The sequence below is a fragment of the Enterobacter sp. BNK-14 genome (assembly GCF_047456095.1).
In the GTDB taxonomy this organism is placed as follows: Bacteria; Pseudomonadota; Gammaproteobacteria; order Enterobacterales; family Enterobacteriaceae; genus Enterobacter; species Enterobacter kobei.
In genome coordinates this window covers 1,257,769-1,315,037 of record NZ_CP179897.1, presented here as the reverse complement: position 1 = coordinate 1,315,037, position 57,269 = coordinate 1,257,769, and the positions used below count along the sequence as shown (strand labels likewise).

The 57,269-nt window shown below is 54.8% G+C and carries 53 protein-coding genes and 1 tRNA gene (1 of these 54 running past the window's edge); 25 read left to right on the top strand and 29 right to left on the bottom strand.

Features of this window, described 5'->3' with window-relative positions:
• Positions 1-201: 201 nt before the first annotated feature.
• Positions 202-462, top strand: coding sequence for a DUF2534 family protein (locus ACMGGM_RS06355; protein ID WP_008500962.1), 261 nt, complete (start codon positions 202-204; stop codon positions 460-462).
• Between the two features lie 92 nt (positions 463-554).
• Here ACMGGM_RS06355 and ACMGGM_RS06350 read toward each other — a convergent pair.
• From ACMGGM_RS06350 to ACMGGM_RS06340, 3 genes are all read right to left on the bottom strand, one after another.
• Positions 555-631: transfer RNA gene (locus ACMGGM_RS06350), tRNA-Pro, on the bottom strand.
• A 71-nt stretch (positions 632-702) separates the two neighbouring features.
• Complete coding sequence (gene yejM / locus ACMGGM_RS06345; protein WP_063943723.1) at positions 703-2,463, bottom strand: LPS biosynthesis-modulating metalloenzyme YejM; 1,761 nt, start codon at positions 2,461-2,463, stop codon at positions 703-705.
• A 19-nt stretch (positions 2,464-2,482) separates the two neighbouring features.
• Positions 2,483-2,710, bottom strand: coding sequence for a YejL family protein (locus ACMGGM_RS06340; protein WP_014884596.1), 228 nt, complete (start codon positions 2,708-2,710; stop codon positions 2,483-2,485).
• Positions 2,711-2,844: 134 nt separating this feature from the next.
• Between ACMGGM_RS06340 and yejK the strand changes: the two genes are divergently transcribed.
• A complete protein-coding gene (gene yejK, locus ACMGGM_RS06335) occupies positions 2,845-3,852 on the top strand; it encodes a nucleoid-associated protein YejK (RefSeq protein WP_014884595.1) in 1,008 nt (335 codons plus the stop codon).
• Between the two features lie 51 nt (positions 3,853-3,903).
• Here yejK and rplY read toward each other — a convergent pair whose 3' ends face one another.
• Together rplY and ACMGGM_RS06325 are read right to left on the bottom strand one after the other, a co-directional pair.
• On the bottom strand, positions 3,904-4,188 hold the full coding sequence (rplY, locus tag ACMGGM_RS06330; protein WP_063434011.1) for a 50S ribosomal protein L25: 285 nt from the start codon (positions 4,186-4,188) through the stop codon (positions 3,904-3,906).
• Between the two features lie 125 nt (positions 4,189-4,313).
• Positions 4,314-6,074, bottom strand: coding sequence for a DEAD/DEAH box helicase (locus ACMGGM_RS06325; RefSeq protein WP_045281821.1), 1,761 nt, complete (start codon positions 6,072-6,074; stop codon positions 4,314-4,316).
• A gap of 151 nt (positions 6,075-6,225) precedes the next feature.
• Between ACMGGM_RS06325 and rsuA the strand changes: the two genes are divergently transcribed.
• From rsuA to ACMGGM_RS06310, 3 genes are all read left to right on the top strand, one after another.
• Positions 6,226-6,933 carry a 16S rRNA pseudouridine(516) synthase RsuA gene (gene rsuA, locus ACMGGM_RS06320; RefSeq protein ID WP_014884592.1) on the top strand — a complete coding sequence of 236 codons (708 nt, stop codon included), beginning with the start codon at positions 6,226-6,228 and terminating at the stop codon, positions 6,931-6,933.
• Positions 6,934-6,948: 15 nt separating this feature from the next.
• Positions 6,949-8,145: a Bcr/CflA family multidrug efflux MFS transporter gene (locus ACMGGM_RS06315; protein WP_014884591.1), complete on the top strand. Its 1,197-nt coding sequence runs from the start codon at positions 6,949-6,951 to the stop codon at positions 8,143-8,145.
• Positions 8,146-8,424: 279 nt separating this feature from the next.
• Positions 8,425-8,769, top strand: a complete 345-nt coding sequence (locus ACMGGM_RS06310) for a YejG family protein (protein ID WP_014884590.1) — start codon at positions 8,425-8,427, stop codon at positions 8,767-8,769.
• 3 nt (positions 8,770-8,772) lie between these two features.
• On the opposite strand, the gene yejF is transcribed toward ACMGGM_RS06310, so the two are convergent.
• From yejF to ACMGGM_RS06265, 9 genes are all read right to left on the bottom strand, one after another.
• Positions 8,773-10,362, bottom strand: a complete 1,590-nt coding sequence (gene yejF / locus ACMGGM_RS06305; RefSeq protein ID WP_047344819.1) for a microcin C ABC transporter ATP-binding protein YejF — start codon at positions 10,360-10,362, stop codon at positions 8,773-8,775.
• Position 10,363: 1 nt separating this feature from the next.
• On the bottom strand, positions 10,364-11,389 hold the full coding sequence (locus ACMGGM_RS06300; RefSeq protein WP_014884588.1) for an ABC transporter permease: 1,026 nt from the start codon (positions 11,387-11,389) through the stop codon (positions 10,364-10,366).
• The gene (locus tag ACMGGM_RS06295; protein WP_032636009.1) at positions 11,389-12,483 is read right to left on the bottom strand and encodes a microcin C ABC transporter permease YejB; all 1,095 of its coding nucleotides are present in this window, start codon (positions 12,481-12,483) and stop codon (positions 11,389-11,391) included. The genes ACMGGM_RS06300 and ACMGGM_RS06295 overlap by 1 nt, the downstream gene beginning before the upstream one ends.
• A gap of 9 nt (positions 12,484-12,492) precedes the next feature.
• On the bottom strand, positions 12,493-14,298 hold the full coding sequence (locus ACMGGM_RS06290; protein ID WP_045281824.1) for an extracellular solute-binding protein: 1,806 nt from the start codon (positions 14,296-14,298) through the stop codon (positions 12,493-12,495).
• Between the two features lie 74 nt (positions 14,299-14,372).
• A complete protein-coding gene (locus ACMGGM_RS06285) occupies positions 14,373-15,929 on the bottom strand; it encodes a cyclic di-GMP phosphodiesterase (protein WP_014884585.1) in 1,557 nt (518 codons plus the stop codon).
• Between the two features lie 127 nt (positions 15,930-16,056).
• A complete protein-coding gene (gene mepS / locus ACMGGM_RS06280) occupies positions 16,057-16,626 on the bottom strand; it encodes a bifunctional murein DD-endopeptidase/murein LD-carboxypeptidase (protein ID WP_014884584.1) in 570 nt (189 codons plus the stop codon).
• 415 nt (positions 16,627-17,041) lie between these two features.
• Entirely contained in the window at positions 17,042-17,755 is a 714-nt protein-coding gene (locus ACMGGM_RS06275) for a phosphatase PAP2 family protein (protein ID WP_014884583.1), read from the bottom strand.
• Between the two features lie 33 nt (positions 17,756-17,788).
• The gene (locus ACMGGM_RS06270; RefSeq protein ID WP_014884582.1) at positions 17,789-18,775 is read right to left on the bottom strand and encodes a CobW family GTP-binding protein; all 987 of its coding nucleotides are present in this window, start codon (positions 18,773-18,775) and stop codon (positions 17,789-17,791) included.
• A 123-nt stretch (positions 18,776-18,898) separates the two neighbouring features.
• Positions 18,899-20,365 carry a mannitol dehydrogenase family protein gene (locus ACMGGM_RS06265; RefSeq protein ID WP_048997185.1) on the bottom strand — a complete coding sequence of 489 codons (1,467 nt, stop codon included), beginning with the start codon at positions 20,363-20,365 and terminating at the stop codon, positions 18,899-18,901.
• 205 nt (positions 20,366-20,570) lie between these two features.
• Between ACMGGM_RS06265 and uxuA the strand changes: the two genes are divergently transcribed.
• Positions 20,571-21,761, top strand: coding sequence for a mannonate dehydratase (uxuA, locus tag ACMGGM_RS06260; RefSeq protein WP_014884580.1), 1,191 nt, complete (start codon positions 20,571-20,573; stop codon positions 21,759-21,761).
• Positions 21,762-21,878: 117 nt separating this feature from the next.
• On the opposite strand, the gene yeiP is transcribed toward uxuA, so the two are convergent.
• Positions 21,879-22,451, bottom strand: a complete 573-nt coding sequence (gene yeiP / locus ACMGGM_RS06255; RefSeq protein WP_014884579.1) for an elongation factor P-like protein YeiP — start codon at positions 22,449-22,451, stop codon at positions 21,879-21,881.
• Between the two features lie 161 nt (positions 22,452-22,612).
• Between yeiP and ACMGGM_RS06250 the strand changes: the two genes are divergently transcribed.
• Positions 22,613-22,867, top strand: coding sequence for a YkgJ family cysteine cluster protein (locus tag ACMGGM_RS06250; protein WP_023330932.1), 255 nt, complete (start codon positions 22,613-22,615; stop codon positions 22,865-22,867).
• Here ACMGGM_RS06250 and setB read toward each other — a convergent pair.
• Entirely contained in the window at positions 22,864-24,045 is a 1,182-nt protein-coding gene (gene setB, locus ACMGGM_RS06245; protein WP_023337548.1) for a sugar efflux transporter SetB, read from the bottom strand. The two genes, ACMGGM_RS06250 and setB, sit on opposite strands and share 4 nt — an antisense overlap.
• Before the next feature lie 361 nt (positions 24,046-24,406).
• Between setB and fruB the strand changes: the two genes are divergently transcribed.
• From fruB to fruA, 3 genes are read left to right on the top strand one after another with little or no spacing between them, the layout of a single operon-like run.
• Complete coding sequence (gene fruB / locus ACMGGM_RS06240) at positions 24,407-25,537, top strand: fused PTS fructose transporter subunit IIA/HPr protein (protein ID WP_023330930.1); 1,131 nt, start codon at positions 24,407-24,409, stop codon at positions 25,535-25,537.
• Positions 25,537-26,475, top strand: a complete 939-nt coding sequence (fruK, locus tag ACMGGM_RS06235; RefSeq protein WP_008500936.1) for a 1-phosphofructokinase — start codon at positions 25,537-25,539, stop codon at positions 26,473-26,475. The genes fruB and fruK overlap by 1 nt, the downstream gene beginning before the upstream one ends.
• Before the next feature lie 16 nt (positions 26,476-26,491).
• On the top strand, positions 26,492-28,183 hold the full coding sequence (fruA, locus tag ACMGGM_RS06230; RefSeq protein WP_063943721.1) for a PTS fructose transporter subunit IIBC: 1,692 nt from the start codon (positions 26,492-26,494) through the stop codon (positions 28,181-28,183).
• A gap of 45 nt (positions 28,184-28,228) precedes the next feature.
• Here fruA and nfo read toward each other — a convergent pair whose 3' ends face one another.
• Both nfo and ACMGGM_RS06220 read right to left on the bottom strand, forming a co-directional pair.
• Positions 28,229-29,086, bottom strand: a complete 858-nt coding sequence (gene nfo / locus ACMGGM_RS06225; RefSeq protein WP_014884574.1) for a deoxyribonuclease IV — start codon at positions 29,084-29,086, stop codon at positions 28,229-28,231.
• A 64-nt stretch (positions 29,087-29,150) separates the two neighbouring features.
• Positions 29,151-30,197 (bottom strand): YeiH family protein, encoded by a 1,047-nt coding sequence (locus ACMGGM_RS06220; RefSeq protein WP_014884573.1) that lies wholly within the window; start codon positions 30,195-30,197, stop codon positions 29,151-29,153.
• A gap of 97 nt (positions 30,198-30,294) precedes the next feature.
• Between ACMGGM_RS06220 and yieE the strand changes: the two genes are divergently transcribed.
• Positions 30,295-31,161 carry a DNA-binding transcriptional regulator YeiE gene (gene yieE / locus ACMGGM_RS06215; protein ID WP_014884572.1) on the top strand — a complete coding sequence of 289 codons (867 nt, stop codon included), beginning with the start codon at positions 30,295-30,297 and terminating at the stop codon, positions 31,159-31,161.
• Between the two features lie 170 nt (positions 31,162-31,331).
• On the top strand, positions 31,332-32,801 hold the full coding sequence (gene lysP / locus ACMGGM_RS06210) for a lysine-specific permease (protein WP_014884571.1): 1,470 nt from the start codon (positions 31,332-31,334) through the stop codon (positions 32,799-32,801).
• Between the two features lie 54 nt (positions 32,802-32,855).
• On the opposite strand, the gene ACMGGM_RS06205 is transcribed toward lysP, so the two are convergent.
• Together ACMGGM_RS06205 and fghA are read right to left on the bottom strand one after the other, a co-directional pair.
• On the bottom strand, positions 32,856-34,841 hold the full coding sequence (locus tag ACMGGM_RS06205) for a ligand-gated channel protein (protein ID WP_045268787.1): 1,986 nt from the start codon (positions 34,839-34,841) through the stop codon (positions 32,856-32,858).
• Between the two features lie 260 nt (positions 34,842-35,101).
• On the bottom strand, positions 35,102-35,929 hold the full coding sequence (gene fghA / locus ACMGGM_RS06200; RefSeq protein ID WP_063943719.1) for an S-formylglutathione hydrolase: 828 nt from the start codon (positions 35,927-35,929) through the stop codon (positions 35,102-35,104).
• A 138-nt stretch (positions 35,930-36,067) separates the two neighbouring features.
• On the opposite strand from fghA, the gene ACMGGM_RS06195 reads away from it, so the two are divergent.
• The 7 genes from ACMGGM_RS06195 (at position 36,068) to mglC (ending at position 44,261) form a co-directional block, all read left to right on the top strand.
• Positions 36,068-37,216 carry a YbfB/YjiJ family MFS transporter gene (locus ACMGGM_RS06195; RefSeq protein WP_032636021.1) on the top strand — a complete coding sequence of 383 codons (1,149 nt, stop codon included), beginning with the start codon at positions 36,068-36,070 and terminating at the stop codon, positions 37,214-37,216.
• A gap of 102 nt (positions 37,217-37,318) precedes the next feature.
• On the top strand, positions 37,319-37,987 hold the full coding sequence (gene folE, locus ACMGGM_RS06190; RefSeq protein ID WP_014884567.1) for a GTP cyclohydrolase I FolE: 669 nt from the start codon (positions 37,319-37,321) through the stop codon (positions 37,985-37,987).
• An 18-nt stretch (positions 37,988-38,005) separates the two neighbouring features.
• Entirely contained in the window at positions 38,006-39,163 is a 1,158-nt protein-coding gene (gene yeiB / locus ACMGGM_RS06185; RefSeq protein WP_023338540.1) for a DUF418 domain-containing protein YeiB, read from the top strand.
• 155 nt (positions 39,164-39,318) lie between these two features.
• A complete protein-coding gene (gene galS, locus ACMGGM_RS06180) occupies positions 39,319-40,341 on the top strand; it encodes an HTH-type transcriptional regulator GalS (RefSeq protein ID WP_014884565.1) in 1,023 nt (340 codons plus the stop codon).
• Positions 40,342-40,636: 295 nt separating this feature from the next.
• A complete protein-coding gene (gene mglB / locus ACMGGM_RS06175) occupies positions 40,637-41,635 on the top strand; it encodes a galactose/glucose ABC transporter substrate-binding protein MglB (protein WP_014884564.1) in 999 nt (332 codons plus the stop codon).
• 79 nt (positions 41,636-41,714) lie between these two features.
• Positions 41,715-43,235 (top strand): galactose/methyl galactoside ABC transporter ATP-binding protein MglA, encoded by a 1,521-nt coding sequence (gene mglA, locus ACMGGM_RS06170; RefSeq protein WP_014884563.1) that lies wholly within the window; start codon positions 41,715-41,717, stop codon positions 43,233-43,235.
• Positions 43,236-43,250: 15 nt separating this feature from the next.
• Complete coding sequence (mglC, locus tag ACMGGM_RS06165) at positions 43,251-44,261, top strand: galactose/methyl galactoside ABC transporter permease MglC (protein WP_013097952.1); 1,011 nt, start codon at positions 43,251-43,253, stop codon at positions 44,259-44,261.
• A 37-nt stretch (positions 44,262-44,298) separates the two neighbouring features.
• On the opposite strand, the gene ACMGGM_RS06160 is transcribed toward mglC, so the two are convergent.
• The 6 genes from ACMGGM_RS06160 to ACMGGM_RS06135 all read right to left on the bottom strand — a co-directional run bounded on the left by ACMGGM_RS06160 (position 44,299) and on the right by ACMGGM_RS06135 (position 48,479).
• A complete protein-coding gene (locus ACMGGM_RS06160; RefSeq protein ID WP_063943717.1) occupies positions 44,299-44,736 on the bottom strand; it encodes a helix-turn-helix transcriptional regulator in 438 nt (145 codons plus the stop codon).
• 138 nt (positions 44,737-44,874) lie between these two features.
• Positions 44,875-45,405, bottom strand: coding sequence for a hypothetical protein (locus tag ACMGGM_RS06155; protein WP_063943715.1), 531 nt, complete (start codon positions 45,403-45,405; stop codon positions 44,875-44,877).
• Between the two features lie 131 nt (positions 45,406-45,536).
• Positions 45,537-46,250 (bottom strand): outer membrane permeability protein SanA, encoded by a 714-nt coding sequence (gene sanA / locus ACMGGM_RS06150; RefSeq protein ID WP_032636024.1) that lies wholly within the window; start codon positions 46,248-46,250, stop codon positions 45,537-45,539.
• Between the two features lie 127 nt (positions 46,251-46,377).
• The gene (gene cdd, locus ACMGGM_RS06145; RefSeq protein WP_063943713.1) at positions 46,378-47,262 is read right to left on the bottom strand and encodes a cytidine deaminase; all 885 of its coding nucleotides are present in this window, start codon (positions 47,260-47,262) and stop codon (positions 46,378-46,380) included.
• 129 nt (positions 47,263-47,391) lie between these two features.
• Positions 47,392-48,087 (bottom strand): CidB/LrgB family autolysis modulator, encoded by a 696-nt coding sequence (locus ACMGGM_RS06140; RefSeq protein ID WP_014884559.1) that lies wholly within the window; start codon positions 48,085-48,087, stop codon positions 47,392-47,394.
• Positions 48,084-48,479 (bottom strand): CidA/LrgA family protein, encoded by a 396-nt coding sequence (locus ACMGGM_RS06135; protein WP_014884558.1) that lies wholly within the window; start codon positions 48,477-48,479, stop codon positions 48,084-48,086. The genes ACMGGM_RS06140 and ACMGGM_RS06135 overlap by 4 nt, the downstream gene beginning before the upstream one ends.
• A 168-nt stretch (positions 48,480-48,647) precedes the next feature.
• On the opposite strand from ACMGGM_RS06135, the gene dusC reads away from it, so the two are divergent.
• The 3 genes from dusC (at position 48,648) to ACMGGM_RS06120 (ending at position 51,959) form a co-directional block, all read left to right on the top strand.
• Entirely contained in the window at positions 48,648-49,580 is a 933-nt protein-coding gene (gene dusC, locus ACMGGM_RS06130; RefSeq protein WP_063614555.1) for a tRNA dihydrouridine(16) synthase DusC, read from the top strand.
• Between the two features lie 151 nt (positions 49,581-49,731).
• Positions 49,732-51,144, top strand: a complete 1,413-nt coding sequence (mdtQ, locus tag ACMGGM_RS06125; RefSeq protein WP_414149158.1) for a multidrug resistance outer membrane protein MdtQ — start codon at positions 49,732-49,734, stop codon at positions 51,142-51,144.
• Positions 51,145-51,194: 50 nt separating this feature from the next.
• Positions 51,195-51,959, top strand: a complete 765-nt coding sequence (locus ACMGGM_RS06120; protein ID WP_023338536.1) for an SDR family oxidoreductase — start codon at positions 51,195-51,197, stop codon at positions 51,957-51,959.
• Between the two features lie 54 nt (positions 51,960-52,013).
• Here ACMGGM_RS06120 and ACMGGM_RS06115 read toward each other — a convergent pair whose 3' ends face one another.
• Positions 52,014-52,586 carry a DedA family protein gene (locus ACMGGM_RS06115; RefSeq protein WP_014884554.1) on the bottom strand — a complete coding sequence of 191 codons (573 nt, stop codon included), beginning with the start codon at positions 52,584-52,586 and terminating at the stop codon, positions 52,014-52,016.
• Between the two features lie 157 nt (positions 52,587-52,743).
• Here ACMGGM_RS06115 and ACMGGM_RS06110 point away from each other — a divergent pair, with 157 nt between their 5' ends.
• Both ACMGGM_RS06110 and pbpG read left to right on the top strand, forming a co-directional pair.
• The gene (locus ACMGGM_RS06110; protein WP_014884553.1) at positions 52,744-53,331 is read left to right on the top strand and encodes a Yip1 family protein; all 588 of its coding nucleotides are present in this window, start codon (positions 52,744-52,746) and stop codon (positions 53,329-53,331) included.
• Positions 53,332-53,498: 167 nt separating this feature from the next.
• A complete protein-coding gene (gene pbpG / locus ACMGGM_RS06105) occupies positions 53,499-54,422 on the top strand; it encodes a D-alanyl-D-alanine endopeptidase (RefSeq protein WP_014884552.1) in 924 nt (307 codons plus the stop codon).
• A 92-nt stretch (positions 54,423-54,514) separates the two neighbouring features.
• On the opposite strand, the gene ACMGGM_RS06100 is transcribed toward pbpG, so the two are convergent.
• Positions 54,515-55,069, bottom strand: coding sequence for a GNAT family N-acetyltransferase (locus ACMGGM_RS06100; protein ID WP_063943709.1), 555 nt, complete (start codon positions 55,067-55,069; stop codon positions 54,515-54,517).
• Between the two features lie 112 nt (positions 55,070-55,181).
• Positions 55,182-56,930 (bottom strand): D-lactate dehydrogenase, encoded by a 1,749-nt coding sequence (dld, locus tag ACMGGM_RS06095; RefSeq protein WP_045268777.1) that lies wholly within the window; start codon positions 56,928-56,930, stop codon positions 55,182-55,184.
• Positions 56,931-57,117: 187 nt separating this feature from the next.
• On the opposite strand from dld, the gene bglX reads away from it, so the two are divergent.
• Positions 57,118-57,269, top strand: the 5' portion of a protein-coding gene (gene bglX / locus ACMGGM_RS06090) for a beta-glucosidase BglX (RefSeq protein WP_063614552.1). The gene runs 2,146 nt beyond the window's last position; 152 of the gene's 2,298 nt are visible here — the first part of the coding sequence; its start codon is at positions 57,118-57,120; the stop codon falls past the right edge of the window.

The window sequence follows — 57,269 nt, the reverse complement described above, 5'->3', positions numbered from 1 at the left end:
CCTTTATGTCAAAACGAGCCGAATCAGATTAGCATAACACTTATGAATGATTAGCGTCATTTACTTACATTTTCAATATAAGTGGTGTAATGAACCTGACTTGCACTATAAATCCAGTTTTTTGTGCTGAAATGGTATCTGGCGGCAGATCGTGTTATTTTGAACACCACATAATGTTATTCATCTGTAAAGGGAAGAGAGATGGTTCGTGCAAAACTGAAAACACCTGAAGGCCGCAAGTTCCTCCTGGCGCTACTGGTTGTGTTTATGATTGCGGCCGCGTGCGTGGGGCGGGCAACCATTGTTGGCGTTATCGAACAGTACAACATTCCTCTCTCCGCCTGGACCACCAGCATGTATGTTCTGCAATCGGCGATGATCTTCGTTTACAGCCTTGTCTTCACCGTTCTGCTTGCCATCCCGCTGGGTATTTTCTTCCTGGGTGGACGTGAGAAGCACTAAGCGCCGACGTGCGATAAGGAAGCCATCCTGCGGGGTGGCTTTTTTATGCATAAAAAAAACCAGCCATAAGAGGCTGGTTTTCAATGTATTTTTGGTCGGCACGAGAGGATTTGAACCTCCGACCCCCGACACCCCATGACGGTGCGCTACCAGGCTGCGCTACGTGCCGACGCATAAAAAGATACTACTCGATTCCGTTTCGAATGCAAGAGAATCTGTCGCTAACTGGTTTATAATTAATCAGTTAGCGATAAAGCGCTTCTCATCCGTCAGGACCTGCAGCAACAGGCTCAGCTGCGGTTTCTGGTCCTTCAACCGTACACCCTGCAGATTATACGTCTGGTAATTTCCGTTACTGTTCAGCACCAGCGTCAGCGTCGGTGTGGTCACCGCCAGCGTGTTACCGTCTGCTGATGTCACCCAATTATGGCGGCGCGCGGCGCTGAAGAGATCCTGCCCCTGAGAATACTCGTTTGCTGGCGTACTGACGTGCAGCAGGCGTTGCATCAGGGTCGTCATAACATCTTTATGTTCAGTGAGCATATTGATGCGCTGCGCAGGCGTTCCCGGCCAGTGGATCACCAGCGGTACATGCAGGTTCGGGCGTGACCAGCTCATGCTCTTCGTTTCGTCGCCGAGCGGTACACCATGGCCTGCGGTCACAATCACGACAGTGTTATCGAGCTTGCCTGATTCGCGTAGCGCGTCAAGAACGCGGCCGATCTGCGCGTCAACATTGCTGGCCGCACGGCTGTATCGGCGGGCAAAGCCAGTCTGGTTGCTGTCGTCAAGCGTGGTGCCGTTAAAGGCCACCCACGAGAACCAGCGGTTATCTTCCTGGGCGTAGCGCTGCAGCCAGTTTATCCACTGGTTTGCGGTCTGGGTATCAGACTGGCTCTGCGCAGCAGGCAGCGAGAAATCAGACAACAGCGCCTGGCGGTAGAGTGGGCTGTTAAAGCCATCGGATGAGAACAACCCTAACTGATAGCCTTGCTGATTCAGTCCGGTAATTAGCGCCGCAGGAATGCGCGCAGCCAGAACGCCATCCATGTATCCGGCAGAAATGCCATAGAACAGGCCAAAGATGCCCGCATCGGTAGTGTTCCCGGAACTCATATGCTGGGTGAACGAGACGTTTTGACTCGCGAAATCGGCCAGCGCAGGCATCTGCTTCTCGTAACGGGAATAGTTCAGACCATCGACGGTAATCAGCAGGACGTTTTGTCCGCGGCCCATATCGCGATAGCGCAGTTCACTCAGCGGATACTGAACGCTGACCGCTTCCGGATTACCCTGTTCGATCAGACGACGCTGATACTCCTGGGCATCTAACAGGCCGTGTTTCTCAAGGAAGCGACGGGCCGTCATTGGGTACGAGAGCGGCAGGTTGGCACGCTGCATCGTAATGGGGCGATAGAAGTTCGCATCCGCCCAGATGTACATGATGTGCGAACTGATAAATGAGATGAAAAAGAGTGCGGCGACGGGCTTCGCGTAGTGGCGGCGTCGGGTCAGGCTGCGGAGCTTTTGCCAGCTCCAGGTGGCGAACAACATCTCAATCAGCAGGATCACCGGGACGCTGATAAACATCAGCTGCCAGTCACGAGCCGTTTCGTTCTGGTCAGGGTTGATCACCAGTTCCCAGACGATAGGGTTAAGATGCAGGTGGAAACGGGTGAACACTTCACTGTCGATAAGCAGCAGCGTCATCCCTGCTGTGGCAAGGATTGCGGATAAGAACCGCATCAGACGCTGCGACATGACGATAAACGTCAGAGGAAACAGGATCAGCAGATAGGTGGCGAATACCAAAAAGCTAAAGTGACCGACAACGCTTATCCAGGAGTAGATACGCCCGGTTAGCGTGGTTGGCCAGTCTGCGACAAACAGATAACGACAGCCAATCACCGCCGCTAACAGAATGTTAAACAGGGCAAACCAGTGTCCCCAGCTGACCATCTGGGAGACTTTTTCACGGTAGCGCTGACGATTCGTCACCATAAACTGTTGTTCGTTTCCCTTAATGGGCCTGGTCGTTGCTGACGGATGACTGTAACGCCTGGGCGAAAGATTTTGCGATCGCCTGACGCTGAGCCGGAGCAACGCTGGTGTTGATAAGGTTGGTGACCATATTTCCCAAAACCATCAGGGAGAGATCGGTCGGCGTTTTATGTTTTTCCAGTACGTTGACCAGCTCACTGAGCAGTTGTTCAACGTGTTCATCACTGTAGCGGGAATGTTGTGGCATAAATCAAAATCAGTTTGTTGATGAAAGGGCAACATATTACCGTAGCAACAGCTTTTTTTCCCCTTTTTTATCTGTTGTTGCACACATGTCCTGGTGGTGGTTGAATACCGCCCGGTCTAAAAGGAGAGTTTATCATGAGTCTGGAAATCAACCAGATTGCCTTGCACCAGCTTATCAAGCGTGATGAGCAAACCCTTGAAGTGGTGCTACGCGATTCGTTACTGGAACCCACGGCGACCGTTGTGGAAATGATGGCTGAGTTGCATCGCGTCTACAGCGCCAAAAATAAAGCCTATGGTCTGTTCAGCGAAGAGAGTGAACTGGCTGATAGCCTGCGCCTGCAGCGTCAGGGGGAAGAGGATTTCCTGGCGTTTAGCCGCGCGGCCACCGGGCGTCTGCGCGACGAGCTGGCAAAATATCCGTTCGCCGACGGCGGCATCGTCCTGTTCTGCCACTATCGCTACCTGGCGGTAGAGTATCTGCTGGTTACCGTGCTGAATAACTTGAGCAGCATGCGCGTGAATGAGCAACTGGATATCAGCTCGACGCATTATCTGGATATCAACCATGCGGATATTGTGGCGCGGATTGATTTGACCGAGTGGGAAACCAACCCGGAATCGACCCGCTACCTGACCTTCCTGAAAGGGCGTGTGGGCCGTAAAGTGGCCGATTTCTTTATGGATTTCCTCGGCGCCAGCGAAGGACTTAACGCCAAAGCGCAGAACAAAGGGCTGTTGCAGGCGGTAGATGACTTTACGGCTGAGGCGCAGCTCGATAAATCTGAACGCCAGAACGTGCGTCAGCAGGTTTACAGCTACTGCAACGAACAGCTGCAGGCGGGGGAAGAGATTGAGCTGGAGTCGCTGTCAAAAGAGCTGGCGGGCGTTAGTGAAGTCAGCTTCCAGGCGTTCACCGCAGAGAAAGGCTATGAGCTTGAAGAAAGCTTCCCGGCGGATCGCAGTACGCTGCGTCAGTTAACCAAATTTGCCGGGAGCGGCGGTGGGTTAACCATCAACTTCGATGCCATGCTGCTGGGGGAACGTATCTTCTGGGATCCTGCCACCGATACGCTGACCATCAAAGGCACGCCTCCAAACCTGCGCGATCAGCTTCAGCGTCGCACCTCAGGCGGTAAATAATCGCCATAAAAAAACCCCGCCGAAGCGGGGTTTTTCTCGACAGGTTTGCGATTACGCGCGAACGAAGTCGATGTGAGTCAGTTTTGGCTTGAACGCGTGACGCTGAACAGCCTGAACTTTCACTTTTTCTTCTTTACCGCCAACAACGATGGTCAGAACTTCGCTGTAGAATTCAGCTTTGGTCTGCAGGTTCCATACTTTGTCGTGATCCAGTTCGATTGCAACTGGAGCAGCTTCGCCACCGTAAACGATAGCCGGGAACTTGTTAGCGTTACGCAGGCGGCGGCTCGCACCCTTACCCTGCACGTTACGTACTTCTGCTTCGATAGTGAACATTGATTTCTCTCTGTATTTAAAACCCTACTACAGGCGACCCAGCAGCAGGTGAGTGTTCTGCCCCACGGATGTGAAGCGGGCGGCATTTTATACTCAAACGCCGCTCACATCAATGAAAAGTCCTGCTAACCACGCAATTCGTTTGCCCGACGGTAGCGACCTTCATAGTCAAAGACCTTCTCACGTACCTGCCAGAACTGGCCTTTTTTGCGGGCGACAACAAAATCCGGATGGCGCAGCAGCGCCTGCTGATGCACGATATCCGCCACGGTGATCCAGCGCAGCGGCACGCCAGGCGTGCGGGTATGCGGGCGAATAAACAGTTGCTCAAATGCCGTGCGCTGGGCTGGCGTCTGTACCCGGAACCGCTCGCTGACGTCAGCGCCGTCCTCGTCGTAATAGGTAATTTTTAGCCACTCGCCTTTTTCATCCGCGCCCGGCTGTAAGGCCATGCCGGAACAGCGCAGCACCAGCGCATCTTTCAGCTTCAGCGCCGCTTTCAGCATGTCGTCCGGGTCGACCAGCACCGTGTCGCACTCACGGCAGCGGCGGGCGGCAATGTCATTTTCGGCGTTGCACTGTGGACAGTTTTTGAAACGAAAACGGAAATCGCACTGCTCGCGATGCCCGTCATCATCTTCAAACCAGCCCTGACAGCGGCGGCCAAAGTGTTCGATCAGCGTGCCGTCGGCGGTGGTTTTCCCCCAGAAGGTGTTGGCAAACCCGCAGGCTGGACAAAACACCTGTACCGGCACGTTGTCACTTTTGCCTTTTGGCGTGCCCACTTCGGGAGAGTAAAGATCGTGCGGGTTACCGGCGTAATCGAGGATCAGACAGTCAGTTTTGCCCGGTGCCAGGCGCAGACCACGACCGACAATCTGCTGATACAGGCTGACGGATTCCGTCGGGCGCAAAATCGCAATCAGGTCGACGTGCGGGGCGTCAAAACCGGTGGTTAGCACGGAAACATTCACCAGATAGCGGAACTGCTGGGCTTTAAACGCCTCAATCAGTCTGTCACGCTCAGGGCCGGGCGTTTCGCCGGTAATTAACGCGGCGTCGTCAGCGGGGAGCAGTCCGGTAATTTCTCGCGCGTGCTCGACTGTCGCGGCAAAGATCATCACCCCTTTGCGCGTCGCGGCAAACTCCTCAATCTGGCTGATGATATGCGGCGTTATGCGCTTTTGCTTATTCAACTCCTGGTTGAGATCCGCTTCGCTGAATAAGCCGTTGCTCTGCGCCTGTAACCGGCTGAAGTCGTACTGTACCACCGGCATATCCAGCCGCTCGGGCGGCGTCAGGTAGCCGTGTTTAATCATGTAGCGCAGCGGAAGTTCGTAGATACAGTCGCTGAACAGCGCTTTTTCATCGCCACGCACCATGCCGTGATAATGAAAGCGGTAAATCCAGCCTTTGCCCAGGCGAAACGGGGTTGCCGTCAGGCCCAGCAGGCGTAAGTGAGGGTTCACCTCTTTCAGGTGCGTGAGGATTTGCTGATACTGGCTGTCGTCGTCATCGCTGATGCGGTGACACTCGTCGACAATCAGCAGCGAAAATTCGCTGCGAAACAGATCCAGGTTGCGAGCGACCGACTGCACGCTGCCAAAGACAACCTTACCGTGGCTCTCTTTACGCTTGAGCCCGGCGGCGAAAATATCGGCCTCCAGCCCCAGCGCGCAATACTTGGCGTGGTTCTGCGCGACCAGCTCTTTGACGTGCGCCAGCACCAGCACGCGGCCACGCGCCAGGCGGGCCAGCTCGGCAATGACCAGGCTTTTGCCTGCGCCGGTCGGGAGGACAATCGCTGCCGGTTCCCGGTGTTTGCGAAACCAGGCGAGGGTGGCGTCAACGGCTTCCTGCTGATAGGGACGAAGTGTAAAAGTCATGGTGTCTCAGTTTCGTTAATCCGCATATAGTATGCCACGAAACTTTTTCCCTTGAGTGGCGCAACCAGACCATTATACTGAACCGTTCCTGACTGCTTCTTTTTCGGACGCACGGTCCGACTTCCAGCACCATTAAGGCTAAAAAGATTTCATGCGACTTGATAAGTTTATCGCTCAGCAACTCGGCGTAAGCCGCGCTATTGCCGGGCGCGAAATTCGCGCCAGCCGCGTTACCGTGGATGGCGACATTGTGAGAGACAGCGCTTTCAAACTTCAACCTGAGCATCAGGTTGAATACGACGGCAATCCGCTGACCCAGCAGAACGGCCCGCGCTACTTCATGCTCCACAAGCCGGAAGGCTACGTCTGCTCAACGGACGATCCCGATCACCCGACGGTACTCTATTTCCTCGACGAACCGGTGGCGCATAAGCTGCATGCCGCGGGCCGCCTCGACATCGACACCACCGGGCTGGTGCTGATGACCGACGACGGGCAGTGGTCACACCGTATTACTTCCCCACGTCACCACTGCGAGAAAACCTATCTGGTCACGCTGGAGTCGCCGGTTGCGGATGACACGGCAGAGCAATTCGCGAAAGGCGTTCAGCTGCATAATGAAAAAGACCTGACTAAACCGGCGGTGCTGGACGTGATCACGCCGACGGAAGTCCGTCTTACCATCAGCGAAGGGCGTTACCATCAGGTTAAACGCATGTTTGCCGCAGTGGGTAACCGCGTTGTCGGTCTGCATCGCGAACGTATTGGCGCAATCGCGCTCGATCCCGACCTGGCGCCTGGCGAATATCGCCCGCTGACGGAAGAAGAGATCGCCAGCGTCGGTCTGCCTTCGCACTAATTTCAGGAGATTTCTGTGACCACCAGGCCACACTCGTCGTTCAAAATTGTCTTCATTCTTGGCCTGCTGGCCATGTTGATGCCGCTGTCTATTGATATGTATCTGCCCGCGCTGCCGGTCATTTCCGCGCAGTTTGGGGTACCGGCAGGCAGCGCACAGATGACGCTCAGCACCTATATTCTCGGCTTTGCTCTCGGCCAGTTATTGTACGGCCCGATGGCCGACAGCCTGGGGCGCAAACCGGTTATTCTGGGCGGAACGCTGGTCTTTGCCGGGGCGGCGGTGGCCTGCGCGCTGGCGCAAACCATCGATCATCTGATTTTCATGCGATTTTTGCACGGTCTGGCCGCTGCTGCAGCGAGTGTGGTGATCAACGCCCTGATGCGTGATATCTACCCGAAAGAAGAGTTCTCCCGCATGATGTCGTTTGTCATGCTGGTGACGACGATTGCGCCGCTGGTGGCTCCGATGGCCGGTGGGGCGGTTCTGGTGTGGTTTAGCTGGCATGCGATTTTCTGGATCCTGGCGCTGGCCGCACTGCTGGCCTCTGCAATGATTTTCTTCTTTATTGATGAAACGCTTCCTGCCGAGCACCGCCAGAAATTCCACATTCGCACCACAATAGGTAACTTTGCCTCGCTGTTTCGCCACAAGCGCGTGCTGAGCTATATGTTGGCAAGCGGGTTCAGCTTCGCCGGGATGTTCTCCTTCCTGAGCGCCGGGCCGTTTGTTTATATCGAGCTGAACCATGTTTCTCCGCAGCACTTCGGCTATTATTTTGCGCTCAATATCGTCTTCCTGTTTGTACTGACTATTATTAACAGCCGCTTTGTCCGGCGGGTCGGCGCGCTGAACATGTTCCGCGCCGGGCTGTGGATCCAGTTTGTGATGGCTGTCTGGCTGGTGGTCAGTGCATTCCTGGGCGTGGGCTTCTGGGCGCTGGTGATTGGCGTGGCGGCCTTTGTGGGCTGCGTGTCGATGATATCCTCAAATGCGATGGCGGTGATCCTCGATGAATTCCCGCATATGGCGGGAACTGCATCGTCACTGGCGGGGACGTTCCGCTTCGGCATTGGCGCCATCGTCGGGGCATTACTGTCTATGGCGACCTTCACCACGGCCTGGCCTATGCTATGGGCGATGGCGTTTTGCGCAACCAGCTCCGTCCTCTTCTGTCTTTATGCCAGCCGGCCACGGAAAGCGGCTCATTGATGAGCAGATAAGGCCCGACAGGGCCTTTTTTGTTGATACATATCAACCAAACCCGCGTTCGTTTATCCCGTGTTTGTTTATTTTATGTAAAATCTATTTATGTAAAAAGTCACATCATTGTATTCAAAAAGGTTGAGTTAGATCGCAGAAACGGGTACATATAGCGCCGACGCGAACCTCTATACCGATAAAAAAGCGCTGAATAGTGCAGGTTAGCGATGATGTGTTACTATAAATGTAAATAAATTGTGAAGTAAATTTTGCTTCCGGGGAACGAACGTGAATACATTACAACTCTCCATTGTCCATCGCTTGCCCCAGAGCTATCGCTGGTCGGCGGGTTTTGCAGGTTCGAAAGTTGAACCGATTCCGCAAAACGGCGCGGGCAGTGACAATTGCCTCGTGGCGCTCAAACTGTTGAGCCCAAGCGACGAAAATGCGTGGCGGGTGATGGAGCGTCTCAGTCAGGCCCTGACGGATATCGAAGTGGACAGCTCCGTACTGGAGTGCGAAGGCGAGCCGTGCCTGTTTGTTAAAAGCCAGGATGAATTTGCCGCCACCTGCCGTCTGAAAAACTTTGGTGTTGCGATTGCTGAGCCTTTTTCCGGCCAGTACCCGTTCTGAGCGCTAGTCTGCTGCCAGCAGCTGGCGCGTGTAGCTCTGCGTTGGCGCAGTAAATACGCGCTGGCATTCCCCCTGTTCGACCACCTCACCCTGTCGCAAAACAATCACCTGATGGCATAGCGCCCGCACCACCTGCAGATCGTGGCTGATGAAGATATAGGCCAGCCGATGCTTTTCCTGTAGTCCTTTCAGCAATGCCAGAATCTGCGCCTGGACGGTTCTGTCCAAAGAGGAGGTGGGTTCATCCAGAATAATCAGCTCCGGTTTCAGGATCAGCGCACGGGCGATGGCGATACGCTGGCGCTGCCCGCCGGAAAATTCCGCAGGATAACGGTGACGGGTATCGGGATCTAAGCCCACTTCGGCCATCGCCTGTATGACCTCCTGCTCACGCTGCTGCGCGTTCAGGCCGGGCTGGTGAACGCGCAAACCCTCTTCGACAATCTGCAATACGCTGAGCCGCGGGTTAAGCGAGGAGTTGGGATCCTGAAACACCACCTGCATACGCGGGCGCACCGGCAGCATCTGGCGGCGGTTCCAGCGGTGCAGCGGCATGTCGTCAAAAAGGATCTCGCCCTGAGAGGCAATTAAGCGCAGCAGTGCCAGACCGGTGGTGCTTTTACCCGAACCGGATTCGCCCACCAGCCCCAGGGATTCACCGGGACGCAGCGAGAAGCGGATATTTTTCAGGACCGGGTTTGGGTCGACGATACGCCGCAGAATGCCTTTGCGTATCGGGAAGGAGACGGACAAATCCTCAACGCGCAGCAGCGGAGTGCTGTCCGCCGTGAGCGGAACCGGGTCGCCGGAAGGTTCGCTGTTGAGCAGACGTTGCGTATAAGGGTGCTGTGGCGCGCTCAGCAGCGTGGATGCGCTATTCTGTTCAACGCATCGGCCGTTTTGCATGACCGCGACGCTGTCCGCCAGCTTTTTCACAATACTCAGGTTGTGCGTGATAAAAAGCAGGCTCATGTTCAGCTCGTCGCGCAGCTCCCGCAGCAGCGTCAATATTTGCGCCTGCACCGTCACGTCCAGCGCCGTCGTCGGCTCGTCGGCAATTAACAGTTCGGGCCGGGTGAGCAGAGCCATGGCAATCATCACTCGCTGGCGTTCACCGCCGGAGAGCTGATGCGGAAAATCATTCAGCCGTTTGGCCGCATTGCGTATGCCCGTCCGTTCAAGACAATCCAGTATTTCCCCTCGCGCAGCCTCTTTGCGCATGCCCCGGTGCAGAGACAAGACTTCATAGAGCTGTTTCTCCAGGGTATGCAGGGGGTTGAGAGAGACCATGGGCTCCTGGAAGATCATGGCAATTTTATTGCCGCGAATACCGCGCAGGGTATGTTCGTCGGCATGAAGCAGTGAACTGCCGTGAAAAAGAATATCCCCCTGCGGATAGCTCGCCGGTGGTGAAGGCAGCAGCCGCAGGATAGAGAGCGCTGAAACACTCTTACCTGAACCGGATTCCCCCACCAGGGCCAGCGTTTCACCGCGCTGGATCTGCAGCGACAAATCGGTGACCACGGTGCGCGTCTCACCCTGTTTCGAGAAAGCAATCGACAGGTTATCAATACTGAGAAGAGGCTGGGTCATCTTATACCGCCTTATTGGGGTCAAAGGCATCGCGCACGGCTTCGCCAATAAAAATCAGCAGCGAAAGCAGCACGGCCACGGAAAGAAAGGCGGTGATGCCTAACCACGGTGCCTGAAGGTTATTCTTGCCCTGCAGCAGCAGTTCGCCGAGCGACGGTGAGCCCAACGGCAGGCCAAAGCCCAGAAAATCCAGCGAGGTGAGGGTGGTAATGGAGCTGCACAGAATAAACGGCAGGAAGGTGAGCGTGGCCACGACGGCATTAGGCAGCATATGGCGGAAGATGATCCCCCGGTCGCTCACCCCAAGCGCCTGCGCGGCGCGAATATAGTCGAAATTACGGGTGCGCAGGAACTCCGCCCGCACGACACCTACCAGCGCCATCCAGCCGAACAGAACGGTGATGCCGAGCAGCCACCAGAAGTTCGGCTGTACCACGCTGGACAGCAGGATGATCAAAAATAGCGTTGGCATACCGGACCAGACTTCGATGATACGCTGGCCCCACAGGTCAATTTTCCCGCCGTAGTAGCCCTGAACGGCACCCGCCACCACGCCCATCACGCTGGAGAAGAGTGTCAGCATCAGCCCAAAGAGAATTGAAATCCGTGTGCCATAGAGAATGCGTGCCAGCACATCGCCACCGTTAGCGTCCGTCCCCAGCCAGTTTTGCGTCGAGGGCGGGGAAGGGAAGGGGGTCGTGGTGGCAAAGTTTATGCTGTTCGCACCAAAACGCACCGGCGCCCAGAGGGCCCAGCCGTGCTGCTCAATCTGCTGGCGCAGCCACGGATCCTGATACTCCGCCGGTGTTGCAAACGGGCCACCAAAGTCGCTTTCGCTGTAGTTAGCCAGCACCGGCACATACCAGCGGTCGTTAAAATGCACCAGCAGCGGTTTGTCGTTGGCGATAAGCTCCGAACACATGCTCAGGACAAACAGGACGGCAAAAATCCACAGCGACCAGTAGCCGCGACGGTTGTGGCGAAAACGGGCCCAGCGGGCCTGGTTGACGGGGCTTAAACGCGGCATCAGCGGCCCTCAAAATCAATTCGGGGATCGACCAGCGTATAGCTGATATCGCTGACGATATTCAGCAGCAGGCCAATCAGGGTGAAAATATAGAGTGTGCCAAACATCACCGGATAATCACGCGACACGGTGGCCTCATAGCCCAGCAGCCCCAGACCGTTGAGCGAGAACATCACCTCTATCAACAGTGAGCCGGTAAAAAACATACTGATGAACGTGGCGGGAAATCCGGCAATCACCAGCAGCATGGCGTTGCGGAAGACGTGTTTCCACATAATCTGCTTCTCGCTGACCCCTTTGGCGCGGGCCGTGACAACATACTGCTTGCGGATTTCATCGAGAAACGCGTTTTTGGTCAGCATGGTCAGAGCGGCAAACCCACCGATCACCGTGGCCAGAACCGGCAGCGTGATATGCCAGAGATAGTCGGTGATTTTCTGATACCACGGCAGCGTGCTGAAATCGGCGGAGACTAAACCTCGTAGCGGGAAGATGTCGAAATAGCTGCCCCCGGCAAAGAAGACGATCAGCAGGACGGCAAACAGGAACGCCGGGATGGCATAGCCGATGATGATGAAGGTGCTGCTCCAGATATCGAAGCGGCTGCCGTTGTAAACCGCTTTACGGATCCCGAGCGGGATAGAGACCAGGTAGATAATCAGCGTTCCCCACAGCCCCAGCGTGACCGAAACCGGCAGGCTTTGCTTTATCAACGTTAACACTGACGCACTGCGAAACAGGCTATCGCCAAAATCAAAGCGGATATAATCCCAGAGCATCTTGAAATAGCGCTCGTGAATCGGCTTATCGAAGCCGTAGCGGTGGGTGATCTCGGCGATCACCTCAGGATCAAGCCCGCGCCCGCCGCGATAGTGGCTTTCACTGATATTCCCCACGCCGGTACGCGCATGGCTCGCGCCCATGCCTTCTCCGCCGCCGCCGGGCATGCCGCCGTTGTTACCAAACTCAATAGCAGCAATCGCCTGATCCACCGGGCCGCCGGGGGCGATTTGCACGATAAAAAAGTTAATGGTGATGATGGCCCACAGCGTGGGAATGACCAGCAGCAGACGGCGAATCAGATAGGCACCCATGATGATTCCTTATCGCCGCTCAGCGGGCAGTCTGGCGGCTTTATTAACGTCATACCACCAGGTGTCAAAGCCCAGCGAGTAGACAGGGCGCACGGCAGGTACGGAGAATTTATCCCAGCGAGCCAGGCGGTCTTCGCCCATATACCACATGGGCAGCATGTAGTAGTTCCAGGTTAAGACCCTGTCGAGGGCACGGCCGAGCGGCAGGAGTTTTTCTTTATCGCCCTGCGCCGCCACAATTTTCGCAATCAGCGCATCAATCGCCGGGCTTTTTACGCCTGGCGCATTGTATGAGGAGTCGATGTAGCTGGAAGCCCAGGAAATTTGCAGGTCCGAGCTCGGCCACGGCTGAGCCGGCCACAGACGCTGCATCATGTCGTAATCACGGTTGCGCATGCGGTTGGTGATCTGCGCGTTATCGACCTGGCGAATGTTCATGGTAATCCCCAGTCGCTCCAGGTTGTGCTTAAACGGCAGTACCCACTGATCGTTGCCCCCGGATGAGAGCAGCAGCTCAAAGCTGAGAGGCTTACCCGTTTTGGCATCCACGCGCTTTTGATTTTTAAGGTGCCAGCCCGCCTCATCCAGCAGCTTGCTGGCCTTAAGCAGGTTGTCGCGGTCGTAGCCGTCACCGTTTGAGGCCGGGGGCTGAAAGACCGTGGTAAACACCTCCGGCGGCACTTCCGCCTTCAGCGGGGCCAGCAGAACCAGTTCGTCGGCTTTCGGATAATCACGCGCGGCATATTCCGTATTCTGGAAATAGCTGTTCGCACGGCTGTAAGCCCCGTAAAACAGCGCTTTGTTCATCCATTCAAAATCAAAGGCCAGGGAAATCGCTTCCCGAACGCGGCGGTCAGCGAATACCGGACGCTGAATATTAAACGCCAGCCAGCGCGTGTCCTGGGCGGATTCGTTTTTATGCTCGTCTTTGACGATATAGCCTTTCGCGAAATTCTTGCCGATATAACGGGTCGCCCAGTTTTTCGCGCTGCTCTCCACGCGTAAATCGAAGGCGCCCGCTTTGAACGCTTCAAATGCGACATTATCGTCAAGGTAGTAATCATAGCGAAGGATGTCGAAATTCCAGCGCCCACGGTTTACCGGCAGGTTTGCCGCCCAGTAATCTTTCACCCGGGAATAGACCACGTACTGCCCCATGCGCCAGTCGGTGATGCGGTAGGGGCCGCCGGCCAGCGGCGGCGTGGAGAGCGGGTCGCTGAGCTTATGCTTTTTCCAGAACGATTCAGGCATAACCGGCAGCGAAAACAGGCTGAGCATATTCTCTTTATTCGGCTCGCTCAGCTCGATGCGCACGGTCAGGGGGGCAATGGCGCGCACCGTTGCGCCTTTATACACAATGCGGAACTGGGGTACGCCTTCGGTCATAAATTTATGAAACGTAAAGGCCACGTCGCTGGCCTTAACCGGCGAGCCATCGTGAAAACGGGCCCGGGGGTTGAGCGAAATTTCGGCCCAGGCGAAGTTATCCGCATAGCGGACATTATCAGCAATCAGCGGATAGTAGCTGCCGGGTTCATCATCGGAGGTCACAAAAAGCGTATCGTAAAGGGATTCCGTTCGCGCCGCGGCGACGCCACGCAGGGCGAAGCGGTTAAAGTTGTCAAATGTTCCCGTGGCGGAGAGCGTGACCTTTCCGCCTTTGGGGGCGGCAGGATTGACGTAATCGAAGTGCGTAAAATTGACCGCGTACTTTGGCTCGCCAATCACGGCGAACGCGATGTTTTCTTTGATGGTTTGCGCCTGGCTCGACAGGCTTGCTAATACCAACAAAAGCAACATGAAGCGCATAAACATCTCGCGGCGGCTCCCTTTTTTACAGACCGGCTCAGTTAAGCTGAATAATAAGTGACGTCACAGGCAATGTGAAATTATTCGGCCTGAGACGACACCTTATTTTGCCAGGTGCGGAACTGTTCCAGCGGCATAGGACGGCTAATCCAGTACCCCTGCAGGAAGTGGACGCCATGCTCACGCAGCCAGGCAGCCTGTTCCGGCGTTTCCACCCCTTCCGCAACGGTTAACATATTCAGCTTTCTTGCCAGCGTCAGCACAGCATCCAGCACCGGAGAGGTGACGGTTTCGGTGCCAATTGCGTTGACAAACCCACGGTCGATTTTCAGGTAGTCCATGGTGAAATGTTCAAGGTAGATCAGCGCACTGTGGCCGGTACCGAAATCATCAATGGCGATTTCGAATCCTTCGTTATGTAGCCATTCGAAGAGGCTGCTGGCTTCCCGATGGTTAAGCATGTCGCGCTCGGTGATCTCCAGCACGATCTGGAAGTAATCTGGCGGCAGTAAGCTTTTGAAGGTGCGCATATCATCTTTGAAGCTTTCCGCATGCAGATGCCCCGGCGCGATATTGATCCCCAGTTTTGCGCCCGGCGGCAGCACGGTTTGTAACACCGGCGCATCGCGAATGATGAGGTCAAACAGATGCAGCGTCAGCGGGACAATCAGTTTTTGCGCTTCGGCAAAATTGATAAAGGCGTCCGGTGGGATCTCACCCATGGTCGGGTGTTTCCAGCGCATCAGCACTTCAACGCCCCGCATCTGAAGTGCATCCGTATCCACCACTGGCTGATAAACCACATAAAACTGACCGCGCTTGATGGCGCTCAGAATTTCTTTGCCCGGGTTGAGACGCAGGGTGAGGATGTAGAAGTTAAGCGACCCTGCCGCAATCCCGCATAACAGTCCGAAGAACAGGGCGAAGAGGATCTCGTCGCTCGTCCACTCCCTGGCGTACAGTTTGATGGTCAGAGGGACCTCTGTGAGCGTCGCGGTGCGCGCAGGCGTTTGATGTAAATCACGCGCCCTGACGAGGGTGCTTGAGGCGGTGGATAATGCATTGTCGCCGATGATAATCGCGATGCCGGCAAACTCTTCCTGGCGCGCGGTATAAAGCAGGTACGGCGTCAGGTTGAGATTCACCGAGGTGAATACGCCGCCGTCCTTCACTAACGGATTACGATACCAGATGGCAATGGCGGGTCTGTTGGGCAGCATGGGCGTGCCGGGCAGCAGTGCGATATCAATCTGCTTGTTGATGTGCAGTTCGGGTATCAGCTCCTCCATCGGCGTATTCATCGGCCCTGTGGCTGACGAGCAGAACGCCATTTTGTTTCTGACCAGCAGAAAGGCGCGCACGTTGATGCTGAAGGCCGCGCGCGAGGTAAGCTCCGCGTTAACGTCCTGGCAATTATTCAGCGTGAGCGGCTGGAGTACGTCGATCGAGGTTTTCAGCTCCTCGAAATAGTTCTCCATGTAGATGCTCACATCCTTAATTAGCGTATCGAATCGGATTTCCCGCTTATGGTAGCTCCAGAAAAATTGCAATGAGCCCAGTAGGATAGCCGCGATCAGGCCGGTAATAATGCTGAAGAACAGTATCTTGCGATGACTGGCGAAGTAGCGGGTGAGCATAAACGTCGTGATTCCTGAATTGCCGCTGATTATATTCAGTGTAACGGGCAAAAAAAAGCACCGCCTAAGCAGTGCTTTTTTTTATTATATCGCCAGCCAAGGGATAACCAGCGATACAATCATGATATTAACTGCGTGTCAGTACGCGGCGCGCTTCGTTGTAGCGCTTCTTCCAGTACGGTTCGTTCATGCTGGAGATGGTGACGCCGCTGCTGGTGGAGGCATGTACAAACTGGTCATTACCAATGTAGATGCCAACGTGTCGACCTGTTGAACCAGCACGGAACAGAACTAAGTCACCGGTGCGCAGCTTGGTGCGGGAAATTGACTTGCCCATCTCCTGCTGTTCGTAGGTCGAACGCGGAAGATCTAATCCAAATTGCTCACGGAACGTACGTTGTACAAAACTGGAACAGTCAATACCTTTTTTAGTATTGCCGCCAAGACGATAACGCACGCCTTTCCAGTCAGCATACTGGTCCATAATACGGGACTTCACGTCCAGATTACGTACCATATTTTCAAATTCATCCTGAGAAGCTTGCAGTGAAGAGGAATCTTCCGTTCCCACAACACGCGTCTCAGGATGCATATTCTTTGCGGTGTTCGATGTACTACATGCAGATAACAGTACCGCGACTGCTATCGCCGGGATCCCCCGTAAGATATATCTCAGAAACGGTTGAGATTTGACCATTTTGTTTATTTTCCCTTGAAGTCCTTAACGACAAATATCGTTATAAAAATGCCAAACGTGACGAGACTAATTATCTGTACACAATGAGACAATTGTTTCTGATGACATTTGTGGCACAGCGCACAAAATTATTAACCATCGAAATAATTATCCCTATGGGGCAAAACGAGTTCGAGATTAACCGATTGCCTGGGGTATTGCGAGTAAAAAAACCGTTTTTTTTATAAGAAATTGTGATACAGAAAGTAAAAATGGGCAATTGCTCAAAATAGCGTCAGATCCGCAGCGTTATCGCGCAATTGCTTCATTTTTATCATGAATACGATGACGAGAATATGACAGCGTGAAAGGATCGGGGGACGTGATCTATCAGGGATCGCAATGATCCCTGACGGTTAACGTTAAAAAACGGTAGTTATTTGTTTAATACTTGTTGCTTTCTGCGCGGGAGATAGCGATCAAAAACGGCAATCAGGCGATCGCTCAAGGGGGTCATCAGCACCCACGGCAGACCAATCAGCACTGCTGAAAGAGAACCCACGACAATATCCGTCAGCCAGTGAGCGCCAATCATCACGCGCGGGAAGGCAAATATCACCACAATAAGCAGGGCAATAGTGAATGCCTTCTTGCCGAAATAGCGCAGCATGAAACCCGAAAAAATAAGCAGCATCATGCCGTGATCGCCCGGAAAACTGTCTTTCGACGCATCTTTCGTTGGAATATGCAGCAATTCGCTGACGCGGTAAATATTCGGGAAAGAGAGCGACGGGCTGGCGCGTTTTACCGGCATCAGATGTTGCGCCAGCTGATTAATAACCACCGCAGCCAGAAGCATCACCAGACCGATGATCAGGATACGGCGACGCCCTGTGCCATCCTCTTTGAGCCAGAAAGAGAGCATCAGACCACCCATCGCCAGCAAGGAAATGCCGTCGAAGGCGCGGTTGTTGGTGATTGCCACCAGCCACAGGAACGCATCGCTCTTCACCAGCGCCTGGTTGAAGAAATGAAACAGGCCTGAATCCAGCGGGAACCAGAAACCGTGATTCGCCGGGATATACCAGGAGAAAAAGAGCGCCAGACCGGCGACATTAAGCAGTAATATCAGGGGAAATCGAGTTGTCATAACGTTCAGCATAGAGTGAAAACTGGGGCAACGTTAGCCGCCTGAACTTAAACGAAGCTTCAACAGGCTGGACTGCAGGGCATTCCAGTCGGCGTTAACCGCACTAATTAACTCTATTCGGCTATCCGGCGGCGCGACGTTTTGCGTTTCGATAAAGAAATCCTCGCCCTGACGGTTGATCCGCACCAGCCCGTCTGGCGTGCGCATAATGCCTTTTACGCGATCAACCGGCGCAAGTCTGGCCCACTCAAGGATGCCTATGGTGTCGAAAACCGTATCGGCATCGAAAATCCATCCGCAGGCCTGATATCCCTGGCCGCTGTTCAGATTACGTCGCCAGCGCTGGTGCTCTGGCAGGCTAAGCGCCGCCAGTCCCTGTTTAACGGGATGGTGATGAGCATGCTCTGCGCTGGCCGGGAGTTCCGCCAGATTCTGGCGAGGCAGGTCGAGCAGGGCGCTATCGATTTTTCCCTGGGTGGTCTGCACGCGGGTACGATTGCCGCCGAAATGTTGCCACCACGCCTCCAGCGCGGCCTGGCTTTCCGCCGTGGCGCGATCTTCTTTATTAGCGACAATAACGTCCGCCGAGGCGAGCTGATCGCGGAAGTTCTCATTGGCCACCGCTTTTTCATCAAGCAGCAGACGCGGGTCGAGCAGGCACAGGGTGGCGCGCAGATCGATCCACGGCTCGTAGACCGGTGCGGTCAGCAAATCGAGGATCTGCTTCGGATGGCCCAGACCGGTAGGCTCAATCAGCAGGCGGTCCGGTTTACCCTGACGCAGCAGCGTATTGAGCCCGACCTGCATCGGCAGGCCATTGACGCAGCACATGCACCCGCCGGGGATCTCTTTAATCATTGCGCCACTCTCTGACAGCAGCGCACCATCAATGCCCACTTCGCCAAATTCATTGACCAGTACGGCCCATTTTTCTGCCGGATCTTTATTCGCCAGCAGATGGAGAATTGAGGTGGTTTTACCGCTGCCGAGAAAACCGGTGATGAGGTTCGTTTTGGTCACATGCACTCCAGTCGAGAATTGTGATGCTATAACACTATTCTCTTATCCTGGCGAAAAACGTACCCAATGAGAAGGGGAAGGGCGAACGGAGGCGACGTCCGTTCGCGTTAAGCGCAATAATCGTTAAATATTTAACGTTTCTATAACAGCCTGACGGGCGCCGCGGCGGGTGATGCGCGCGTATGCCTCGCTTACCGCCTCAACAAATACGCTATTCTGGGGGAGATCGTGGCCAAAGACTTCGCTCAGCCCCAGCAGCGCGTTAACGCGGTCAGCGTCGCGGCTGGCCCCGACAATCGCGCGAATTTTATCGCTGAGGGGATCGCGAACATCAATCGCGTTGCCGCGTTCGTCGGTACCGCTGACGTACCGTATCCAGCCGGCAACGCCCAGTGCCAGAAGAGGCCAGTCGGTATTTCGCTCAAGGTGGATGCGGATGCCATCCAGCATCCGTTGCGGCAGTTTCTGGCTACCGTCCATCGCAATCTGCCAGGTCCGGTGTTGCAGCGCCGGGTTGGCGAAGCGCGCAATCAGGCTGTCGGCATAGGCGGTCAGGTCCACATCTTTTATACGCAGCGTAGGCGCCTGCTCCTCCAGCATTAACCGCCGGGCGGCTTCACGGAAGGCGGCATCCTCCATACATTCATTAATATGCGCGTACCCGGCGAGGTATCCCAGATACGCCAGGAAAGAGTGGCTGCCGTTGAGCATGCGTAATTTCATCTGTTCCCACGGCAGAACGTCCTGCACCATCTGGACACCTGCCACTTCCCACTCCGGACGCCCGGCAACAAAATTATCTTCCACCACCCACTGAATAAACGGCTCGCAGCTGATGGCACACGGATCGTCGACGCCGAGCGCATCGGCGATTTCTGCAAGCGAGGCCTCCGTCGCCGCGGGAACAATTCTGTCGACCATCGTGCCCGGAAAACTCACGTGGCCTTCGATCCACTCCGCCAGGGCCGGGGAACGTTTCTGCGCCATGCCAAGCACGGCATTTTTCACCACGTGGCCATTGTCAGGAATATTGTCACAGGAAAGCACGGTAAACGCTGGCAAACCTCGCTCGCGGCGGCGATGTAGCGCCTCGACCAGGATCCCAGGCGCAGAATGCGGTTCGGCGGGGTTGTCCAGGTCGTGCTGGATCCGCGCGTTTTGTCGATCCAGCTTACCGGTCGCGGGATCGATGCAGTAGCCTTTCTCAGTGATGGTGAGCGATACAATCGCCACCTGGGGCTCACAAAATTTCTCAATAATGGCGGACAGCGAGTCAAGCTTTGCATTCAGGCATTCATGAACGGCGCCGACAATGATTGGCTGATTTCCTTCAGCACCTTTCTCCAGCACGGTAAACAGATGATCCTGCCCGCGCAGCTGGCCCATCAGCACATCGCCGCTAAAGAGGCTAATCTCACAAATCCCCCAGTCGCCGCCTTTTTCATTCAGCACCCGGTTTGTTAACAGCGCCTGGTGCGCGCGGTGAAATGCGCCAAAGCCAAAATGGACGATCCGGGAGCGTAATTGCTTGCGATCGTAGCGAGGTTGCTGAACATGGGCAGGAAGCGAGGTGGAGGCAATTGTCTTCATGAAATACACACCTGATTAACCATTAATTAACAATGCCAGTGTAAAGTTATATGACAGCAAATAAAATTGGTGAGCCGTAAATATCCCCGTTCTGTGAGTTAGATCAATCAACGTGTGGCGGTATGTTGACCCTGTACGCTAAACATGTATGGTAGTCGTCATTGCAGTAACACATATTGGTATAACAACTTTAGAGGGTGAGGCAATGGAACAAACCTGGCGTTGGTACGGGCCGAACGATCCGGTTTCTCTTGATGATGTGCGTCAGGCTGGCGCAACGGGTGTCGTGACGGCGCTGCATCACATTCCTAACGGCCAGGTCTGGCCGGTTGAGGAAATTCAACAGCGCCAGGCGCTGCTGGCGGAGAAGGGATTAACCTGGTCTGTCGTGGAGAGCATTCCGGTCCACGAAGATATCAAAACCCATTCCGGGGATTACCAGACCTGGATTGCGAACTACCAGCAGAGCATTCGCAACCTGGCGGCCTGCGGCATTGATACGGTTTGCTATAACTTCATGCCTATTCTGGACTGGACGCGGACCGATCTGGAATACCCGATGCCGGACGGCTCAAAAGCGCTGCGTTTCGACCAGATTGCCTTTGCTGCATTTGAGCTGCACATCCTGAAACGCCCTGGCGCCGACGCGGATTACACCGCTGAAGAGCAGCAGCAGGCGCTTCAATGGTTTAATGACGCGAGTGCAGCGGATATTGAAAAGCTGACCCGCAACATCATTGCGGGCCTGCCGGGCGCAGAAGAGGGATACACGCTGGACCAGTTCCGCGCGCGTCTGGCGGAATACGGCGATATTGATAAGAACCAGCTGCGTGAAAACATGGCTTATTTCCTGCGCGCTATCGTACCGGTTGCGGAAGAAGTCGGCGTGCGTCTGGCCGTGCATCCGGACGATCCACCGCGTCCTATCCTCGGTCTGCCGCGCATCGTTTCCACTATCGAAGATATGCAGTGGCTGAAAGAGACGGTCAACAGCATCTATAACGGCTTTACCATGTGTACGGGTTCCTACGGTGTTCGCGCGGATAACGACCTGGTGCAGATGATTGAAGCCTTTGGCGATCGCATTCACTTCACGCATTTGCGCGCAACCTGCCGGGAGGATAATCCTAAGACCTTCCACGAGGCCGCGCACCTGGGCGGAGACGTCAATATGGTCGCGGTGGTCGATGCCATCCTGGCAGAAGAGGCGCGTCGTAAGCAGGCTGGCGATGTCCGTCCTATTCCGTTCCGCCCGGACCACGGGCACCAGATGCTGGACGATCTGCGCAAGAAAACCAACCCTGGCTATTCGGCGATAGGCCGACTGAAAGGGATGGCGGAAGTGCGCGGCGTTGAGCTGGCGCTGAAGATGACGAAATACCCGGAGCTTCTTTAAGTTCTGTTGCCCGGTGGCGCTACGCTTACCGGGCCTACAAAAAAACCGGCCTGAGAGCCGGTTTTTGTGTTTTTGTAGGTCGGGTAAGGCGAAGCCGCCACCCGACAAACGCCGCTATCAGTCAGCGCGACCCATATAGCGTTTTTCTTCGATATGGATGCGGATTTTCTCGCCTGCGGAGAGGTATTCCGGCACCTGCACAACCAGACCGGTGGTCAGAGTGGCAGGTTTGTTGCGGGCACTTGCGGATGCGCCCTTGATGCCAGGTGCCGTCTCAACGATTTCCAGATCGACGGTCTGAGGCAGTTCCAGCGCCAGCAGCACGCCATCCCAGGTCAGAACCTGCATGTCAGGCATACCGCCTTCAGGGATGAACAGCAGCTCTTCTTCAATCTGATCTTTGGTGAAGATATACGGGGTGTAATCTTCTTTATCCATGAACACGTACTCGTTGCCGTCGACGTAAGAGAAATCAACATAGCGACGGGTCAGGGTCACGGTATCGACAATATCGTCACCTTTAAAGCGCTCTTCCACTTTCAGGCCGGTACGCACATCGGCAAAACGCATTTTGTACAGCGTGGCAGCACCACGGGCGCTGGGAGCCTGAATGTCGATGTCTTTCACAATCAGCAGTTTGCCGTTGTAATTCAGTACCATACCTTTCTTAATTTCGTTCGCTCTTGGCATTGCAATAATCCTGTTTACGGGAGGTAAAAAATATCGCGCCAAATTACTCGTGCGCGGCCTTTCAGGCAAGCGGAATTCGTGGCTTTTGCTATCAACGCACAAAAGGTGTTACTGTGCGCCCGATGCCCGACTGCACGGGCTTCGTCACTGAGAGAGCATGTATGGATTGTCGTCCAGATTGCGGCGCGTGCTGTACCGCTCCGTCCATTTCAAGCCCGATACCCGGAATGCCGGAGGGCAAGCCCGCCAATACCCGCTGTGTTCAGCTCTCTGAATCCAACCTGTGTATGATCTTTGGTTCGCCCCTGCGCCCGAAGGTCTGCTCCGGGCTGCAGCCTGGGGTCGAGATGTGCGGCAGTTCGCGCGCGCAGGCGATGCTCTATCTGCTTGAGCTGGAAGCGCTCACCGCGCCTTAAACGTCTTTGATTCTCGCCAGACAGCCAATGGTCAGCGTACACATCACCAGCGCAATCCAGAACACCGTGTGGTAGTTCCAGATCTCAGCAACGACCCCGGCCATGGAGCCTGCTATAATCCAGCCCACGCGCGTGGTATTAGTATAAAGGGTGGTCGCTGAGCCTGCCTGGCCCGGCATCAGATCCTGGAAGTAGAGCATGCCAATCCCCGCCAGAATCCCGATATAGATGGCGTTCAGCAGCTGTAAAGCCAGCAGCAACTCCGGTGTATGGACCGTCAGCATACCAATGTAGAACAGCAGCCCGGCGACGGCCGCGATGCGCATCAAAAAACGTTTTCCGAAACGCTTCGCGTAATAGCCCGCTATCAGCATGGTCGGGATCTCCAGACCAGCAGCGGTGCCCATCATTATGCCGGCCAGTTTCTCCGGCAGATGCAGTTCATCAATAATAAACAGCGGCATGTTAATGATATACAGGCTGTTGGTGCCCCACATCAGCGTGCAGATAATAAACAGCAGCAGGGCATCGCGACGATTACGGCGCGGGGCCTCCAGAACGCCTGTTGCCACTTTGGGCTCTTTGCGCATTGACGGCAGGAAGCACCACACCATCGCACCGCACGCCACAAACGCGACCGCCGCGCTCAGGTACATCACCGTAAAGCCAAACCCCATCGCCAGCGCGTAAGCCAGCGGCGGGCCAATCACCCACGCCAGCGACACCTGAGCACGTAGGACCGAGCTGAACATCACCGCTTCACGCCCGGTATGGTCGGCATGCTCGCGGGCGAGGGCAAACAGCTGCGGGTTGGCGGTTGAGCCAAAGCTGCTCAGAAAAACCCCCACGAACAACAAAATGAAGTAGCTACGGTTCCAGGCAAACAAAACGCAGGCCAGGACGCCCATCAGGCAGCAGAAAACGATCAGGCTTTTACGATCGCCTTTTCGGTCGGAACGGCCCGCCAGGAACTGGCTTACCAGGATGCCGATAATGGCGCTCCCGGTAAAAAAGAAGCCAACCATCGCAGGACGGGCGTGAACCTCGTTGGTCAGGAATAAGCTCAGCGTTGGGGTTTGCAACGCGCCAGCAATGCCCGTGAAGAAGGCAACAATCAGGAACGCCGTTGACGTCAAATCGAAGGGCTTCGGCGAGGTGGCCGCAGGGGTGTTATGCATGTTTTATAATTAGCGAGTAACAGAGAGGGGCGGAGTTTACGCCGTTAGCTAAAAAATAAACAGTGGACGAGGTCAATGATGCCACGAAAAATCAAAATGGCATTTCAACTTCTCATCCTACTGGCTGAACTTAGCTGAAACTGATTTGCTGAACTTCAGCAAAATTCAGCTGAATGCGGAAGAAATGTGCTGCATCTCTAAATTCTGAGATCGGAAATACGACTTTTCTTGCAAGACATTGCAGAAAGCGCAAGACTTTTTGAAACGTTTCAGCGCTATCTTGTTTTAGCAAACGGAGCAGGCTAGCGTATTTTTTCTCATGTAAGCTGAAACGATTCACTTTCAGCAGGAGAGGAGAACCATGTTCCAGTTATCTGTTCAGGATATTCACCCAGGCGCTCAGGCCGGGGATAAAGAAGAGGCTATTCGTCAGGTCGCCGCTGCCCTTGTGCAGGCAGGCAACGTCGCGGACGGCTACGTAAACGGTATGCTGGCGCGCGAGCAGCAGACCTCCACCTTCCTCGGTAATGGGATTGCCATTCCGCACGGTACAACAGACACCCGCGACCAGGTGCTGAAAACCGGCGTGAAGGTTTATCAGTTCCCGCAGGGCGTACTCTGGGGCGAAGGTCAGGTAGCGTATGTGGCTATCGGCATTGCGGCCAGCAGCGACGAACATTTGGGTCTGCTGCGTCAGCTAACGCATGTCCTGAGTGATGACGCCGTGGCAGAACAGCTGAAGTCAGCGACAACCGCTGAAGAGCTGCGTGCCTTGCTGATGGGTGAAAAACAGAGTGAAGCGCTGAAACTGGATAATGACACGCTGACGCTGGATGTTGTGGCTTCGGATCTGGTCACGCTGCAGGCGCTGAATGCGGGTCGTCTTAAAGAAGCCGGGGCGGCTGATGCCACCTTTGTGACGCGCGTGATTAACGACAAACCGTTGAATCTTGGCCAGGGTATCTGGCTGAACGACAGTGCTGAAGGCAACCTGCGCAGTGCTATCGCGGTGAGCCGTGCAGCCACAGCGTTTGACGTTGAGGGGGAGCCTGCCGCCATGCTGGTCACCGTGGCGATGAACGATGAGCAGCCAGTGTCGGTGCTGAAGCGTCTGGGCGATCTGCTGCTGAATAATAAAGCTGAAAAATTGCTTAATGCGGATGCTGCCACCGTGCTGGCTCTGCTGACCAGTGATGATGCGCTGACGGATGACCTGCTGACCGCTGAGTTCGTGGTACGTAACGAACACGGCCTGCACGCCCGTCCAGGCACCATGCTGGTGAATACCATTAAACAATTCGAAAGTGAGATCACCGTGGCTAACCTTGATGGCACGGGCAAACCGGCCAACGGCCGTAGTCTGATGAAAGTGGTCGCGCTGGGCGTGAAGAAAGGTCACCGTCTGCGTTTCACCGCGCAGGGTGCTGATGCTGAACAGGCGCTGAAAGCGATTGGCGACGCCATCGCGGCAGGTCTGGGGGAGGGCGCATAATGAGCAGACGTGTTGCGACTATTACGCTGAACCCGGCATATGACCTGGTGGGGTTTTGCCCGGAGATTGAGCGCGGCGAAGTAAACCTCGTGCGTACCACTGGCCTGCATGCTGCGGGCAAAGGGATTAACGTCGCGAAAGTGCTCAAGGATCTCGGTATCGATGTCACCGTGGGTGGATTCCTCGGTAAAGATAACCAGGACGGTTTCCAGCAGCTGTTCAGCGAGCTGGGCATTGCTAACCGCTTCCAGGTCGTTCAGGGCCGTACCCGTATCAACGTCAAGCTGACGGAGAAAGACGGTGAAGTGACCGACCTGAACTTCTCTGGCTTCGAAGTCACCCCGTCAGACTGGGAGCGCTTTGTTAACGACTCCCTCACCTGGCTCGGTCAGTTCGACATGGTGTGCGTCAGCGGCAGCCTGCCGTCCGGCGTGAGCCCGGAAGCGTTTACCGACTGGATGACGCGCCTGCGTAGCCAGTGCCCATGCATTATTTTCGACAGCAGCCGTGACGCACTGGTTGCGGGTCTGAAAGCGTCTCCATGGCTGGTGAAGCCGAATCGCCGCGAACTGGAGATTTGGGCTGGCCGTAAGCTGCCAGAATTAAAAGATGTGATTGATGCAGCCCATGCGCTGCGTGAGCAGGGTATCGCTCACGTCGTGATCTCGCTGGGTGCAGAAGGCGCGTTGTGGGTTAACGCTTCTGGCGAATGGATTGCCAAACCGCCGTCAATGGAAGTTGTGAGTACCGTTGGCGCTGGGGATTCGATGGTTGGCGGCCTGATTTACGGCCTGCTGATGCGTGAATCCAGTGAACATACGTTACGTCTTGCCACCGCCGTTGCAGCCCTGGCCGTGAGCCAGAGCAATGTCGGTATTACCGATCGTACCCAGTTAGCCGCGATGATGGCGCGCGTTGACTTAAAACCTTTTAACTAACAGCAGGAGAGGAATAATGAAAACGCTGCTGATCATTGACTCCGGTCTCGGACAGGCTCGCGCCTATATGGCGAAGACCCTGCTGGGCGCGGCGGCACAAAAAGCACACCTGGACATCATTGATAACCCGGGTGATGCTGAACTGGCGATTGTTCTGGGTGATAAAATCCCTGCGGACAGTGCGCTGAACGGCAAAAAAGTGTGGCTGGGCGATATTAATCGCGCGGTGGCACATCCAGAACTGTTCCTGAGTGAAGCGAAAGGCCACGCGTCGGTTTACAGCGCACCTGTCGCGACAGCACCGACCGCGGCTGCAGCCACCGGGCCGAAACGCATTGTGGCGGTAACGGCGTGTCCAACTGGGGTAGCGCATACCTTTATGGCGGCTGAAGCCATTGAAACCGAAGCGAAAAAACGCGGCTGGTGGGTAAAAGTCGAAACCCGTGGCTCCGTGGGTGCCGGTAACGCCATCACCCCGGAAGAAGTGGCGGAATCCGATCTGGTGATTGTGGCGGCCGATATCGAAGTCGATCTGGCGAAGTTTGCCGGTAAGCCGATGTACCGCACCTCAACCGGCCTGGCGCTGAAAAAGACCGCTCAGGAATTTGATAAAGCGCTGGCGGAAGCCAAACCTTACCAGGCTACCGGTGCGGCTAAAACCGCCACCGAAGGGAAGAAAGAGTCTGCGGGGGCCTACCGTCACCTGCTGACGGGTGTGTCTTACATGCTGCCGATGGTGGTGGCGGGTGGTCTGTGTATCGCGCTGTCGTTTGCTTTTGGTATTACAGCATTTAAAGAAGAAGGTACGCTTGCGGCTGCGCTGATGCAGATCGGCGGGGGGTCAGCATTCGCGCTGATGGTGCCGGTTCTGGCAGGCTTTATCGCTTTCTCCATCGCTGACCGTCCTGGTCTGACGCCGGGTCTTATTGGCGGTATGCTGGCCGTCAGCACCGGTTCCGGCTTTATCGGTGGTATCATTGCCGGTTTCCTGGCCGGTTACGTCGCGAAGCTGATCAGCTCGAAGCTGAAGCTGCCGCAGAGTATGGAAGCGCTGAAACCGATTCTCATCATCCCGCTGATTTCCAGCCTGGTGGTGGGTCTGGCGATGATTTACCTCATCGGTAAACCGGTAGCGGGCATCCTGACGGGTCTGACCCACTGGCTGCAAACCATGGGTACGGCGAACGCGGTTCTGCTGGGCGCAATCCTCGGCGGTATGATGTGTACCGATATGGGCGGTCCGGTGAACAAAGCGGCATACGCGTTTGGCGTTGGCCTGCTGAGTACCCAGACCTACGCGCCGATGGCGGCGATCATGGCGGCCGGTATGGTGCCACCTCTGGCGCTCGGCCTGGCGACCATTATCGCCCGTCGTAAGTTCGACAAAGCGCAGCAGGAAGGCGGTAAAGCGGCGCTGGTGCTGGGTCTGTGCTTCATCACCGAAGGTGCAATCCCGTTCGCGGCGCGTGATCCAATGCGTGTGCTGCCATGCTGTATCGTGGGCGGTGCGGTGACGGGGGCCATCTCCATGGCGATTGGCGCGAAGCTGATGGCACCACATGGTGGTCTGTTCGTCCTGCTGATCCCTGGCGCTATCACCCCGGTACTGGGTTACCTGCTGGCAATCATTGCCGGTACGCTGGTGGCGGGTCTCTCTTACGCGGTGCTGAAACGTCCGGAAGCGGAAGGGGTTGCAAAAGCAGCGTAAGCGATAAGCAACAAAAAAGCCGGGTGCGAAGCAACCCGGCTTTTTTTATGCCGCCTGTTCAGCGGTCTGCTGTGCCTTGAGCCACGCGATCTCTTCCGCCCAGATATCCGGATTGATGGTTTCCAGCACCATGGGGATACCGTCGAAACGGGCATCCTGCATAATAAAGCGAAATGCATCGTGACCAATATTGCCTTCGCCCAGGCTGTGGTGGCGGTCAACCCGGCTACCAAAGGCGCTTTTCGCATCGTTGAGGTGCATACCGCGCAGGTACTTGAAGCCCACGATGCGCTCAAACTCATCGAACGTGTTTTTCGTTGCCTCGGTTGTACGCAGATCGTAACCAGCCGCAAACGCGTGACAGGTATCAATGCACACGCCCACGCGGGATTTATCTTCCACGCCGTCGATGATCGCCGCCAGATGTTCGAACTTAAAACCGAGATTGCTGCCCTGACCGGCGGTGTTTTCGATCACCGCGGTCACGCCGTTGGTTTTCTCCAGGGTGATGTTGATGGACTCAGCAATACGCGCCAGACAGGCGTCTTCGTCGATCTGCATCAGATGGCTACCCGGATGGAAGTTCAGCAGCGTCAGCCCCAGCTGTTCACAGCGCTGCACTTCATCAAGGAACGCCTCGCGGGATTTATCCAGCGCTTCCTGAACCGGATGACCGAGGTTAATCAGATAGCTGTCGTGGGGAAGGATCTGGCCCGGCCCGTAGTGGTATTTTTCACAGGCGGCTTTGAAATCATCAATCACGTCGGTGGTGAGCGGTGCGGCGCGCCACTGGCGCTGATTTTTGGTGAACAGGGCGAAAGCGGTTGCCTCGATTTCGGCGGCGCGAATGGCGGCGTTTGCAAGGCCACCTGCAGCGCTGACGTGCGCTCCAACATATTTCATAAAAAGACTCCTGTTAACCCGAAACGCTTATCATAACGGGTTAACAGGAGAACGACGAGAGGGTTTATGCCATCAGGCTGTGTACGGCGAGGTTAATCGCGCCGCCGCCCACAATCAGCCAGATAAAGAGCACCAGCGCCATCAGCAGCGGTTTTGCACCGGCTTTTTTCAGGGCGCTGACGTGCGTGGTCACACCCAGAGCCGCCATCGCCATGGCCAGCAGCACCGTATCCAGCGTCACCAGCATATCCACGACCGCTTTTGGCAGCAGGTGGAACGAGTTAAAGATAGCGACCACGATGAAAAGGATCGCAAACCACGGGATGGTGATTTTGCTTTTCTCGCTGCCACCTGCCGGAGCCAGCTGCTTAACCCGCGCGGCCAGGAAAATCAGGAACGGGGCCAGCATCATGACGCGCAGCATTTTGGCGATGACCGCGGCATTTTCCGCTTCCGGATTGATGGCGTGACCTGCTGCGACCACCTGTGCCACCTCGTGCATCGTCGAACCGATATAGATGCCGTAGGTTTCCGGGCTAAACCAGTGCGCCACCAGCGGATACATAGCCGGATAAAGGAAGATTGCCAGCGTACCGAAGATAACCACCGTCGCGACGGCCACCGTCACTTTACTGGCTTCAGCTTTAACGACCGGTTCCGTTGCCAGTACCGCTGCCGCACCGCAAATGCTGCTGCCTGCGCCAATTAACCAACTGGTCTGCTTGTCCAGGCCAAACACCTTCTGGCCGATAAAGCACGCCAGCATAAAGGTGCTCGAAAGGGTCAGGACATCAATGGCAATCCCGCTCACGCCGACATCCGCAATCTGCGAAAAGGTCAGGCGGAAACCGTAAAGAATAATGCCCAGACGTAATAAATGTTGTTTGGCGAAAATGACGCCCCCGTCGCAGGATTTCCAGATGTGCGGGTAGACGGTATTCCCGACCACCATGCCGAGCAAAATAGCCAGCGTTAAGGCACTAAACCCGGCACCGGCCACTGCCGGTATACTGCCGCCCCATAAGGCCACACCGGTGACGACGGCGCTGAGCGCGAGACCCGGCACGAAGTGCCACACTGTACGATGATGTTGTAAGGTGAGTTCTGACATAACCTTCTCCTTTGTCTGGCTAAAGGTTACGGCGATCTGGCTTAAAAATAAAATTGATTATATACTTATAATCAATCTATATAAGTGGTAAGTGACCATGCACATTACATTGCGTCAGCTGGAAGTGTTTGCCGAAGTGCTGAAGAGCGGCTCTACGACTCAGGCGTCACAAATGCTGGCGCTCTCTCAGTCTGCCGTTAGCGCGGCGTTGACCGATCTCGAAGGACAGTTAGGCGTTCAGCTTTTCGACAGGGTAGGGAAGCGTCTGGTGGTCAATGAGCATGGCCGCCTGCTTTACCCGCGCGCGCTGGCTCTGCTGGAGCAGGCTATCGAAATTGAACAGCTGTTCCGCGAAGACAACGGCGCGATCCGCGTTTTTGCCAGCAGTACCATCGGTAACTACATCCTGCCGGAAGTGATTGCCCGCTATCGCCGGGATTTTCCCTCGTTGCCGCTGGAGATGAGCGTGGGTAACAGCCAGGACGTCATCAACGCGGTGATCGATTTTCGCGTGGATATCGGTCTCATTGAAGGTCCGTGCCACAACGTCGATATCATCGCCGAGCCCTGGCTGGAAGACGAGCTGGTAGTGTTTGCCTCCCCGGCCTCTTCTTTATTACAGGGCGAGGTGACGCTGGAGCGCCTGGCGCAGGCTCAGTGGATCCTGCGCGAGCAGGGTTCCGGCACGCGTGAAATTGTCGATTACCTGCTGCTGTCTCATTTGCCGCATTTCCAGCTGGGAATGGAGCTGGGGAACTCGGAGGCGATTAAGCATGCGGTGCGTCATGGACTGGGTATCAGCTGCCTTTCCCGACGCGTGATTGCCGAACAGCTTGAGACGGGATCGCTGGTGGAAATTCCTGTTCCATTGCCGAAACTGGTGCGCACGCTGTGGTGCATCCATCATCGTCAGAAACACCTTTCCAGTTCGCTGCAGCGTTTTCTGCGCTATTGCGAGATGTGAAATTGCCCCTCATCCTGGCCCTCTCCCCAAAAGGGGGAGGGAAAAATGATGCTTTACTTATAATCCTGGCCGCGTCATGAAGCTCTCTTATAACTGAGTATTTCTGCCGGAAGGAACGCCGATCGTCTGCTACAATCGCGCCTCATTTATTGAATGGACAGCATTTTCACATGGTTTCAGAAACTAAAACCACAGAAGCGCCCACGCTACGTCGTGAACTCAAGGCGCGTCACCTGACGATGATCGCCATTGGCGGCTCCATCGGTACAGGTCTTTTCGTTGCCTCTGGCGCAACGATTTCGGCAGCTGGCCCGGGTGGGGCATTATTCTCTTATATCCTGATTGGCCTGATGGTCTACTTCCTGATGACCAGCCTGGGTGAACTGGCGGCATACATGCCGGTATCCGGTTCGTTTTCGACCTACGGACAAAAATACGTGGAAGAAGGCTTCGGCTTCGCGCTGGGCTGGAACTACTGGTACAACTGGGCTGTTACCATCGCCGTTGACCTCGTCGCCGCACAGCTGGTGATGACCTGGTGGTTCCCGGACACGCCGGGCTGGATCTGGAGCGCGTTGTTCCTGGTCGTCATTTTCCTGCTGAACTACATCTCCGTACGCGGGTTTGGTGAAGCGGAATACTGGTTCTCTTTGATCAAAGTGGCAACCGTCATCATCTTTATCGTCGTCGGTGTGGCGATGATCGTTGGTATTTTCAAAGGGGCAGAGCCTGCGGGCTGGAGCAACTGGACAATAGGCGATGCGCCGTTTGCCGGTGGGTTCTCGGCCATGATTGGCGTGGCGATGATTGTCGGCTTCTCTTTCCAGGGCACTGAGCTGATTGGCATTGCGGCCGGTGAATCTGAAAATCCGGAGAAGAACATTCCTCGCGCGGTGCGTCAGGTCTTCTGGCGTATCCTGCTGTTCTACGTGTTCGCGATCCTGATTATCAGCCTGATCATTCCGTATACCGATCCAAGCCTGTTGCGTAACGATGTGAAAGACATCAGCGTCAGCCCGTTCACTCTGGTCTTCCAGCACGCGGGACTGCTCTCTGCGGCGGCGGTAATGAATGCGGTGATCCTGACGGCAGTGCTGTCAGCGGGTAACTCCGGTATGTACGCGTCCACCCGTATGCTTTACACCCTGGCCTGCGACGGTAAAGCGCCGCGCATCTTCGCTAAACTGTCTCGCGGTGGTGTGCCACGTAACGCTCTGTACGCCACCACGGTGATTGCCGGTCTGTGCTTCCTGACCTCCATGTTCGGCAACCAGACGGTTTACCTGTGGCTGCTTAACACCTCCGGGATGACGGGCTTTATCGCCTGGCTGGGCATTGCCATCAGCCACTATCGCTTCCGTCGCGGTTACGTAATGCAAGGTCATGATCTGAACGACCTGCCGTATCGCTCAGGGTTCTTCCCGCTGGGGCCAATTTTCGCCTTCATTCTGTGTCTGATTATTACGCTGGGCCAGAACTATGAAGCGTTCCTCGCGGATACTATCGACTGGGGCGCCGTCACGGCAACCTACATTGGTATTCCGCTGTTCCTGATCATCTGGTTTGGTTACAAACTGACGAAAGGAACACACTTCGTTCGTTACAGTGAAATGGAATTCCCGGAACGATTTAAACAATAACCGCAATTCCTCTCTTTCAGCCCGCTCATTCGAGCGGGCTTTTTTATGGGGCGGTTAGAAGCTGTAAGTCATGCCCACGGTATAACGACGTCCATCAAGCACGGTGTCATACGTATCGTAATCAATTTGCTTATCGAGCACGTTATACACACCGGCAGTCACAAGCAGGTTTTTGTTCGCGTTGTAGCGCAGACCCACATCCACCTGGGTATAGGACGGTGTACCCTGGGACATTGATGTACGGCTCAGATACTCAGACGTTTTACCGCGCAGGTTCAGACGACTCCAGAAGCCGACGTCTGGTGTCGCCTGCCAGTCCAGGGTGGTATTGAACATATGTTTTGGCATTTTGTTCAACGGCTTACCGGAGAACTGGCCGCTCTTCTGCTCGGATTCCGTATAAGTGTAGTTGGCAGTCCAGTTCACATCGCGCGTGATTTTCCAGCCGAAGGTAGACTCCACGCCGCGCATGTTGGCTTTGTCCACGTTGACGCGGTCGCTCACGAAATCATAGCTGTGATCGCCAATCGTACAGGCGGGATCGGAACTGCTGTTACAGCGGCGAACTTCAGTAATTTTGTCTTTGAAGTCGGTATTGAACAGCGTCACACCGGCATTAAGATTGTCGTTATTATCCCAGAGCAGGGCGATCTCTTCACTCAGACTCTTCTCTGGTTTCAGGTCCGGGTTGCCAACGATGATACCGTCAAGACGGCCACCACCCGTTACCTGCCCCCAGCTGGCAGACGACTGACGCAGGTCCGGTGCACGGTAGCCCGCAGAAACCCCGCCTTTCAATGTCCACTGATCGGCGAGGTGCCATACACCGTAACCACGTGGCGTCCAGTTAGTACCATAGTTTTGGTCTTTGTCCATGCGCAGGCCGCCGGTTAACGTAAAGCTTTCCGTCATTGCCCATTCATCTTCGGCAAACAGTGCCCAACTCCAGCGTGTCAGTTTGTTCAGGCCATCGGCAGCCTCCAGCTGATTGCCGTTGTCGCGCAGTTTCTCATAGCGATATTGCCCGCCGAGAGTCAGGGTATGATCGGCGAGGAAGATCTGGTTCTGGTTGTTGAAGGTGGTGTTGTACGAGCGCATTTCACGATCCGGGTTATTCGTCTCTTCCTGTTGGATATAGCTGGTGGTATTGAAGTCGTCGTAATAACCGCTGTGGGTTAATGAGTAGGTGGTATGCTCATAGCGGGTTTCGCTTTTGGTATTTGGCGTACAGGTCGTTCCACGGCAGGTTTCCGTCGCTTTCGACATCCCCGGCGTGCTGTTTCTGTCCTGAAGTTCACGGGCAAAGTCGAGGTCGAAATCATTTTGCTCGTCCGGCGTGAAATTCAACGTAATACCGCCGTTACGCATTTTCTGCTCGTTATACCCGTTCACAATCTTATCTTCTGCGCGGCGTGACAAAAGCCCCGTCACTTTTGCGCCAAGCAGCCCGTCAATCAGGGGACCTGAAGCGTAGGCGTTGGTCTGAAATATATCACCGGAATCATTGTTTTCCTGGAAGGTTGCATCGCCATGCAACGAACCTGTCCAGGCCTTGGTGTTCGACACTTTTTTGGTAATGACGTTGATGACTCCACCCATAGCATCAGAACCGTAAAGTGAGGACATCGGGCCACGGATAACCTCGATACGCTCAATGGACTCCAGCGGCGGCAGCCAGCCTTGTTCAATGCCCGAGTTGTCGCTGTTTGGGCGGGTACTGCGCGTACTCACGCGTTTGCCGTTCACCAGGAACAGCGTGTACTGCGACGCCATGCCGCGAATACTGATATCACTGCTGCTCCCGCCGCCAGTAACGACGACGCCCGGGACGTCTTTCAGGGCATCGGTGACATCACGGTAGGCTTTATCTTCAATCTGCTGTTTTGAAATCACCGAGATGGAGGCGGGGGCATTCTGGATTTTTTGTTCAAAACCCGTCGCAGTGACGACAACGGTGTCCTGATCGGCTGCGTGAACGAAGGAGGAAAGTGTGGCGGCGCCAATGGCGGCGGCCAGCAATTTAACGCGTGGTATTGTCATTTGTACATTCCATATAAAAAGAAAAAAACTCCATCGGGATAACCCTGAGAACTGTATGTATTTGTCTTGTAAGAACTCTTTGTGATGGAGAAGAGTCTGGAATTGTACAAAAGAATGTATAATTGTAAACACAAATGATAATTGAAATCATTTGTGTTTGATGTTTGTGGCAAGAAAATAGCCTGGATTCAAGCGGATAGGATTATGTCAATAAGGGGAAAAGCCCGACAGGCGAGAGGCTATCGGGCAAATAGCGAAAATTACGCGAACAAATGCGCCGCGTGGAAGCGGAGATGATCCTCAATAAAGGAGGCCATAAAGTAATAGCTGTGGTCATATCCTGGCTGAATGCGCAGCGTGAGCGGCCAGTCCTTCTGGCGTGCCGCTTCAGCTAAAACGGCGGGCTGGAGTTGCCCGGCGAGGAACTGATCCGCATCGCCCTGATCGATAAGCATCGGGATCGCATTCGCTGAGTCGCTCGCCAGCATCAGCGTACAGCTGTCCCATTCCTGCCATTTCGTTTCATCTTTGCCCAGATAGTGGGTGAAGGCTTTTTGTCCCCACGGTACCTGCGATGGGTTAACAATCGGCGCGAACGCAGAGACGCTGGTATATTTCCCGGGGTTTTTCAGCGCCATGATTAGCGCCCCGTGTCCGCCCATGGAATGTCCGCTGATGGCACAGCGATCGTTTACCGCGAATTCGGCCTGAATCAGCGCAGGCAGCTCGTCACGGATGTAGTCATACATACGATAATGACTCGCCCACGGCTGCTCGGTCGCATTCAGGTAAAACCCGGCGCCTTTACCCAGGTCGTATCCTGCATCATCCGCCACATCGTCCCCACGGGGGCTGGTATCGGGCATCACCAGCGCGATACCCAGCTCGGCCGCAATACGCTGCGCACCGGCTTTGGTTGTGAAGTTTTCGTCGTTGCAGGTCAGGCCAGAAAGCCAGAACAGAACAGGCGGATTCTCTGCCGGAGGCAGGAAAATACTGAACGTCATGGCGCAGTTCAGCGTGGTGGAGTCGTGCCGCCAGCGCTGCTGTCGACCTTCAAAACAACGGTGCTCTTCGAGCAGTTCCATGCAAGGCTCCTTAATGAGAATAGCTATTCATTAGCATCATAATACAGCGTTTTCATTTACCTGTGAGCAACTTTCACTTTCGCGGAACGGCAAGATGCTGCATCATAAATTTACTTTTCTTTAACAATTGGAGCGGTCATGGCGCTGCGTATTGCGCTTAGTGGGTTTGTCGTGCTGGTGGTGGCGATGGGGATAGGGCGCTTTGCCTTTACGCCTCAGGTACCGCTGATGATTGCCGCCGGGCAACTCACGCTCACCAGCGCAGGCCTGGTGGCGGCGATGAATTATCTTGGCTATCTGGTGGGAGCATGGGATGCCATGCGCGCGCACCGCTTTGTTGAAACGCGGCTCTGGCTCGGCATTACGGGTGCGGTTGCATTGACGCTGCTCTCCGCGGCGGCGGATAACGCCGTCGTACACGGCCTGCTGCGCTTTGCGATCGGCTGCATGAGTGGCTGGTCAATGGTGCTCATTGCCGCCTGGACCAACGAGCGGCTGGGGCAACTGGGTAAACCGGGGCTCAGTGCTGCGGTGTTTGCCGGCCCCGGCGCGGGTATCGCCCTGAGCGGCCTGCTCGCGGTCTATATTCAGGCGAAATCCCTTTCGGCCGGTGCGGCGTGGCAGATCTACGGCGTGCTGGCGCTCGTGTTGATTGCGCTGGTGGCACGCTATCTGCCGCGTGCGGGTCAGCTTCATCGCCCGGGGACTGCGCCTGAGCCGCTGCGGCTGACCGCGGATTTAAAGCGCCTGGTCTGGAGCTACAGCCTGGCGGGATTTGGCTATATCCTTCCGGCGACCTTTTTATCGCAAATGGCCGCCGTGCGCTTTCCCGGCAGCCTGTTTGCCCAGTTTGTCTGGCCGATTTTTGGTCTCGCCGCTGTGGTGGGGATTGCGCTCAGCATTGCCTTGCGACATATCTCCACGGCTAACCGCAGGCTGGCTATCGTGCTGTGGCTTCAGGGCGCGGGTGTCCTGGCGGCCTGGCTGCTGCCGGGCATCGGCGGTTTGCTGACGGGCGGGCTGCTGGTAGGTGGCGGGTTCCTTTGCGCCGTGCAGCTCTCTCTTTTATACGGCCGAGAGCTGGCACCGAACCACACGCGTTATATGGCGGGACTGCTCACCACCGGGTATGCCATCGGGCAGTTGATTGGCCCGGTGACGTCGGCATTATCGACCTGGCTAACCCACCGGCTGGAGCCTGCGCTGGGGCTGGCGGGCGTCGCGTTGTTCATCGGCGGCGCGCTGGTCTGGAATCGTCACGCTGAAAGGCAACAGCAATTGCAATAATTATCGTCGTGAATACTGGATTATGTGCGTCGCCTCACGCACAATGAGCGCATACTTTTGCCACAACGAGGGCGAAAGACGCCACACCTGCAGGAGAAGAAAATGTCATCACTCAGTAAAGAAGCTGCCCTGGTCCATGAAGCCCTGCTTGCGCGCGGTCTCGAAACGCCATTGCGTCCGCCCGTTGAGGATATGGACAATGAAACCCGTAAAAGTCTGATTTCCGGGCATATGACCGAGATCATGCAACTGCTTAATCTCGATCTGAGCGATGACAGTCTGATGGAGACGCCTAAGCGCATCGCGAAAATGTACGTCGACGAAATTTTCTCTGGCCTGGATTACGCCAACTTCCCGAAAATTACCGTCATTGAAAATAAGATGAAGGTGGACGAGATGGTCACGGTACGTGATATCACGCTGACCAGCACCTGCGAACATCACTTCGTCACTATCGACGGTAAAGCGACCGTGGCTTACATTCCGAAAGATACGGTGATTGGTCTGTCGAAGATCAACCGTATTGTGCAGTTCTTCGCGCAGCGTCCTCAGGTTCAGGAGCGTCTGACGCAGCAGATCCTGATTGCCCTGCAAACGCTGCTGGGCACCAATAACGTGGCGGTCTCCATCGATGCCGTTCACTACTGCGTGAAAGCCCGCGGCGTTCGTGATGCGACCAGTGCAACCACCACCACTTCGCTGGGCGGTCTGTTTAAATCGAGCCAGAACACCCGCCAGGAGTTCCTGCGCGCCGTGCGTCACCACAACTAATCTCACAGGGCAGGGACCATGGAGCGAAACGTCACGCTCGATTTTGTTCGCGGCGTCGCCATACTGGGTATCCTGCTGCTGAATATTAGCGCCTTCGGTCTGCCGAAGGCCGCTTATCTCAATCCCGCCTGGTACGGCGATATCACCCGAAGCGATGCCTGGACCTGGGCAATCCTTGATCTGTTTGCCCAGGTTAAATTCCTCACGCTCTTTGCCCTGCTGTTTGGCGCAGGACTACAGCTTCTGCTTAAACGCGGCACCCGCTGGATCCAGTCGCGCTTAACCCTGCTGGTGATCCTCGGTTTTATCCACGGTCTGTTCTTCTGGGACGGCGATATTCTTCTCGCGTATGGGTTAGTTGGGCTTATCTGCTGGCGTCTCATTCGTGATGCGCACAGCGTTAAAAGCCTGTTTAACACCGGTGTGATGCTCTATCTCATGGGGCTTGGGGTGCTGCTGCTGCTGGGGATGATCTCTGGCGAAGCGACCAACCGTTCCTGGATCCCGGATGCTGCAAACCTCCAGTACGAGCAGTTCTGGAAGCTAAAAGGCGGTACGGAAGCCATTAGCAACCGGGCGGATATGCTGGGGGATAACCTTCTTGCGCTGGGGGCGCAATACGGCTGGCAGCTGGCAGGGATGATGCTGATGGGGGCGTCATTGATGCGCACCGGGTGGCTGAAAGGGGAGTTCAGCCTGCGTCATTATCGTCGCACCGGGGCGGGGCTGGTTCTGCTCGGCGTGCTGATAAACCTCCCGGCGGTGATGACACAGTGGCACATTCACTGGGATTATCGCTGGTGCGCTTTCCTGCTCCAGGTACCGCGTGAACTGAGCGCGCCATTCCAGACCATCGGCTACGCGGCGCTAATATATGGCTTCTGGCCGCAGCTTTCTCGCCTGTGGCTTGTCAGCGCAGTCGCCTGCGTCGGGCGCATGGCGTTAAGCAATTACCTCCTGCAAACGTTGATATGCACCACGATTTTCTATCGCTTTGGCCTGTTTATGAAATTCGACCGCCTCGGGCTGCTGGCGTTTGTTATTCCGATCTGGGCGGTTAATCTGGCGTTTTCCGTTATCTGGCTGCGTTATTTCCGTCAGGGGCCGCTGGAGTGGGTGTGGCGTCAGTTAACCGCACATGCTTCAGGGGTATCATTGAGTAATACATCCAGATAACGATCTGGATCACAATCATTAACAAAACGGATGTAAGCGTTTTCATGACTGTGAGCTTCTTCACGTAGTCCCTTTTCTCTCGCTGCCAAAATAGCCACCTTGCTAAACACAGGGGGTGTCTGTGAGTTGCTGCAATCCTTTGAAGGATGGTGAATATGATCACCATTCGTGATGTCGCCCGTCTGGCGGGCGTTTCTGTGGCTACCGTCTCCCGCGTGCTGAACAACAGTGCGCTGGTGAGCCCTGAAACCCGTGAAACCGTAATGAAAGCCGTGACCCAGCTCGGGTACCGGCCAAATGCCAACGCGCAGGCGCTTGCCACGCAGGTCAGCGATACCATCGGCGTGGTGGTGATGGATGTCTCAGACGCCTTTTTCGGTGCGCTGGTGAAAGCGGTCGATGTGGTTGCCCAGCAGCATCAAAAATATGTGCTGATTGGCAACAGCTATCATGAGGCGGAGAAAGAGCGTCATGCCATCGAAGTACTGATTCGCCAGCGCTGTAACGCCCTGATTGTTCACTCCAAAGCCTTAAGTGATGAAGAGCTTGCCGGGTTTATGGAACAGATTCCGGGCATGGTGCTGATTAACCGGATTGTGCCGGGCTATGCCCACCGCTGTGTTGGGCTGGATAACGTCAGCGGCGCCATGATGGCCACCAAAATGCTTATCAATAACGGCCATCAGCGGATCGGTTATCTTGCCTCCAGCCATCAAATTGAAGATGACGCGTACCGGCGTGAGGGCTGGCAAAACGCCCTGAAAGAACACGGCATTACCGCATCAGAGAGCTGGATCGGCACCGGTACGCCTGACATGCAGGGCGGTGAGGCGGCAATGGTGGAGTTGCTGGGCCGCAATCTGCAGCTTTCTGCGGTGTTTGCGTATAACGACAGCATGGCAGCGGGCGCGCTGACGGCACTGAAAGATAACGGCATTGCGGTGCCGCAGCATTTGTCGTTGATTGGCTTTGACGACATTCCGATCGCCCGTTACACCGACCCGCAGCTGACCACGGTGCGCTATCCCATTGCTTCTATGGCAAAACTGGCTACTGAACTGGCGTTACAGGGAGCCGCAGGGCTGCTGGATCCTGGGGCGACGCATTGCTTCATGCCAACCCTGGTGCGTCGACATTCCGTCGCGTCGCGGCAAATTGTGGCTCCGATCACTAACTGATTACATGAGGTGATGTAACCGTTTTCAATCTGTGAGTAAATTCACAGTATCTTAACAAGGCGCTGACTATGATGTCAGCGTTTTAGCAGCTGAAACGCTATGTAACGGTGATTATTCACTTTAACAGTAGCCAATGTGCCGCAAACAACGAATAAAACGCATTTCTGGAGCGTTACCGACCACGGAAGAGAGAAATTTTATAAGTGAACGTCGGCTGTCAGTAACGTTTTATTAACATCTGCCTGCCGCTCGTTATTCACCAGAACTACCCTGCATAAAAAAAACCGGAGATACCATGAATAAGAAGGTGTTGACCCTGTCTGCTGTAATGGCAAGCATGCTTTTTGGTGCAGCAGCGCACGCTGCAGATACCCGTATTGGTGTGACGATTTATAAATACGACGACAACTTCATGTCTGTTGTACGTAAAGCTATCGAGAAAGATGCGAAAGCAGCGCCAGACGTACAGCTGCTGATGAATGACTCCCAGAATGACCAGTCCAAACAGAACGACCAGATCGACGTTCTGCTGGCGAAAGGCGTGAAAGCCCTGGCGATCAACCTGGTTGACCCGGCTGCAGCAGGCACGGTAATTGAAAAAGCGCGCGGCCAGAATGTGCCAATCGTCTTCTTCAACAAAGAACCTTCCCGTAAAGCGCTGGATAGCTATGACAAAGCGTATTACGTCGGTACTGACTCCAAAGAGTCCGGCATTATTCAGGGCGATCTGATCGCGAAACACTGGGCAGCGAACCCGAACTGGGACCTGAACAAAGACGGTCAGATCCAGTTCGTTCTGCTGAAAGGCGAACCTGGTCACCCGGATGCTGAAGCGCGTACGACTTACGTTATCAAAGAGCTGAATGATAAGGGCCTGAAAACCCAGCAGCTGGCATTAGATACCGCGATGTGGGATACCGCCCAGGCGAAAGATAAGATGGATGCCTGGCTGTCCGGCCCTAACGCGAACAAAATCGAAGTGGTTATCGCCAACAACGATGCGATGGCAATGGGTGCGGTAGAAGCGCTGAAAGCCCACAATAAATCGTCCATTCCGGTATTCGGTGTGGATGCCCTGCCAGAAGCGCTGGCGCTGGTTAAATCTGGCGCGATGGCCGGTACCGTTCTGAACGATGCCAATAACCAGGCGAAAGCCACCTTCGATCTGGCGAAAAACCTCGCTGACGGTAAAGGCGCGGCAGATGGCACCAGCTGGAAAATTGACAACAAAATCGTTCGCGTACCTTACGTGGGCGTAGACCAGTCCAACCTGGCTGAGTTTATCGGTAAATAAGTGAGTTAACCTGTCTCCACTGGGCGCAATTCGTTGCGCCCTTTTATAACGCGATATGCGAGGCCAACAAGGTATAATTATGGTCAGCACAACTACTCAGTCAACCGGTGAATACTTGTTGGAAATGAACGGTATTAACAAGTCATTTCCCGGTGTTAAGGCACTCGATAATGTTAATTTAAAAGTCCGTCCTCACTCTATTCATGCATTAATGGGGGAGAACGGTGCGGGTAAATCAACATTATTAAAATGTCTTTTTGGGATCTATCAAAAAGATTCTGGCAGCATTCTTTTTCAGGGGAAAGAGATCGATTTCCATTCAGCGAAAGAAGCACTGGAAAACGGTATCTCGATGGTTCACCAGGAATTAAACCTGGTACTGCAACGTTCCGTTATGGATAACATGTGGTTGGGGCGTTATCCAACCAAAGGTGTCTTTGTCGATCAGGACAAAATGTATCGTGACACCAAAGCGATTTTTGATGAGCTGGATATTGATATCGATCCGCGCGCTCGCGTGGGAACCTTATCCGTCTCACAAATGCAGATGATCGAAATTGCCAAAGCGTTCTCCTATGATGCGAAAATCGTCATCATGGACGAACCGACATCGTCATTAACGGAAAAAGAGGTTAATCACCTTTTTACCATTATTCGTAAGCTGAAAGAACGCGGCTGCGGCATTGTCTACATCTCTCACAAAATGGAAGAGATCTTCCAGCTGTGCGATGAGATTACCATCCTGCGCGACGGCCAGTGGATTGCCACGCAGCCGCTGGAAGGGCTGGATATGGACAAGATCATCGCCATGATGGTTGGCCGCTCCCTTAACCAGCGCTTCCCGGACAAAGAGAACAAGCCGGGTGAAGTGATTCTTGAAGTGCGCAATCTCACCTCGCTGCGTCAGCCGTCCATCCGCGATGTCTCCTTCGACCTGCACAAAGGCGAAATCCTGGGGATTGCCGGTCTGGTGGGGGCAAAGCGTACCGACATTGTGGAAACCTTGTTTGGTATCCGTGAGAAGGCCCAGGGCACCATTACGCTGCACGGAAAGAAAATTAACAACCACAATGCCAACGAAGCCATTAATAACGGTTTTGCGCTGGTAACGGAAGAACGTCGTTCGACGGGTATTTATGCTTATCTGGATATTAACTTTAACTCGTTAATTTCTAATATTCGTAATTACAAAAATAAAGTCGGACTGCTGGATAACTCCCGCATGAAGAGCGATACCCAGTGGGTGATTGACTCCATGCGCGTGAAGACGCCTGGCCACCGCACGCAAATTGGTTCGCTTTCGGGGGGTAACCAGCAAAAAGTCATTATCGGACGTTGGTTATTAACCCAGCCAGAAATTCTGATGCTGGATGAACCTACCCGTGGCATTGACGTCGGCGCGAAGTTTGAAATTTATCAGCTGATTGCCGAGCTGGCGAAAAAGAATAAAGGGATCATTATTATTTCTTCCGAAATGCCGGAACTGTTAGGGATCACAGACCGTATTCTGGTTATGAGCAATGGTCTCGTTGCCGGTATTGTTGACACCAAAACGACAACGCAAAACGAAATTTTGCGTCTTGCGTCTTTGCACCTTTAAGATCAGGGGCTCCTCATGAGTGCGTTAAATAAAAAAAGTTTTCTCACTTACCTGAAAGAAGGCGGAATTTACGTTGTTCTTTTAGTCCTGCTGGCCATTATCATTTTCCAGGACCCTACGTTCTTAAGTCTGCTGAACCTGAGTAACATTCTGACCCAGTCTTCCGTGCGTATTATCATTGCGCTGGGCGTGGCGGGCCTTATCGTCACCCAGGGTACTGACCTTTCTGCCGGTCGTCAGGTCGGCCTGGCGGCGGTTATTGCGGCAACCCTGCTGCAGTCGATGGAAAACGCCAACAAGGTCTTCCCGGAAATGGCGACCATGCCGATTTTCGTGGTGATCCTGATTGTCTGCGCTATTGGCGCGGTGATTGGTCTGATCAACGGTATCATCATCGCTTACCTGAACGTGACGCCATTTATCACCACGCTGGGTACGATGATCATCGTTTACGGTATCAACTCCCTCTACTACGACTTCGTGGGCGCGTCTCCTATCTCGGGCTTTGACAGCGGCTTCTCAACCTTTACGCAAGGGTTTATCGCGCTGGGCAGTTTCCGCCTGTCGTATATCACCTTCTATGCGCTGATCGCGGTGGCGTTCGTCTGGATCCTGTGGAACAAAACGCGCTTTGGTAAAAACATCTTTGCTATCGGCGGTAACCCGGAAGCGGCGAAAGTTTCCGGCGTCAACGTGGCCCTGAACCTGCTGATGATCTATGCCCTGTCCGGGGTGTTCTACGCCTTCGGTGGGATGCTGGAAGCGGGTCGTATCGGTTCTGCAACCAACAACCTCGGCTTTATGTACGAACTGGATGCGATTGCAGCCTGTGTGGTCGGCGGCGTCTCCTTCAGCGGCGGCGTGGGTACCGTACTCGGTGTGGTCACCGGTGTGATCATCTTCACCGTGATCAACTACGGCCTGACCTACATCGGCGTGAACCCGTACTGGCAGTACATCATTAAAGGCGCGATTATTATCTTCGCTGTTGCGCTGGATTCACTGAAGTACGCACGTAAGAAGTAAGCTCAACAATGAAAAACCCGCAGCGATGCGGGTTTTTTTATGAGAAAAGTGTGGCTATCAGCGATTTTGAAATAGGCACCAGCCCGGTTTGAAGCCCGAAGGGTTTAAAGATTTTGTTAATGATGTCAGCGGAATAGTTGCCTCTGTCATTTTCTACATCTGACAATGTTTTTCGGGATACGCTGACTAATTTTGCATATTCATCCTGTTTTAGCCCCAACACCTCGACCCTGAGTTTCCTCAGTGCTTCTCCTTGCGTGATTTTACCCAACAATATGTCCCGAATGGCTGCGTGCAAGAGATCCTGACGATCGCGTGTATCGACGCGTGTTAAGCCTGGTGAAACGCGTTGCCTGTTTACCTGCGTTAACTTGTCAGGATCCTCTGCGTCGTCATGATGTCTCCTTCCATTTGCGCTGCGTATACGGGCTAATATTTGCAGAAACTCTGACTCTGTCTTATCGGGTGTTTTCATAATAAGCCCCAGCGGGAAAGTTTGTCTGGAATAAAGCGAAAACCGATTGCAGGCATTTCCAGTATCTGTTTTGGAACACCGCGCGCCGCCAATCTTTCCGGTAGGTCGACGAGTTGAACGGCTGTCTCATGCAGGGCGTTAAGCAACGTCGAAGGGGGAATCCACTCCGCCAGCTCCGGTTGCGCCACCTGCCGCGGCGCCTCTTTCCTGGGCATAATCCAGAAAGTCGGCTGCCCGCTCGATGACGTCCGTAACCGTAAACGTTTTAGCGCTTGCGAATTCATTCCATTCCGGTACGGATTCTTTAATGCGTAAATTCCCAACAGGGGACATTGTGCCAAATTTTAGCAATAAAAAATTTTGCTGGCTGAGTGGTAATTCACTGATACCAAGCGCATTTATCCAGTAGCGACGACTAGCGCCGGCGGGAATGATATCGTCGATGAATCGCAGCCAGCCTGGATTTCCATGGTCATTAAAAAAAAGTGATACGGGGTGATTCAGCGTGACGGCGTGTAAATCATCATAATCCAGAAAATTAATCGCATACTCAGTGAGATAGTTTAATTGCGTGGTGTTCCAGTCGTTGTTTTCACTACCGGGAAATGTGATGAGAGCAATATCCGTCCATACTTCATGTAGATACGCCTGTACAGTTAACGTTTCCATCTCACCTCCATAACCGTTCAATGAGTAAAATATTACTCATTGATCGTGATTAAGGCAAGTAATGCCACTTATACCTCACATTATCCATTTTTTGAGAGGTTAATGAGTAATATATTACTCATTGTGCAAATTTATTTTTTCTTCTGCAGATCAAGCAGCTGCTCTGGCGTTACAGCCGGGTAACCCTGCGCGTCTTCCGGTACTTCATGCATCGCCGGAATCGGCACCAGCGGGCCTAAAAAGCGCGGTTCACGTTTGAAAATGTAGAGGTCCGCCAGCGCGCCAAAGCGCGCGCCAAATTCGCGCACGCGCACGCTCAGCATATCTTTAGGCGACGGCACCGCGTAGCACTGCGCCTGAATACCCATATGCAGCGCAATAAACAGCGCGCGCTCGCAGTGGAAACGCTGGGTGATGATGATGAAGTCGTTGGTGTCGAACACTTTGCGGGTGCGCACGATGGAGTCGAGGGTGCGGAAGCCTGCGTAGTCGAGCACGATGTCGGCAGGATCCACGCCTGCGGCAATCAGGTCCTTACGCATCGTCACCGGTTCGTTATAGCTTTGCAGCGCGTTATCACCGCTTAACAGCAGATAGTTCACCTTGCCGCTGTTGTAAGCGTTCAGCGCGCCCTGAATTCGGTAACGATAATACTGGTTGATCACCCCGGTGCGGTAATACTTGGCGGTGCCGAGTACCACGCCCACCTGGCGATAGGGCAGGTCCTGCAGGTCATCAAAGATGTAAGGGGCGGTTTTCCAGCTCATCCAGCGGTCGAGACCCAGCACGATCAACAGCAGTATGCCGACCAGGACAGACAGGCTGTAAAAAACGCGCTTTAACATGGAGATGGCTCGTTCGTGGATGAAAGTTCACTCAGGCTACTTTACCCGTCTGGTTAGCGCAAGAAACAGCGACTCAACTGAGGGGTTTTTCAGCAATGTGGCGGACATTTCAGTCCGCCGGAAGGATTTATGCCAGCAGTACGCGGTCGATCGTCGTGCAGCCTAACGCCTTGAGCGTCGCAGCGGTGGCATCCCACTGAATCAGTGGCGCATCGGCCTTTTCGGCCAGAATTGCGCGCTGAATGTCGGGGTAGTCGTAGCCGTTCAGGCTCAGCAGGTTGAGCGCACCCTGCAGCGGCGGCAGCGTTGGGTTAAACGCGGCGTTTTCCGCATAGCTGCCGGTGAAGATACGGCCATCGCGGCACTGCAGCGCCACGCCGCTTGGGGCGTTACTGTACGGAGTGTGGCTCTTGTTAGCCGCACGAATGGCCGCTTCGCTCAGGTCATCGCCGGACAGGGCGAAACCATGATCCTGCTCGTCCATCAGCAGCGTTTTAATGTCCAGATCTTTCGGGCCGAAGGCATCCGGCAGGTAATCGCCCAGCGTGTGTGGCGCACGTCCCGGCAGGTTGATGCGCAGTTGCAGCCCGCTGTTCAGCTCGTTCATAAACTGACGGCAGTGGCCGCACGGCGTGTAGTTCACGGTGATGGCGCTCAGGGCCTTTTCACCGCGCAACCAGGCGTGGCTGATGGCGCTTTGCTCCGCATGAACGGTTTGCTGCATGGTTGCGCCCAGGAACTCCATGTTTCCACCGAAGTACCAGGTTCCGCTGACGCCGCGCGCAATAGCGCCGACGTTGAAGTGGGAGAGATCGGCACGCGCGCAGGCGGCAGCCAGGGGCAGCAGTGCGAAAGCCAGCGCGTCTTCATCCAGTCCCGCTGCTTGTTTCAGCATGGAGACCTGCTCTGCCGTCAGCAGGGCGGGGAAATGTGCATCTGCCAGGACGGGAGCAAGGGCTGATTGCAAATTCTCTGCAAGCTGAGCGAAGGCAGCTTGAAAACGTGGGTGCATGGCGTTTGCCTCATAAAGGTTAATGGATCGGTAGTTTACGGAGCCGCTGGGGCTTTATATGTGATCCACTTCTCATTATGTATGCAACTTATGAAATCAAAATGAAATTTGCGCGACGCATCGCAAATTTTAGCCCATCACCGCCAGTATCAACGGGAAAATAAACGGGGCGAGCAGGGATGTGATAATCCCGCATATCACCAGCGCCAGGGAGCTAAAAGCCCCTTCCTGATAGTCCAGCTCCGCGCAGCGGGCGGTACCCAGGGCGTGCGAGGCGGTACCCATCGACAATCCCCGCGCCGCTTTAGTATGGATCCGCATCGCGTTCAGGAGGGTGTGACCAAACACCGCGCCGAGAATACCGACGAAAATGACGCACATCGCGCTGATGGCCGGGATCCCGCCGAGGCTGCCGCCTACCGCCATTGCGATAGGTGTGGTCACCGATTTAGGCAGAATAGAGGCCGCAATTTGTGGCGAAGCGCCCATCAATAGCGCTACCGACGTGCCGGTGATCATCGCCACCAGGCTGCCCACAAAACAGATAGTAATGATGGATTTCCAGCGGGCGCGGATCTGGTGCAGCTGCTCATATAAAGGAAAGGCGAGGGCCACAACGGCGGGCTGCAACAGGTCGTTTAAAATTTTGCTGCCGGCAAAGTAACGTTCGTAAGGGATGCCGGTGAGCAGCAGGAAAGGAATAATTACCACCATCGCCACCAGCAGGGGGTTGAGCAGCGGCATTTTGAAGCGTGCGGCAAGTTTACGCGCGGCGAAGAAGACCAGCAGGGTTAACGGCAGAGACCACCAGATATTAGCCATCATTTTTTTGTTTTCTCCCCGATGACGTTACGTTCGCCATGTACCAGATGTGAACTCCAGCTCACAACAAGGAAAACCACCAGCGTGCTAACCGCGCAGGAGACCACAATCGGGCCGAACTGGGCTTTGAGCAAATCAAAATACTGCATGACCCCGACGCCGATGGGCACGAAAAGCAGCGCCATATAGCGGATGAGGACGAAACAGCCGGGGTTAACCCACTTTGCGGGCAGAATTTGCAGCGCCAGTAAAACAAAGAGGATCAGCATGCCGATAATGCTGCCAGGAATGGTGATAGGCAGCAGCGACGCGATAAAAATCCCGGCATACAGGCAGGCGTAAATCAGGACGAATGCGCGCAGATATTGCCAGATAATGTTCAATGATTTGCTCATGGTGATAGTCCTTGATGAAACGAATTCATCATACAATTAAACCTGAAAATGTGCCACGGATCACATCATGAATTTTGAGCATACCAGACATTCCGGAATGGAACGCCGGGCTTTCCACATACATACAGAGCAGCTACTATAGCGCGTCTTTTTTCACAGGTACTCAGAATGCGTGTTTTACTGGCCCCGATGGAAGGCGTGCTCGACTCTCTTGTGCGCGAGCTGCTTACCGAGGTGAACGATTACGATCTCTGCGTGACGGAGTTTTTGCGCGTGGTCGATATGTTGCTGCCAGAAAAGTCATTCTACCGTCTCTGTCCTGAACTGCACCGCCAGAGCCGGACGCCTTCCGGTACGCTGGTGCGGATCCAGCTGTTAGGCCAGTATCCTGAATGGCTGGCGGAAAACGCAGCCAGGGCCGTGTCGCTGGGCTCGTATGGCGTCGATCTCAACTGCGGCTGTCCGTCAAAGCTGGTCAACGGCAGCGGCGGCGGGGCAACGCTACTCAAGGATCCTGAGCTGATTTATCGCGGCGCAAAAGCCATGCGCGAGGCGGTACCCTCGCATCTGCCGGTCACCGTGAAAGTCCGTCTGGGCTGGGACAGCGGAGATAAGCAGTTTGAAATTGCCGATGCGGTGCAGCAGGCTGGGGCCACCGAGCTGGTGGTGCATGGCCGCACCAAGGAAGATGGTTATAAAGCTGAGAGGATTAACTGGCAGGCGATTGGCGAGATCCGCAAACGGCTCACTATCCCGGTGATCGCCAACGGCGAAATCTGGGATTACGAAAGCGCGCAGGCATGCCTGAAAGAGACGGGCTGCAATGCGGTGATGATTGGCCGCGGTGCGCTGAACGTGCCCAACCTCAGTCGCGTCGTGAAATATAACGAACCGCGTATGCCATGGGCTGACGTGGTGACGCTGCTGCAAAAATACAGCCGTCTGGAAAAGCAGGGTGATACCGGTTTGTATCACGTCGCGCGCATCAAGCAGTGGCTGAGCTATTTACGTAAAGAATACAGCGAAGCGCTGGGGTTATTTCAGGCGATCCGCACGCTCCAGACGTCGGCTGAAATTGCGCGGGTCATTCAGTCAAAATAACTAGCGGTAATATTTAAATTTAAATAATTCACTCGGTGAATATTTTGCTGATTATGTAAATGTATAACAATTTGCGGATTGCCACGCGTTACTAAAAAACGGAAAGTCATCAAGCGTAAGTTGCGCCTTTATTTTTTGAGTGCATGGCGTAATGAAACGTTTTCCTATTTTATCTCTGAGTGCTCCCCTTGTTTTTATGCTGGCTGCGTGCGCACCGGAACATTCCACGGTAGCGCCAATAAAAACGCAGGCGACAGCTGCTTCTGTAAATACCCGGCTTAACCATGCGGACTGGCCGAAAAACGAATGGTGGAAAGAGTATAACGACCCGCAGCTAAATGCGCTTATTGCGATAGCGGATGCCCCGGATATGCAAATTGCCCGGCAACGTATTACGCTCGCGGAAGCACAGGCGAAGGCCGCTATTGCTGCCGATGGCCCACAACTGGATTTTTCTGCGGATGTTGAACGGCAGAAAATGTCGGCAGAAGGCCTGATGGGCCCGTTCGCGCTGACCGATCCGGCAGCGGGAACGACCGGCCCATGGTACACCAATGGCACTTTTGGCCTCACGGCGGGGTGGGATTTGGATCTGTGGGGGAAAAATCGCGCCCGGATTGCCGCGCGTATCGGCAAAGTGAATGCGCAAAAAGCGGAGCTGGAGCAGACTCGCCAGCTGCTTGCCAGCAGCGTTGCGCGCCTTTACTGGGCGTGGCAGACCCAGGCTGCTGCCGGAGATGTCCTTTCCCAAATTAAGCAGGAGCAGAAAAATATTATCGATGCCGATCGCGAACTGTATCAGCACGGTATTACCTCCTCGGTGGAGGGCGTCGAAACCGATATTTATGCCAGCAAAACGGATGAACAGTTAGCGGACGTGAAGGGCAAAATGAAGGCCATTGAGGCGCGACTGACTGCGTTGACCGGTACATCGGCCATAGCGCTTACGCGCCATGCGTTGCCTGCGACAGAAGCCTCGCTCCCTTCAACGCTGGGATATGAACTGCTGGCGCGCCGTCCGGATCTTCAGGAAGCGCACTGGTATATCGAAGCCTCCCTGAGCGAGGTGGAGGCCGCCAGAGCCGCGTTCTATCCTGACGTGAATCTTATGGCCTTCTTGCAGCAGGATGCCCTGCACCTCAGCGATCTGTTCCGCTCTTCCGCTCAGCAGATGGGCGTGACCGCCGGTTTGACCCTGCCGATTTTCGACAGCGGCAGGCTGAACGCCAATCTGGATAGTGCCCAGGCGCAGAATAACCTCTCTGTCGCGAACTACAACAAAGCGGTGGTGGAGGCGGTGAATCAGGTGGCGCGTACGGCCAGCGAAGTCGAAACCCTGTCGGCAAAAAACCGTCACCAGCAGCAGGTCGAAAAAGACGCGGCACGTGTAGTGGCGCTGGCGCAGGCTCGTTTTAGGGCAGGTATCATTGCGGGGTCGCGGGTCAGCGAAGCCAGAATCCCGGCGCTTAAAGAACACCTTGAGACGGTCATGCTGAAAGGACAGTATATCGACGCCACGCTGCAACTGACGTCGGCGCTGGGGGGCGGCTATCATCACGGCTAAAAAGAGGCGTTATCTATACTTATCTCTTTGCTGTTTTTCAGGAGGTGAGTATGACCAGAGTAGCGATTGTTACCGCATCGGATTCCGGGATTGGTAAAACCACGGCCCTGATGCTGGCAGAGCGCGGGTTTGATATTGGCATTACCTGGCATTCTGATGAAAAAGGTGCGCTGGAAACCTGCCGTGAAGTGGAAGCGAAGGGGCAGCGAGCAGAGGCTGTCCATCTCGATTTAAGTACGCTCCCGGAAGGTGCTGAAGCCATTGACGTGCTGATTGCGCGTTTCGGTCGGCTGGACGTGCTGGTTAACAATGCCGGGGCGATGACCAAAGCGCCCTTCCTGGAGATGCCGTTTGACGACTGGAGGAACATCTTCACCGTCGACGTGGACGGTGCGTTTCTCTGTTCGCAGATTGCGGCACGGCAGATGGTGAAGCAGGGGAAAGGAGGGCGAATTGTCAACATTACCTCGGTGCATGAGCACACGCCGCTGCCGGAGGCCAGCGCCTACACCGCTGCGAAACATGCGCTCGGCGGCCTGACCAAATCCATGGCGATAGAACTGGTTAAGCACAACATTCTGGTGAACGCCGTTGCGCCGGGTGCCATTGCCACACCCATGAACGATATGGACGACAGCGAAGTGAAAGAAGGCTCAATGCCGGAAATCCCACTGGCGCGCCCCGGGCATACGAGAGAAATCGCCAGCCTGGTGGCGTGGCTGTGCGACAGCGACGCCAGCTATACCACCGGGCAATCGTTTATCGTTGACGGGGGTTTTATGCTGGCGAATCCGCAGTTTAAGCCGGAGGGGTAGCTACTTTTTGCCCTCTCCCTGTGGGAGAGGGTCAGGGCATCAGGTCGCACCCGGCTACGCCTCATCCCGCGCCTTTTCCCGATGTTTCAGCCACAGCCTGACGCCAATCACCGCCACAACCACGACAAGCAACCATGCCCAGTGCTTCAGATGCTGGTCGAGATTATGCAGCCACGGACCTATCACCTCGCCTCCCACGTAACCGAGCGTCGTAAAGATCAGCGCCCAGGCAACGGCGCCAAGAATATTCAGCGGCAGGAAAATTTTCGGGGGCAGACGGCTGGCGCCAATCAGTATCGGCCCGATTATCCTGAAGCCGTACATAAAACGGGTGCCTATAACGAACAGGTAAGGGTGGCGCTGGATCAGGCGCTGCGCGCGGTTAATTTTCTTTTTGTGTTTAGCGAAACGCTTGAGAAGCGTCGGACCAAAGCGCAGACCCAGAAAGTAGAGTAGCTGATCGCCAATCATGCCGCCCAGCGCGACCGCAGCGACGACCAGCGGAAATTTCAGTAAGCCCTGATGCGCGGCGACGCCGCCTAACAGCGTGATGGTTTCACCTTCAGCCACGCTACCAATGACCAGCGCGGCATAACCATATTGTTCAATGAGTGCGTTAATATCCATTACGTAAATGTTATCTCCCTCAGCGTACCTCGTTTAATCATATACCCCATGAATCAACAGCGGGGAAATCAACGGAAATTTCCCACTGTACATAAAATAATCTAAAGCCTGCATTATACTTAAGGTATCGCTGACGGGCCGACAACAAGGGGGCGCTATGAACCATGTCTGGGGACTTTTCTCCCATCCCGATCGTGAAATGCATGTCATCAAAAGTGAGAACGAAACGGTCTCGCATCATTACACCCACCATGTGCTGCTGATGGCCGCGGTGCCGGTAATATGCGCGTTTATTGGCACAACACAAATCGGCTGGAATTTCGGTGACGGCACCGTGGTTCAGCTTTCCTGGTTTACCGGGCTTTATCTTGCCATTCTCTTTTATGGCCTGATGCTGGCGGGCGTGGCGGTCATGGGGCGTGTCATTCACTGGATGGCACGTAACTATCCGCAACGTCCATCGCTGGCGCGCTGTATGGTCTTCGCTGGATACGTCGCGACCCCGCTGTTCTTAAGCGGTATTGTTGCACTGTATCCACTGGTCTGGTTGTGCGCACTGATCGGTACGATTGCTCTCTGTTACACAGGTTATCTGCTGTATCTGGGGGTTCCAACCTTCCTGAATATCAACAAAGAAGAGGGGCTGAGCTTCTCCAGCTCAACACTGGCTATCGGTGTGCTGGTGCTGGAGGCGTTACTGGCACTGACGGTTATTCTTTGGGGTTATGGATACCGTCTCTTCTAAGCTCACTGCATTGCTGGCGTAAATGCCAGCAATGCAGCATCTGTTCACGATTATCCGCTGGCGACAAAGCACTGTGACGGCTATGATGCCGAAGCCAGCCTGCGTTTATCCGTCGACGCAGGCGGTGTACGTCATTACGTGCGTGAATAATTATCAGAAGTCTCACCATGCTGAAATTCCGAGTCTCTTTACTTAGCCTGGCGCTGTTGCTGGGGGCGTCCGCTGCTGTGCCAGCCGTCGCTAAAACGCCCGCGGTGACCACTGCTGCTGCCCAGCCGCAAATTGCATCCGGCAGCGCGATGATTGTCGACCTCAACACCAATAAGGTGATTTACGCCAGCCATCCGGACCTGGTGCGCCCGATCGCTTCAATAACCAAATTAATGACCGCGATGGTGGTGCTTGATGCCCATCTGCCGCTGGACGAAAAACTGAAAGTGGATATCAGCCACACGCCAGAGATGAAAGGGATCTACTCTCGCGTGCGCCTGAACAGCGAAATCAGCCGTAAAAACATGCTGCTGCTGGCGCTGATGTCATCCGAAAACCGTGCGGCCGCGAGCCTGGCACACCACTATCCTGGCGGTTACGACGCGTTTATTCGCGCGATGAACGCCAAAGCCAAAGCGCTGGGGATGAACAATACGCACTATGTTGAACCGACGGGTCTGTCGATTAACAACGTCTCGACGGCCCGCGATCTGACGAAACTGCTGATTGCCAGCAAGCAGTATCCGCTGATTGGCCAGCTCAGCACGACCCGTGAAGAGATGGCGACCTTTGCCAACCCGGCCTATACGCTGCCGTTCCGCAACACTAACCATCTGGTTTACCGGGATAACTGGAACATTCAGCTAACGAAAACCGGATTCACCAACGCGGCAGGACACTGTCTGGTGATGCGCACCGTGTTTAACGGTAAGCCGGTGGCGCTGGTGGTGATGGATGCCTTCGGGAAATATACTCACTTTGCGGATGCGAGCCGCCTGCGGACTTGGATTGAGACCGGGAAAGTGCAGCCTGTACCGGCCGCAGCTTTGACGTATAAAAAGCAGAAAGCGGAGCAGATGGCGACGGCGCAGAACGATTAAGTACCTCTGCGCGCTGATGCCCTCACCCCAACCCTCTCCCACAGGGAGAGGAGAACACACTAAAAACGGTAACCCAGGTTACCGTTTTGCTTTTATTCCGGCAGCGTCCAGTCCCCGTCGTTGAGCGGGCGCTGCATAATCACCGTATCCCGCCAGTCGCCTTTCTTGTATCCCACGCTGCGCAGCTGACCGACAATCTCGAAGCCATGCTTTTTATGCAGCCGCAACGAACCGGCGTTGTTATTGCCATCTCCCACTACGGCAATCATCTGCCGCCACGGGCCTTGTTCGCAGCGTGCGATAAGCGCATCCATTAATGCCGTGCCAAAACCGCGGCCGGTGGTGCTGGCGTCCACGTAAATCGACTCTTCCAGGGTAAAGCGGTAGGCGTGTCGCGGTCGGTAAGGACTGGCATAGCAGTAACCCACCACGATGCCGCGATACAGTGCGATGAGCCACGGTAAACCGTTCTCAGCCACGCTTTTCATACGCTGGCGCATTTCGTCGATAGTCGGGGGGACTTCTTCAAAGGACGCGCGTCCGTGAAGCACATGCCAGGCATAAATTGCGGTGATGGCATGCACATCATCGGGAAGGGCGTCGCGCACTTCCAGTTCGGTTTCGGATAAAACGTCAACAGCCGACATGATGTGCCTGCTCCTCGTGATCGCATGCCGGAGAAACGTTTCTCCGGCGACAGACCGTTACTCTATTACGATTAACAAGCGCTAAACAATCTCTCAAATTTGGCTGTAGGAATTAATCAGACGCTTGCGTTAAGTGCTGCTCCGCGTCTGGGCTCTCTTTCCAGTATTTCTTCCGCGTTGTTTTACCAATGCCGGGGTTCATGCTGTTTGTAGGGTCATTCTCGCGATAAAACTGCTTAAGTGCGTCAGGAGCTTTATAAAGATGCCCGACGTTGTGTTCCGCAGGATATTGTGCGCCACGCTCGTGAAGAAGGGCGAGCATCTGCTCTTTCAGTTCGTGGGCATCAACCCCTTTTTTGACAATGTAATCCTGATGGAAGACATAGCACATAAAATGGCCGTAATAGAGCTTATGCACCAGCTTGCTGTCAATTTCCGGCGGCAAATGCTCAAACCACTCGGTGTCGTTACGGCGCAGGGCAATATCCAGCGCCAGGATATCTTCCACCTCGTCAGAGTGTACTGCCTGGTAACGGATAGCGGCTCCCGCCGCGGCAAAACGGTGCAGGAAGGCTTTGCTGCCCTCTTCAGGGGTACAGGCGAAGAAATCCCCTTCGGCGGTTTTGAAGAAGTCGGTCAGCCAGGCCTGCGCTTCGGCAATCCCGTCCCCGGCCATTTTCAGCAGCAGATGATGTTCGTACTTATCACGCCAGGTTTTCATTCGCTCCGGCAAATGCGCCGGGAAAACGTTGCCCAGCTTCTGCATAAAGCGGTCGGTGAAGTGAGGTTTGAACAGCGACACTTTCTCCAGCATCGCATCGGTGCGGCCCTTCATGGTGAAGAAGAACGGCATTTTGTCGGTGCCGAGCTTGTCGATCATCAGGAACGTATCTTTGCCGTAACGCTCGGCAATGTCGTAAATGTCCCGATGCATATATTCGCCCGCCACCGGCAGGTGGGTGAATTCGCCCAGAATATGACGACGGATTTCGGTTAACACTTCAGGCTGGTTGGTGCCGATATAAAACACCTGCTGCTTTTTCTCTGCCGGGAAGGTGTCGAGACGCACCGCGAAAACGGCAAGCTTGCCCGCACAGCCGGAGGACTCAAACAGACGGTCCGGGTCGGCGTTATAGCGCGCCGGCGTATCGGCTTCAATATCGCGCACGCGGGTAATGTAGTCATGGTCGTGCGCGTGGCGGCCATCGTGCTGAACGTCTTCATCCTTCACGCGATCGTCGTCGAGCTTGCTGAGGATCTGTTCCGGCGTGACGCCCAGGTCGATACCCAGATGGTTCACCAGCGTCAGCTTGCCGTCTTCATTGATACGGGCAAACAGCGACATCTCGGTGTAAGCCGGGCCGCGCTGCACCAGCGAGCCGCCGGAGTTATTGCAGATCCCACCGACGACCGAGGCGCCAATGCAGGAGGAGCCGATCACCGAATGCGGTTCTCGTCCCAGCGGCTTAAGCGCTTTTTCCAGCGAGTAAAGAGTGGTACCAGGGAAGGCGAGTACCTGCTCGCCTTTATCCAGCAGATGCAGCTTGTCGAGGCGCAGAGTGCTGATAATCACGATGTCACGATCGTAATCGTTGCCGTTCGGCGTAGAACCTTCGGTCAGGCCGGTGTTGGCCGCCTGCATTAATATAATCTTGTCGGCGGCAACGCAGGCGCTCAGCACGCGCCACAGTTCCAGCAGCGTGCCCGGAAAGACCACCGCCAGCGCCTCGCCCTGACCGGAGCGGAAACCCTTACGGTAGCGGGCGGTTTTAGCCGGGTCGGTAAGCAGGTGAGAGGAGCCAACCAGGCGCGACAGTTCGTTAATGAATGTTTTGTTATCGTCAGTTCGAACAGAAGACATCTTCCACTCCTTGTGGTGGGGCAAATTTCTCGCTGTAAAGCATAGCGCGATTAACAGTTTCGCGGTCTACTATTCATGAGAAAAATCAGAGAATAACCCTGCAAGCAAAAGAGGGTTTATGGCACACTGCGCTTTTCGCCCGGACCGGTGGCCTTCTTCCGGCGGTTAATGATGAGAGAGTAACGACATGAGATGGATATGTTCTTTAGGTGTCGCCGTCAGCCTGGCGCTGCAGCCTGCGCTGGCAGATGAGTTGTTTGGCAATCACCCGCTTACGCCTGAAGCCCGGGACGCATTTGTCACGGAACTGCTTAAAAAGATGACGGTTGATGAGAAGAT

Coding starts and splice junctions, on each gene's coding strand:
- ACMGGM_RS06355 (WP_008500962.1), top strand. CDS start 202: ATGGTTCGTGCAAAACTGAAAACACCTGAAGGCCGCAAGTTCCTCCTG.
- yejM (WP_063943723.1), bottom strand. CDS start 2,463: ATGGTGACGAATCGTCAGCGCTACCGTGAAAAAGTCTCCCAGATGGTC.
- ACMGGM_RS06340 (WP_014884596.1), bottom strand. CDS start 2,710: ATGCCACAACATTCCCGCTACAGTGATGAACACGTTGAACAACTGCTC.
- yejK (WP_014884595.1), top strand. CDS start 2,845: ATGAGTCTGGAAATCAACCAGATTGCCTTGCACCAGCTTATCAAGCGT.
- rplY (WP_063434011.1), bottom strand. CDS start 4,188: ATGTTCACTATCGAAGCAGAAGTACGTAACGTGCAGGGTAAGGGTGCG.
- ACMGGM_RS06325 (WP_045281821.1), bottom strand. CDS start 6,074: ATGACTTTTACACTTCGTCCCTATCAGCAGGAAGCCGTTGACGCCACC.
- rsuA (WP_014884592.1), top strand. CDS start 6,226: ATGCGACTTGATAAGTTTATCGCTCAGCAACTCGGCGTAAGCCGCGCT.
- yejF (WP_047344819.1), bottom strand. CDS start 10,362: ATGACCCAGCCTCTTCTCAGTATTGATAACCTGTCGATTGCTTTCTCG.
- ACMGGM_RS06300 (WP_014884588.1), bottom strand. CDS start 11,389: ATGCCGCGTTTAAGCCCCGTCAACCAGGCCCGCTGGGCCCGTTTTCGC.
- ACMGGM_RS06295 (WP_032636009.1), bottom strand. CDS start 12,483: ATGGGTGCCTATCTGATTCGCCGTCTGCTGCTGGTCATTCCCACGCTG.
- ACMGGM_RS06290 (WP_045281824.1), bottom strand. CDS start 14,298: ATGTTTATGCGCTTCATGTTGCTTTTGTTGGTATTAGCAAGCCTGTCG.
- ACMGGM_RS06285 (WP_014884585.1), bottom strand. CDS start 15,929: ATGCTCACCCGCTACTTCGCCAGTCATCGCAAGATACTGTTCTTCAGC.
- mepS (WP_014884584.1), bottom strand. CDS start 16,626: ATGGTCAAATCTCAACCGTTTCTGAGATATATCTTACGGGGGATCCCG.
- ACMGGM_RS06275 (WP_014884583.1), bottom strand. CDS start 17,755: ATGACAACTCGATTTCCCCTGATATTACTGCTTAATGTCGCCGGTCTG.
- ACMGGM_RS06265 (WP_048997185.1), bottom strand. CDS start 20,365: ATGAAGACAATTGCCTCCACCTCGCTTCCTGCCCATGTTCAGCAACCT.
- uxuA (WP_014884580.1), top strand. CDS start 20,571: ATGGAACAAACCTGGCGTTGGTACGGGCCGAACGATCCGGTTTCTCTT.
- yeiP (WP_014884579.1), bottom strand. CDS start 22,451: ATGCCAAGAGCGAACGAAATTAAGAAAGGTATGGTACTGAATTACAAC.
- ACMGGM_RS06250 (WP_023330932.1), top strand. CDS start 22,613: ATGGATTGTCGTCCAGATTGCGGCGCGTGCTGTACCGCTCCGTCCATT.
- setB (WP_023337548.1), bottom strand. CDS start 24,045: ATGCATAACACCCCTGCGGCCACCTCGCCGAAGCCCTTCGATTTGACG.
- fruB (WP_023330930.1), top strand. CDS start 24,407: ATGTTCCAGTTATCTGTTCAGGATATTCACCCAGGCGCTCAGGCCGGG.
- fruK (WP_008500936.1), top strand. CDS start 25,537: ATGAGCAGACGTGTTGCGACTATTACGCTGAACCCGGCATATGACCTG.
- fruA (WP_063943721.1), top strand. CDS start 26,492: ATGAAAACGCTGCTGATCATTGACTCCGGTCTCGGACAGGCTCGCGCC.
- nfo (WP_014884574.1), bottom strand. CDS start 29,086: ATGAAATATGTTGGAGCGCACGTCAGCGCTGCAGGTGGCCTTGCAAAC.
- ACMGGM_RS06220 (WP_014884573.1), bottom strand. CDS start 30,197: ATGTCAGAACTCACCTTACAACATCATCGTACAGTGTGGCACTTCGTG.
- yieE (WP_014884572.1), top strand. CDS start 30,295: ATGCACATTACATTGCGTCAGCTGGAAGTGTTTGCCGAAGTGCTGAAG.
- lysP (WP_014884571.1), top strand. CDS start 31,332: ATGGTTTCAGAAACTAAAACCACAGAAGCGCCCACGCTACGTCGTGAA.
- ACMGGM_RS06205 (WP_045268787.1), bottom strand. CDS start 34,841: ATGACAATACCACGCGTTAAATTGCTGGCCGCCGCCATTGGCGCCGCC.
- fghA (WP_063943719.1), bottom strand. CDS start 35,929: ATGGAACTGCTCGAAGAGCACCGTTGTTTTGAAGGTCGACAGCAGCGC.
- ACMGGM_RS06195 (WP_032636021.1), top strand. CDS start 36,068: ATGGCGCTGCGTATTGCGCTTAGTGGGTTTGTCGTGCTGGTGGTGGCG.
- folE (WP_014884567.1), top strand. CDS start 37,319: ATGTCATCACTCAGTAAAGAAGCTGCCCTGGTCCATGAAGCCCTGCTT.
- yeiB (WP_023338540.1), top strand. CDS start 38,006: ATGGAGCGAAACGTCACGCTCGATTTTGTTCGCGGCGTCGCCATACTG.
- galS (WP_014884565.1), top strand. CDS start 39,319: ATGATCACCATTCGTGATGTCGCCCGTCTGGCGGGCGTTTCTGTGGCT.
- mglB (WP_014884564.1), top strand. CDS start 40,637: ATGAATAAGAAGGTGTTGACCCTGTCTGCTGTAATGGCAAGCATGCTT.
- mglA (WP_014884563.1), top strand. CDS start 41,715: ATGGTCAGCACAACTACTCAGTCAACCGGTGAATACTTGTTGGAAATG.
- mglC (WP_013097952.1), top strand. CDS start 43,251: ATGAGTGCGTTAAATAAAAAAAGTTTTCTCACTTACCTGAAAGAAGGC.
- ACMGGM_RS06160 (WP_063943717.1), bottom strand. CDS start 44,736: ATGAAAACACCCGATAAGACAGAGTCAGAGTTTCTGCAAATATTAGCC.
- ACMGGM_RS06155 (WP_063943715.1), bottom strand. CDS start 45,405: ATGGAAACGTTAACTGTACAGGCGTATCTACATGAAGTATGGACGGAT.
- sanA (WP_032636024.1), bottom strand. CDS start 46,250: ATGTTAAAGCGCGTTTTTTACAGCCTGTCTGTCCTGGTCGGCATACTG.
- cdd (WP_063943713.1), bottom strand. CDS start 47,262: ATGCACCCACGTTTTCAAGCTGCCTTCGCTCAGCTTGCAGAGAATTTG.
- ACMGGM_RS06140 (WP_014884559.1), bottom strand. CDS start 48,087: ATGATGGCTAATATCTGGTGGTCTCTGCCGTTAACCCTGCTGGTCTTC.
- ACMGGM_RS06135 (WP_014884558.1), bottom strand. CDS start 48,479: ATGAGCAAATCATTGAACATTATCTGGCAATATCTGCGCGCATTCGTC.
- dusC (WP_063614555.1), top strand. CDS start 48,648: ATGCGTGTTTTACTGGCCCCGATGGAAGGCGTGCTCGACTCTCTTGTG.
- mdtQ (WP_414149158.1), top strand. CDS start 49,732: ATGAAACGTTTTCCTATTTTATCTCTGAGTGCTCCCCTTGTTTTTATG.
- ACMGGM_RS06120 (WP_023338536.1), top strand. CDS start 51,195: ATGACCAGAGTAGCGATTGTTACCGCATCGGATTCCGGGATTGGTAAA.
- ACMGGM_RS06115 (WP_014884554.1), bottom strand. CDS start 52,586: ATGGATATTAACGCACTCATTGAACAATATGGTTATGCCGCGCTGGTC.
- ACMGGM_RS06110 (WP_014884553.1), top strand. CDS start 52,744: ATGAACCATGTCTGGGGACTTTTCTCCCATCCCGATCGTGAAATGCAT.
- pbpG (WP_014884552.1), top strand. CDS start 53,499: ATGCTGAAATTCCGAGTCTCTTTACTTAGCCTGGCGCTGTTGCTGGGG.
- ACMGGM_RS06100 (WP_063943709.1), bottom strand. CDS start 55,069: ATGTCGGCTGTTGACGTTTTATCCGAAACCGAACTGGAAGTGCGCGAC.
- dld (WP_045268777.1), bottom strand. CDS start 56,930: ATGTCTTCTGTTCGAACTGACGATAACAAAACATTCATTAACGAACTG.